A 57671-nucleotide genomic window follows, 5' to 3' on the forward strand; every position below is an offset into this window, starting at 1 on the left:
ATCCAGCTCGACCCCGGCGGCGGCGCGCCGAGCGTCTCCTCGGATGGCACGATCGCTCAAAACGGCAAGCAGGTCGGCAAGATCGGGCTCTATAGCTCCGATATCAGCAAGGGCTTCCTGCGCTATGACAATAGCGGCGTGTTACCGACGGACTCCCCGCAGTCCGTCGTCGACCACTCCCATATCGGTATCGCCCAGGGCTATCTCGAAAATTCCAACGTCAACGGCATGCGGGAAATGACCCAGCTTATCGAAGTCAGCCGCGCCTTCGACAATATCTCGACGCTTACCAGCAGCAGCGAAAGCACGCTCACGGACGCCATCAAGACCCTCGGCGGCAGCCAGTAAGAGGGTCGGATGATGTTCGAGGATGGGATGCCCGAGGGCGCGATGTCGCCGAGATTCTCGCGGATGGCCGCTTTGGCGGATCAATATTTGATGGCGGAAAACACGGTTGCCGATGGCGGCCATGTACGCACCATCGCGGCCGGGCACTACACCGTCGCCGGCCTTTCCAGGCATGTGCGCCTCGGCGAGTTCGTCGCCCACCGTTCCCCGACCGGCATCCATCTCGGCGAAGTTGTCCGCGTCGAGCCGGAATTGACCTACGTCTGTCCGATCGAGCCGGGCGAGCCGATCGGCATCCACGACGTCATCATCCGCAAGGGCGCCTTCCGTATCGCGCCGACGGATAGCTGGTGCGGGCGTACGATCAACTCGCTGTGCGAGCCGATCGATGGCCTGGGACCGCTGACGGCAGGCATGGACTCGCGCTCGATCTCCAACACCGCGCCACCCTCGATGACGCGCAAGCGCGTCGAGACGGGTTTCAAGACCGGCGTGCGCGCCATCGACATCTTCTCGCCGCTCTGCCTCGGTCAGCGTCTCGGCATCTTCGCCGGTTCCGGCGTCGGCAAGTCGACGCTGCTGTCGATGCTCGCCCGGGCCAATGCTTTCGACAAGGTGGTGATTGCGTTGGTCGGCGAACGTGGCCGTGAAGTGCGTGAATTCATCGAGGACACGCTGGGTTCGCACATGCAGAAGTCGATCGCCATCGTCGCGACCAGCGATGAGAGCCCGATGCTGCGCAAGATGGCGCCATTGTCTGCCATCACCATCGCCGAGCATTTCCGCGACCAGGGCGACAATGTGCTGTTGATCGTCGACAGCGTCACCCGCTTTGCCCATGCCATTCGCGAAGTGGCGACGGCCTCCGGCGAGCCGCCGATCGCGCGTGGTTATCCGGCCTCGGTTTTCACCGAACTGCCGCGCCTTCTGGAGCGTGCAGGACCAGGTCCGGAAGGGACCGGCACGATCACCGCGATCATCTCCATCCTCGTCGACGGCGACAATCACAACGACCCGATCGCCGATTCCACCCGCGGCATTCTCGATGGCCATATCGTCCTGCAGCGCAGCCTGGCGGAAGAGGGGCGTTATCCGCCGATCGATCCGTTGGCCTCAGTGTCGCGCTTGGCGCGCAAGGCCTGGACACCGGATCAGGAAAAGCTGGTTTCGCGCCTGAAGGCACTTGTGCACCGCTATGAAGAAACCCGCGACCTGCGCCTGATCGGCGGATACCGCCAGGGCAGCGACCCGGATCTCGACATGGCCGTCCGCCAGGTGCCGATCATCTACGACATTCTGAAACAGACCCCCGGCGAACGGCCTTCGGCCGACGCCTTCACCGACCTTGCGACCGCGTTGAAAAACGGCTCGGCCGCAAACATCCAGCCGAGAGCGAAATGAGGTTTCCACGAAATGTCGTTCGCTCCAACCATTTGATTTCGCATCATCCCGTCCGAAACCGCTTCACGCATTTCGGGCCATGCCGAGGGAGAGGCCAGACGTGAGAGAATCCGATGCAGACGAACCGGTCGCTCCGCTGAAGCCGGCAAAAAGGCGAACCTTTACCGATAAGGCCCTGGCTGGCACCGGTCTGTTGCTCGCCGGTATTTCGGCTTTCTTCCCCTGGTATGTGTTCCTGAACCCCGACAAGTTCGGCATTCACGTTGCCGAGGGCGAGCGCACCCGCGATCTGCCGAACTGGCCGGGACGCGAGATCGTCAACGTTTCGCCGCTTGCCATGGTCAACAAAAATCCCGATGGGCCGAAAGATTTCGCTCCCGATCCGCTGACGACGGCAACGGTCAGCAATGTTGGACGCGAGGATGACAAGGGCCAGCCGGCCGAAGATCAGCCGTTTCCCGGCAAGTCGCCGTTCCATTTGCTGCACGTCGCAAACGGCCGGGCGCTCATTGAGGATGACACCGGCATGTATGTCGTGCGTGTCGGCTCGATCCTGCCCGATAACAGCCGCTTGGCGACGATCGAGCAGCGCGACGGAAAGTGGGTCATCGTCACTTCCACCGGTGACGTCTACGGCCACAATTGAGAGCCCGCAATCGCCTGCGTATCAGGCTTAGTAAAGACTTTAGCAAGAACGCATCCCCCGCAAGTCCCACGCAAGATTATCCCTCTAGGGTCCTGCTGTAAGAACGGAGAGAAGCCCATGCAACCCATTCAGCTCTTTGACCTGGCCTCGCGGCAAGCCGAGTGGCTCCAGGTTCGCCAGGAGGTCGTTGCCGGCAATATCGCCAATGCCAATACCCCGAAGTACCACGCCAAGGACGTCACGCCGTTTCAAGCCGTTCTCGACAACGAGAATGTCGGCATGGCGAAGACCAACCCGGCGCATTTTTCGGGCAATGAATTCAGTGAGAGCGGCGACGTCAACGTCGAGGAAGCGTCGCTCAATCAGGAAATCGGCGTCCAGGAGTCGGGTAACACCGTCGGCCTGGAAGACGAGCTCGCCAAAACCGGCGACATCCAACGCCAGTACGGTTTGAACACCGCGCTGGTCAGCTCCTTTCATCGCATGATGTTGATGACCGTAAAACAATAGATGAAGTGAAGATGTTATGGACCCTTTATCAGCCGCGTTGAAGATTGCGGGCTCCGGCCTGGAGGCCCAATCGACCCGCCTGCGTGTTGTTTCCGAAAATATCGCCAATGCCCGTTCGACGGGCGACACCCCCGGTTCCGATCCCTATCGCCGCAAGACCGTGACGTTCGGCGCCGAGCTCGATCGCGCCAACAACCTGACCACGGTGGGTGTGAAGAAGTTGGGCGAGGACACCAGCAAGTTCGTCGAGGAATACGACCCAGACAATCCGGCGGCGGACCCGAAGGGCTATGTGAAGATGCCCAACGTCAACGTCCTCGTTGAAATGGCCGATATGCGCGAAGCCAATCGTTCCTATGAGGCCAATCTGCAAACGATCAAGCAGTCGCGCGATCTCATCAATTCCACCATCGATCTCTTGAAGAATGCACAATGATTGACGCTATCAAGAATGTCTCCTCCCTTTCCGCAGTCCGCGGTCTCGGCAACATTACCACCGACGAAAGCTCCTCTTCGTCCAACAGCCTGGCGCCGACGCTTGGAACAACGCTTGGAAATGCGACCGGCGCAAGCTTCGCCTCGGTAATGTCCAACGTGGCGAAAGACACGGTCAATACGCTGAAGGAAGCCGAAAACGCCTCCTTCGCCGGCATCAAGGGCACGATGAGCACCCGCGAAGTGGTCGACAAGGTCATGCAGGCGGATCAGACGCTGCAGACGGCGATCGCGCTGCGCGACAAGATGGTCTCCGCCTTTCTCGATATTACGAAAATGCAGATTTAGGGCGGGTGGCCCCGCTCCCATTATTTGATTTGGCGCGATCTTGTTCAAAGCCGCTTTGCGGCTTTCGGGATCACGCTCTAGCTCGAAGGACGAAGACATGAGAGCGCTCGCTATTGCCGCGACGGGCATGGACGCCCAGCAGACCAACCTCGAAGTAATCGCGAACAACATCGCGAACATCAATACGACGGGTTACAAGCGTTCCCGCGCCGAGTTCTCGGACCTTTTGTACCAGACCGAACGCGCCAAGGGCATTTCCAACCGGCCGAACCAGGCCGTGGTGCCGGAAGGCGCCAATATCGGTCTCGGCGTGCAGACGACGGCCGTGCGCAACATTCAGATCCAGGGCGAACTGTCGCAGACGCAGAACGATCTCGACGTCGCGCTGGTCGGCCGCGGATGGTTCCAGATTCAGATGCCCGACGGCACGACGGCCTATACGCGCGCCGGTTCGTTCAACAAGAGCGATACGGGCCAGATGGTGACCGCGGACGGCAACGTGCTGGAGCCGGGGATCACGATCCCGAACAATGCCAGCAACATCGTCATCAACGAATCCGGTCAGGTCTCGGCGACGATCGGCACCGCGACGACGCCGACCGTTCTCGGCCAGTTGCAGATCGCCAACTTCGTCAACGAAGCCGGTTTGCAGCCGATGGGCAGCAACCTCTTCACCCAGACGCCGGCCTCCGGCGATCCCGTCGTCTCCGATCCCAATACCAACGGCTTCGCCTACATGAAGCAAGGCTATCTGGAATCGTCGAACGTCGATGCGGTCAAGGAAATCACCGATCTGATCAGCGCGCAGCGTGCCTACGAGATGAATTCCAAGGTCATCACCACCGCCGACGACATGGCGCAGATCGTCAGCAAAGATCTGAAGTAACGAGAGGACGGGCCGAACATGAGGGTTCGCCGGATGAAAAGCTTAGCAATGGCCTGGCTCGCCGCGGCGAGCCTCTCCGTCATGTTCGTGTCGGCCGCTCCCGCCGGCGCAACGGGCACCGATGGCACCAGCCTGGGGACCGCCGTCGTGCCGACCGAGACGATTTATCCGGGCGATATCATCAGCAGCGGTCAGCTCGAAGAGGTCGACGTCACCAATCCGAATCTGACCGGCGATTACGCCAAGCGGATCCGGGATGTAACCGGCTTGGTGTCGAAACGCACGCTTCTGCCCGGCCGAACCATCTCCATTTCGGCGCTGCGCCAGCCCTTTGCCGTGACACGTGGCTCCAATATCCGTCTGGTGATGAGCATGGGCAGCATGACGATCACCGCGGCTGGAACGCCGCTGGATGACGGCGCGGTCGGCGATAGCGTACGAGCCCGCAATCTGGACTCCGGCATCATCGTCAACGGTACTGTTCTCGAAAACGGCACGATCCGAGTGGTCGCAAAATGAGAAGCCTTCGCCATTTCCTCGGGGTTTTGCTGGCATTGCCGAGCCTGATCGTCGCCGATCCGGCGCTGGCGATGCAATCGCGCATCAAGGACATAGCCTCGCTGCAGGCCGGCCGCGACAACCAGTTGATCGGCTACGGCCTGATCGTCGGTCTCCAGGGAACCGGCGACAGCCTGCGTTCCTCGCCCTTCACTGAACAGTCCATGCGCGCGATGCTGCAGAATCTCGGCATTTCGACGCAGGGCGGCCAGTCCGCCGCCAAGAATACCGCCGCCGTCATGGTGACGACCAATCTGCCGCCCTTCGCAAGCCCAGGCAGCCGCATCGACGTCACGGTCAGCTCGCTTGGCGATGCGACGTCGCTGCGCGGCGGTACGCTGATCATGACCTCGCTCAGCGGTGCCGACGGGCAGATCTACGCCGTGGCGCAGGGCTCGGTTATCGTCTCTGGCTTCCAGGCCCAGGGGGCGGCCGCGAGCGTCACCGAAGGCACCACCACCGCCGGCCGCGTGCCGGGCGGCGCCATCATCGAACGCGAACTGCCGTCGCGTTTCAAGGATTCGGTCAATCTTGTCCTGCAGTTGCGCAATCCGGATTTCTCCACCTCAATCCGCATCGCCGATACGGTCAATGCCTGGGCGACCTCGCATTTCGGCGGTCCGATCGCCGAGGCCAAGGATTCCCAGGAAGTTGCGATCGAAAAGCCGAAGATGGCGGATCTGACGCGGCTGATGGCGGATATCGAAAATCTCGACGTCCAGACCGACACGCCTGCCAAGGTCGTCATCAATGAACGCACCGGAACGATCGTCATCGGTGCCGATGTCCGTGTCTCGCCGGTCGCCGTCAGCTACGGCACCTTGACGGTTCAGGTCAGTGAAAACCCGCAGATCGTGCAGCCGGAGCCCTTCTCGAACGGTGAGACGGCCGTTCAGGATCAGACGGATATCACCGCGAGCAAGAGTGGCGGCCGCGTCGCCGTGCTCGAAGGACCCGATCTGAAGACGCTGGTCTCCGGGCTGAACAATATCGGCGTCAAGCCGGACGGCATCATCGCCATCCTGCAAGGCATCAAATCGGCCGGCGCCCTGCAAGCGGAGCTCGTGCTGCAATGACATCGATCGCCATCGCCAGGAAATTGCTGACCTCCGGCTGTGTGGCGACGGCGTTGCTGCTGTCGGTCTCGGCCGCGGCGGCGCAGGAAGCGCCGAAGCCGGTCGTCGACCCGGCTTCGAGCCAGGACGAGATCAAACAGTTCTGCACGAACATCGCGGACCCGGCCCGCGACCAGCGCTATCTGCTACAGAAGCAGGAGCTTGAGAAACTGCAGGCCGATGTCGACCAGCGCATCGCCACGATGGACAAGCGCAAGGCGGAATACGAAGACTGGCTGAAGCGGCGCGACGACTTCTTGAAGACCGCCGATTCCGGCCTGGTCGACATCTACAAAAACATGAAGCCCGATGCGGCGGCGGCAAGCCTTAATGAGGTCAAGGTCACCGTAGCGGCTGCGATCATCATGAAACTCTCACCGCGCCAGTCGAGCCTCATTCTGGCGGAGATGGACGCGCAGAAGGCCGCTGTTGTCACCAACATCATCTCCAGCGCGTCCGATCCGAATACATCGAAGTCGAAGGACCCCTCATGAACATGCGTCTTACGGCCACGTGCGCAGTCGTCGTTTTCCTCGCCGGTTGTCAGTCGCAGGCTCTGAAGGAAATCGGCAGGGCGCCTGCTATGAGCCCGATCGGCAGCGGCCTGCAATATGCGCAGACGCCGCAAATGTTGCAGTATCCGAAGCGGCCGCATCAGGTGGCGCAGGGGTATTCGCTCTGGAACGATTCGCAGGCTGCCCTTTTCAAGGATTCGCGAGCGCTCAATGTCGGTGACATCCTGACGGTCAATATCTCGATCAACGACAAGGCGAACTGGGATAACGAGACCAATCGCAGTCGCACGAACAAGAGCGATATGAACTGGGATATCACCGCCAAGATCTTTGGCTGGCAGCCGAGCACCAATGCTGACGCAACCTCCGGCTCCGACACCAGCACTGACGCCAAGGGCAAGATGCAGCGTTCCGAGCAGATCACTCTGCTTGTTGCCGCGGTCGTCACCGGCGTTCTCGAAAACGGCAACCTGATGATCAGCGGTTCGCAGGAAGTGCGGATGAACCAGGAGATTCGTATCCTGAACGTCGCCGGTATCGTCCGGCCTCAGGACGTCACGTCGGAAAACACGATCTCCTACGACAAGATCGCCGAAGCGCGTATCTCCTACGGCGGCCGCGGCCGTCTGACGGAAATTCAGCAGCCGCCGCGCGGCCAGCAGGCGGTCGACCTGCTGTCGCCGCTCTGACGGCCGGGCAGCCACACGGTATTTTGGTAACAGGCGGACAGAGACATGGCAGCAGCGGCAGACGCATCGGAAAAAGGCAAGGGATCGCCGCTGATCATGATGATTGTCGGGCTGGTGATCCTGACGGTTCTCGGCGGTGGCGGCGGCTGGTTCCTCGGCACTATGGTCTCCCCGAAGATCAAGACGGCGACGGCCGTGGCAAAGGCCGCGGAGCAGACGCCCACCGGCGAAAAGCAGGCAGCGGCCGCCGCGGAAGCAAACGGCATCATTCAACTCGATCCGATCACGACCAATCTTGCCTATCCCTCGCAAAACTGGATCCGGCTCGAAATCGCGCTGATGTTCAAGGGCAAGCCGGACGCGCAGCTTGCGGAGGCCATCCATCAGGATATCCTCGCCTATGTTCGCACGGTTTCGCTGCAGCAGGTCGAAGGCCCGCGCGGCTTCCAATATCTTCGGGATGACGTTCAGGAACGTGTTGACCTTCGCTCGGAAGGGCGGGTATCGAAAGTTATGTTCAGAACTTTCGTGATCGAATGATTCGATTATTATTTGTTTTACTTATATTGGTTTTCGCTGCGTTTTCGCCTGAGATGGCGATGGCGCAGCAATTGCCGCAACAGCTCCCGACGGATCTCTTCAATGTCCCGGTGAACGGCTCGGTCGCGGCTTGGATCATTCGCACCTTCGGGCTGTTGACGATCCTGTCGATCGCGCCAGGCATCCTCATCATGGTGACGAGCTTTCCGCGCTTCATCATCGCGTTTTCGATCCTGCGTTCGGGCATGGGCTTGTCCACCACGCCGTCGAACACGATCCTGCTGAGCCTCGCGCTGTTCATGACCTTCTACGTCATGTCGCCGACCTTCGATCAGGCCTGGAAGGATGGCGCGCAGCCGCTGATGGCCAATCAGATTTCGGAGGCCGATGCCGTTCAGCGCATCGCCGAGCCTTTCCGCACCTTCATGTCCAACAACACGCGCGACAAGGACATTAAGCTCTTCGTCGATCTGGCGCAGGAGCGCGGGCAAACGGTCGTGGTCGACAACAAGATCGATTATCGCGTGCTGATCCCGGCTTTCATGATCTCGGAAATCCGCCGTGGTTTTGAAATCGGCTTCCTGGTCGTTCTGCCGTTTCTGGTCATCGACCTGATCGTCTCGACCATCGTCATGGCGATGGGCATGATGATGCTGCCGCCGACATCGATCTCGCTGCCCTTCAAGATCCTTTTCTTCGTGCTGATCGACGGCTGGAACCTGCTGGTCGGCAGCCTTGTGCGCTCTTTCCACTAAAGCAATTCCGGGAAAAGTGCGAAGCGGCTTTCCGTCCGGAATGCGTAAAAGCAAAGGGATAGAGCGCCGTGCGTTCATATGAGCGCACAAAGGTCGCTGTAGTCTTTTGAATCTAGAGCATCTTATCCGCTTGCAGGTGATGTCACCTGAGCGGAATGCTCCAATCGCCTGCAGCCGGTGGGACCGTCATCGGGAGCGGAGCTTCCGATGAAGAGAGGTCCTTATTCTGCGGCGATCGCTGCAGCATCCTGACTTTCGACCAGGAACGGTTCGGCTCGCGCCGGCAGTGCCGGCACGTCCATATGATCCGGATCAAGGCCCTGCTTGGCGCGTGCGACCATCATTTCGTAGGCGGTTTCCACGTAACGGGTAAGGCGTTCGGCATCGAAGAGCGGCTTGATGTAGCGATTGGCCGCCAATGTCTCCTTGAGCGCGGCAATGCGCTCCGGCTGCCTGGCGAGCTCGACGGCCATGTCTTCATAGGCTTTGACATCGGCCGCCACCAGCTCCGGCACGCCGATGGCGTTGAGCAGGCTTTCGCTGACGCGCGAGGCGAAGTTCGTGCCCTTCATCGTCAACACCGGCAAACCGCCCCAGAGCTGTTCCGAGGTCGTCGTGTGGCCATTCACCGGGAAGGTATCGAGACCGAGATCGGCCAATTGCTGGCGGTCGATGTGATCCTCATAGCGGATACGCGTGGTAAAGATGATGCGCTTGCGGCTGATGCCGCGCGCCTCCAGACGCGTCCACAGGTTGGCCTCGGCGCGCGGGTTGCAAAGCAGCCAGAGCACGCTGTTCTTGGTGCGCTTCAGTATGTTGCACCAGATATCGATCATGTGCGAGGTGATCTTGCGGTTGCCGTTAAACGAGGCGAAGACGAAAGCATCCTCCGGCAGGCCATGCAGCGCACGGGTCGTCGGCCGCGGCTTCGGGCGATACATCGGATCGTTCGGCTGATAGCATTCCGGCAGGCGGCAGAACTTCTCGTGGAAATGCGGCTTGGAATAATCCGGCAGAACGTAGGGATCGCCGATAATGTAGTCGAGGTCGATGTTGACGGCGGAGCCCGGAAAGCCGAGCCATGCCGTCTGAATCGGCGCAGCCTTGTGGTTGAGGATGCGGACGCGGCTATCCTTGGTATGTCCTTTCAGATCAACCAGGATGTCGATCTGATGGGCACGGATCGCCTCTGCCGCCGCCTGATCGGAGAGGCTGCGGATATCGACCATGGTACCCAATTTCGAATAATCGAATTCTTCCTCTTGCTGAGATGACGGCTTGGAATGGTCGAAGAGGACAATCTCGAATCGATCCTTGTCGTGCAGTTCCAACGTCCGCTGCATGAGCTTCATCGTCGCATGGCCCGGCCAGAAGTCCGATGATAGATAGCCGATGCGAATCTTGTCGCCCCATGTATGCGGCGCCTTTCGGCGCGCCTCTGCGTGCCCGGCCGGCAGCGGTACCGTGTCGTGCACTGCGAACTTGTTGATCGCTTCGTCACCGCACCAGTGCAGATGGAAGAAGGGATTGTCCGGCCTGATATAGTCGAGGTTTCCGGCAGCCGTCGCCGCCAGGATCGGCGCCATATGTTTGTCCACTGTCGCAAGATCGGACAGTTCGCGGGCGAAGATCAAATGGAGCGTGCGAAAGATGATGTTGTCTGGATGCTTCTTGAACAGGGTTGCGACGATGTGCCTGTTGCCGTCATCGTAAAGATCATCGGTCAACAGTTTTGAGGCCATCAGCCGATGCTTGAGCTCCGGCCCTTCGACGAGCACGGTCCTGAAGCCGGCCAGCAGGTCCCTTTGCTGACGGCTCAGAAAGATGCTGGAAAGGGCAAAGGCAAGATCCGGATCCTTGAGCGCCCGATTGAGAATCAGGCTACCGATCGAAAGCGTTGCATCTTCGTTGCCGCAGGCAAAGTGCAGCAGCAGGGCTTCCCGCAGATAGTCTTCGCGATAAGGCTTCTGCCGGCCCGCCAGTTCATACGATCTCGCCGCGTCCGCTCTGAAGCCGAGTTTGAGCAGCGTCTTTGCCAGCAGGGCATAGGTCTTCGGCGATGTATCGACATTGAGCAGCCCGTTCAGTGTTTCGAGCGCGCGTGTATATTGTCCCTTTTGATAAAAGCTGGACGCTGTCCCATAGGCGTTTTTCGTATTCACGAGCGAGAACTCCGAGCGAACTTTGGACGGTCTCCGGCAAAGGCCGGAGTCCGTCATCATGGATTCGGGGGATAATCGCGCGCGTAGCTTGCCTGAAACCGAAGCAATGGTTGAACGCCTTTACGCATCGTTAGCTACGTTGTTGTCGGATGCTTTTGCGGGTTCCGCGTTTAAGGAATTCGCAAGCAATGCATGCGAGTTTACCTGCGACATGACGGGTTTGGTCCTCTAGGAAATGGGACCGAGGAGCATGAAGCCGCTCCGTCATCGCCGGTATTTGAAGTCCGGTATGTCCTCCTTTTCGTATTCAGTTTCCAGGGGACACACTTATGACCAGCATCGTAACCAACAATTCCGCTATGGCCGCTCTGCAGACTCTGCGCGGCATCAGCAACAACCTGCAGAGCACGCAGGACGCTGTTTCTTCCGGCCTGCGCATCTCCAAGGCTTCCGATAACGCCGCCTATTGGTCGATCGCCACCACGATGAAGTCCGACGACAGCGCTATCGGCGCCGTCTCCGACGCGCTCGGCCTCGGTGCCGCCAAGGTCGACACGGCATCCACCGCAGTCACCAGCACCCTCGACATCGTCGGCCAGATCAAGGACAAGCTCGTCACCGCCATGGAAGGTTCGGTTGACAAGGGCCAGGTCCAGGAAGAAATCGGCCAGCTTCAGGAACAGCTCCAGAGCGTCGCTCAGTCCGCTTCGTTCAACGGCGAAAACTGGGTCATGGCTGCAAACGGCGACTCCGCTTCGGTTGTTTCGTCCTTCATCCGCGGCACCAACGGCACCGTTTCGGTCAGCACGACGTCCTACGCCTTCAACACCGGCGCAACGGGCAACGTTCTGTTCGGCGCGAATAACGGCTCGATCGACACGTCTTCGGGTATCCTTGGTACCCAGGACTCCACGGTTGGCGCTTCGGTCTTCAGCCTGGACATCACCAACATGACCTCCGGCCAGATCTCCAGCGCCCTCAACATGGTTCAGACCGCTCTGAACTCCATGACCAGCATGGGTTCGAAGCTCGGCTCGATCTCCAGCCGTATCGACCTGCAGACGACCTTCGCTTCGTCGCTGTCCGACTCGATCGAATCGGGCGTTGGCAAGCTGGTCGACGCCGACATGGAACAGGAATCGAGCAAGCTCTCTGCTCTGCAGACGCAGCAGCAACTGGCTATCCAGTCGCTCTCGATCGCCAACTCCTCCACGCAGTCGATCCTGTCGCTGTTCCGTTAAGAAGAAGGATTGGCGCTCGACGCCAGCCGAAATTTCTAAACACCAAGTTAACCGCGCCTGTCTAAGGCGCGGTTTTTTTTATATTTTTAGACCGGGGTCGGTTCAGGTTTTCTTAACCATATTGCTGTTTTCTAACACCATTGAAACGGCGAGTTAACCTTAACCGAATGGGTTAACAGGCATGATGCTGAGTGCCGTTACCGGTTTTTAGGTCCGGAATGTCCCTTATTTAACCGCTGCCAAAGGGGCAAATATTATGACGAGCATCCTTACCAACAACGCTGCAATGGGCGCACTGCAGACACTGCGCGGCATCAACAGCGACTTGCAGTCCACGCAGAATGCCGTTTCCTCGGGCCTGCGCATCTCCAAGGCTTCCGATAACGCCGCCTATTGGTCGATCGCCACCACGATGAAGTCTGACGACAGCGCTATCGGCGCCGTCTCCGACGCCCTCGGCCTCGGTGCCGCCAAGGTCGACACGGCTACCACCGCAGTCACCAGCGCCCTCGACATCGTCAGCCAGATCAAGTCCAAGCTTGTAACCGCCATGGAAGGCTCGGTTGACAAGGGCCAGGTCCAGGAAGAAATCGGCCAGCTCCAGCAGCAGCTCGAGAGCGTCGCTCAGTCCGCTTCGTTCAACGGCGAAAACTGGGTCATGGCTGCAAACAACGATTCCGCCTCGGTCGTTTCGTCCTTCATCCGCGGCACGAACGGCACCGTTTCGGTCAGCACGACGTCCTACGCCTTCAACACCGGCGCAACGGGCAACGTTCTGTTCGGCACGCAGGCTAACGGCTCGATCGACACGTCTGCGGGTATCCTTGGTACCCAGGACTCCACGGTTGGCGCTTCGGTATTCAGCCTCGACATCACCGGCATGACCGGCGGCCAGATCTCCACCGCCCTCAACATGGTTCAGACCGCTCTGAACTCCATGACCAGCATGGGTTCGCGTCTCGGCTCGATCTCGACCCGCATCGACCTGCAGACGACCTTCGCTTCGTCGCTGTCCGACTCGATCGAATCGGGCGTTGGCAAGCTGGTCGACGCCGACATGGAAGAAGAATCGAGCAAGCTCTCTGCTCTGCAGACGCAGCAGCAGTTGGCCGTCCAGTCGCTCTCGATTGCCAACTCCTCGTCGCAGAACATCCTGTCGCTGTTCCGTTAATAGGAAGAACCGGCGCCTGGCGCGCCGGCTCAAATTCCGAAACAACAAATTCACCGCGCCTTTCCAAGAGGCGCGGTTTTGTTTTTCAGGGTGGTATCCACTTAAAGCGCGTCGCGATCTTTCAGATTCCACCGGTCTTCCGGTGGCGCACAGCATCGATGAAGCCATCAAACAACTTGCGCATGGCAACCTGCTTGTAGGGATAGATGGTGGCGCTATCCATGTTGTGGACGACCATCGCCACGTCGAGCTCGAAAACCAGCAGACGTCCGTCGGGAAGTTCGGCGCAATCGATACCGAAATAATCAAGCCCTATGTGACGATAGAGAGCTTCGAAACTCTCCTTGTGGCGGACCGCGAAATCCGTATCGAAATTCTCCATCCAAGCCTGTTCGACAGCCCGCTTCGCCGGGCTTTCCGCCATGCCGGCGCTGAGATAGTGCACGATCCAATGCTCGGAAAGCGCCATATGGCTGGCGAAGGCCTTGCCTTCGATAAATACGATGCGCTGCTTGTTGTAGAGGCCGTCCGGCCCGCGGAAATCGATGAAAGGCGCGACGTAGAGCTCGGGAGCCGACTGCGTGGCCAGCCATGCGGACAGTCCCGAAATATCGGCGATACGTTCCATTCCATTGCCGGCATGGGTACTGATCGGACGAACGACGAGCGGAAATGAGAGGCCCGGCGCGCATTCGTCCAGGGCTTTTGTGCCCGCACCGACTGCGACAAGGTCCTCGCGTGGAATGCGGTACGTGCTCGGCGACAGAATGGAGGGCTCATTGGCCAGCATGCCGCTGACGCCATCGCGCGTCAGCCGGCTGATCAGTTCCGGATCGTCGTTCATGATCGGGCCGTCAAAATCGGCCAGCAGCGTCCGCATCCGTTCAAGCACGGGGGCGTTTTCGGTCGATTCGCCGATCGCCATGAACGCAACGTCGTGGTCCGGCAAATCCGTGAGCGCGGTCGTTTCCGCGTCCACGTAATGCAGCCAAAGAACACAGTTGCTATCCGCCAGCAGAAAATCCAGCGGCGTGTTCGCCATGAAGTTGCCCGGCGTCACGAAGGCCAACAGCCGGGGCCCTTGTCCATCCCCGTGGACGACGCAAAAGTTGCGGCTGAGCTCCACCGCGCCCCGCAGGACCTGATGAGCCTCTTCGGAGCGGCCAAGCGTCTGCAGGATCGTCCCCAGGTCGAACATCGCCGCCGCGTCTTTGCCATTGGCTCCGATCCGCTGCATCAGCTCGTTCCAAAGCGGCGTCACGTCGGCGCCGGCATAGATGAGCGGCACGATCCTCTGCATGCCCAGGATTCGCCTGGCGCCTCCGATTTCGTCAGAGGCGCGAGCGGCCACGAGGCCGGATGTCATCAGCATTGGAGCAAATCCTGTCGAGAACCGAGTTTCAGAACGCCGTCAATCAGCGCGTCGATATCCATCTGCCGCGTGCGATGGTTCACGATCGCGGCGCGGATTGCCGGTTGTCCGTTAATGTGGGTGAGGGACGGGGCGACGCGCCCCTCGGCGTGGAGATGTTCGATGATCCGGGCATTGACTTGCGGCGGCGCGTCACCGTCGGGGCCGACATAGGCAAAGCAAACGATATTGAGCGCAACCGGCGCCAAGAGCCGCAAGGCGGGTTCCTGTTCGATCCGGCGTGCGAGACCGCGTGCCAGGACACAGTTGGCAGCCATCGAATCCCCCAAAGCCTTGACGCCATAGGTCTTGAGGGTGAACCAGGTTTTGAGCGCGCGGAAGCCGCGTGACAGGTCCGGGCCGTAGTCGCAAGGCCACCAGTCACCGCCGGCCAGACCCGAGGCGGCACGGCTGAGATAGGCGGCTTCCGAAGCAAACGTCTGGCGCTGCCATGTGCTGTCGCGCACGAGGAGGAAGCCTGCATCGTATGGCACCTGGCCCCATTTGTGGAAATCGAAGGCCAGCGAATCGCAGGTTTCGATGCCGGCGAACAAATGCGCCAGATCATCGCAAAGGATACCCAGCGCCCCCAACGCACCGTCGACGTGAAAATGCAGGTCGTGGGCGTCGGCGATACCGCGCAAAGTGATGAGGTCGTCGATCGCTCCGGTATTTACCGTCCCTGCGCTTCCGATGATGAGGAACGGCGTGTGTCCCGCCTCCTTGTCGCGCATGATGGCACGTTCGAGGGCCGCAATATCGATCTGCCCGGCCGCGTTGACCGGGATTCGCCGGAGCTGATCGCTGCCGACACCCGACATCTCGAATGCGCGCGGCACGCAACCATGCACTTCGCTCGATGCGTAGCCCACGAGCCGCGGCTCGTTCGATAGACCCTCAGCGCGGGCATTTGCACCGAGCTTTCTACTGCGCGCGAGCAGGAGGGCGACAAAATTGGCCTGCGAGGCGCCGGTCAGGAACAGGCCGCCAGCGGTATCCGGAAATGAGAATATTTGCCGTGTCCACCGGATGATCTGACGCTCGACCTCGATCGGCATGTGGTCGCGCCCGCCGAGATTGGCGTTCAGACCGCCGGCCAGCATCTCCGCCAACATGCCGGCGACTGTTCCGCCGCCCTGCACCCAGCCCATAAATCCTGAATGGATATTGCCGCTGCCATAGGGAAGAACATTGTCGCGGAACATGGCATGGACATCCGCCAGATCCGTCGGTTCGACCGGTAGAGGCGCGTCAAACAGGGCGCGCGCAGGCGACGGTGCTGGTTGCCAGACGGGCTTTTCGGAGAGCCTTTCCAAATGGTCGAGCATATCGTCCAGCATCTGGTGACCCTGCTTGCGCAGGCTTTGCCAGTCGTCGGGGTCGAGGCTTGTCCGTTGCCGCGGTCCATCCCACGGTGATCCGCCGTCTTGTAAACTTAACATGTCGACCCCGCATGGGCTGATATACCGACGTTGTAACCACGCCGTTTCCGGCCGGACAGTCGCCCGATCATGACAATCTTATGCCGCCCAAGGTGGCGCGAAGCTGACCTGACGCGCCGATGGCCTCCTGCAGGAAATATGATTTTGTTAACTTTCCGGTTTTGTTGTTAACCTTTTATTAAGCCTGGTAGTGTCATCTGCGGCTAACGCAACGGTTGGTTAACGTCTCTTAAGAGCCAGTTAACAGGCATGACGCTGATTGCCGTTCCCGGCCGAAGACCGGAATGTCCCTTCCAATTTCAGCCACAAGGGGCACCTCTCCATGACCAGCATTTTGACCAACGATGCAGCAATGTCTGCTCTCCAGACTTTGCGCTCGATCAACAATAATTTGGAAGACACCCAAAACCGGGTCTCTTCCGGCTATCGTGTCGCCAAGGCCTCCGACAACGCCGCCTATTGGTCGATCGCGACCACCATGCGTTCCGACAACAGCGCGCTTTCGGCCGTCTCCGACGCTCTGGGCCTCGGTGCCGCCAAGGTCGACACCGCCTATACGGCAATGGACAATTCCATCAATGTCGTCGAGCAGATCAAGGACAAGCTTGTCGCGGCCACGGAAAACAGCGTCGACAAGGCGGATGTTCAGGAAGAAGTTTCGCAGCTTCAGCAGCAGCTTGAGAGCATTGCGCAGTCCGCTTCGTTCTCTGGGCAGAACTGGATGATCGGAGCCAACGGCGCCTCCGCATCGGTCGTGTCCTCCTTTGTCCGCAACAATGACGGCACGGTCGAGGTCAACAGCACCAGCTATAGCTTCGATACGGGATCGCAGGGCAACGTGATGTTCGGCGCCAATGCCGATGGTACGATCGACACGAGCTCCGGTATCCTTGGCACCACGCAGAATATCAACGGCACCGCCTATTCCGTCTTCAGTCTCGACATTACCGGCATGACGAGCGGCGGCATCGGCCAGGCGATGAACCTAGTGCAGTCGGCTCTCAACGCGATGACGAGCACCGCTTCGCAGCTCGGCTCGCTGTCGACCCGCATCGACCTTCAGACAAGCTTCGTTTCAACGCTGAGCGACACGATCGACTCCGGCGTCGGCAAGCTGGTCGATGCGAATATGGAAGAGGAATCGAGCAAGCTCTCGGCGCTTCAGACGCAGCAACAATTGGCGATCCAGTCGCTGCAGATCGCCAACAACAGCGCGCAGAACGTTCTGGCGCTCTTCAAGTGAGCCTTGACCGGAGCTTACGTTAGGAAAGCGCGGCGGCATTTCTTTCTTGCCGCCGCGCATAAGCTTTTGTTAACGTTCCGGGGTAACTGATTTGCAGTATCTGCGCAGAGCCCCGGTGTTCGATCAATTTCGTCGGAACCGATTTGAGGGCTTGATCTAGCGACGAGCCGCGTTGGGATCATTCCCGCTGGCGGGCATGAGGCCGTTCGTTGCTGCCGGACCCGTCCGGCCTGCCGTTTCCAATAGAATTACGGATCTCCCGATGAGCAGTGTAACGACGAACCCCGCCTCTTTGGCCGCGCTGACGGTATTGCGCGGCGTCAACAAAGATCTTGGTGTCGTGCAACAACAGGTTTCATCCGGCCTGCGCGTCGAGAACGCGGGTGACGATCCGACCTATTGGTCGATGTCGAAGACGATGCAGTCGGACCAGAGCAGTCTTTCCACCATTACCGACGCGCTCGGCCTCGGGGCCTCGAAGGTCGATACCGCCTCCACCGCCATGGATTCGGTCGTCGATCTCGTGACCCAGATCCAGGCCAAACTGGTTTCGGCCAAGGAGCCAGGCACCGACAAGAGCGCGGTCAATGCGGATATTGAGCAGCTCAAGAACCAACTGCAGTCGGTCACGCAATCCGCGTCCTTTTCCGGTGAGAACTGGCTCTACAACACCGATGCGCAGCCCGATACCGAGCAATCCGTCATCAGCAATTTTACGCGTGGCACGAGCGGTCAAGTCAATCTGGTGACGATCGATTACGATAGTTCGCAGACCCTGATGATCGACACGGCCGATGCCAGCCGCGGACTGCTGACGAAGAATATCGATGCCAGCACGTTCGACAGCAGTGGAACGTCGACGGAGCGTAACTATTATCTCCTGGCTGCGGATTCCGGTACGCCGCCTGACGACGGCACCGAAATTTCCATTTCCGACAGCACGACGGACGATGAAATCACTGACATGATCAATGTGACGAACTCGATCCTGAAGTCGGTTACTTCAGCCGATTCGACGCTGGGCGTGATGAAATCGCGTATCGACGATCAGACTGATTACATTTCCAACCTCAGCGATGCCGTCAAGACCAGCGTCGGTAACCTTGTCGATACCAACATGGAAGAGGCATCGGCGCGCCAAAGCGCGCTGCAGACGGCGCAGCAGATGGGCATTCAGGCGCTGTCCATCGCCAACACCATGGCGAGCAAGGTGTTGATCCTGTTGCAGGCAAAGTGAATTTCATGTCGTGCGGCAAGGAGGGTTGCTCCTGCCGCATTCATCCTCGCACAAGTTTGACCCCCTACGGTCCATCGCAATGGCATGGCTGCGCTATTTCCGGTGACGTTCGGCGTCACGCCCGGAAAGCGTGGTCGCAGGACGGAAACCGGAAGCGTGATGATCGACGTTTTGAGCATGGGAATTCAAGGGACCTGTCGGGAAATCAGCTCGCGGTCTTCTGCGGATGAAAACGGGAGGATGTCAGCATGAGCCCGACGCTATCCCGCTACCTCAAGGATTTCAGCGCCGAGCCGCCTCCGCCTCCGTCCGCCGGCATACCGGATATGCCGTTCGAAGAGACTTTGGACTTTCCAGAAACTCCGGTGGTGGTGCCGATCGATATCGAGGCGGAACGCCGCGAAGCCTATGCAGAGGGGCACGAAGCCGCAACGCAGGAATTGACGCAAAAGCATCAGGCCGAGCTGGAGACTATCGCCGAAACACACCGAGGCGAGATGGATGCCTTGCGTGCCCGATATGAGGAGCGCGCGGCGGAGAAGATCGTCAACGGATTGAAAAAAGTCGCCACGATGCTCGGACAGGCGATCAGCGCGGAAGCTGCCGTCGCACTTGCGCCGATCATGACGGAAGCGCTGACGGCCAGGGCCGTCGCCGATCTCGCCGAACGGGTGACGGCAGCCATTCTCGATGGCGCGGCAGGTCCCATTACGGTCAGTGGCCCCCGTCATCTCTTCGAGGCCCTGCATGCCAGTATCGGCCAAAACGGCGTCTTGTTGCGCCACGTCGAGGCTCGCGATGTCGATCTCACCGTAACGATCGGGGAGAGCGTGCTCGTAACCCGCATGTCTGCCTGGGCCGCTAGCCTGAAAGAGATTCTGAAATGAGCGACGGCGATCAAAATCAGGGCAAACACGAGATCATCATCGTCAAGCGGCATGGCGGCGGTGACCATGAAGGCGGCCATGGCGGCGCATGGAAGATCGCCTATGCCGACTTCATGACGGCGATGATGGCCTTCTTTCTGGTGATGTGGCTGGTGAACGCCGCAAACGAAGAGACGAAGGCCTCCGTCGCCTCCTATTTCAATCCGATCAAGCTCGCCGACGAAAAGCCAACCGAGAAGGGGCTGAAGAAACCCGTCGACAAGGCGGACGGGCAAAAGAACCAGGCGAAGTCGAAGAACAAGGAAGACAATCCGAACGACGGCAAGTCCGCCAAGACCGGCGAGGACCAGACCTCGACATCGGGCGATCAAACGAATTATTCCGAAGCGGATTTCTTTGAAAATCCCTATTCGGTCCTTGCCGAGATCGCTCAGCAGGTCGGTCAGCAGGCCAATGTCAGCGCCAAGGGTGAGGGGGGTGCTGCCCAGTCGGGTCCCGCCACCGGTGCGGATGGCGGCCAGGCCTATCGCGATCCCTTCGATCCGGATTTCTGGACCAAGCAGGTTCAAGTCTCCAGCGCCTCGAAGAAGGCGAACGAAGAACAGGACGCAAAATCCGACAAATCGCCGAAGGGCGAAGTCATTGCCCTTTCCAAGGCGACCGCCGCCGATACCGGTCAGCCGGCCACCCAGCCGCAGAATCCGGAGGACCAGCCGACCCTGAGCGATCCGCAGGCGTCGACGGATCAGCAGATCAAGGACCAGCAGAACAAGCAGGCTGCAAAGCAGACGCCGAACCAGCAGACCGCAAGCGCCGCTGCCGCCGAGCAAAGCGATGTTTCGACATCCGAAGACAATACGGCGGCGGCGCAGAACAAGGACGTCGCGCCGACGAAAGATCAGCAGCAGGACGCCAAGGACCTGCAGGACGCGATCCAGAAGCAGATCGGCGGCGTTGCCGGTCAGCTCGCTGAAGGTCTTCAGGTCATGCCGGCAGAGGGTGGTCTCCTCGTGACGATTTCCGATCAGACCAATGACCCGATGTTCAACATCGGCTCGGCCGTTCCGCGCCAGGAGATGGTGCTGGCGATGGCAAAGATCGGCAAGATCCTTGGGGATCGGAAAGGGTCTATCCTGATCCGCGGCCATACCGACGGGCGTCCCTATATGGTCGATGGCCACAACGACAATTGGCGCCTGTCGCTCGACCGCGCCCAGAGCGCCTACTACATGCTCATCAATGGCGGGCTGGACGAGAAGCGGATTGCGCAGGTTTCGGGCTTTGCCGACCGCCGGCTGAAGCTGCCTGACGATCCCTTCAACGACGCCAACCGCCGCATCGAGATCCTGATCCAGGGCGCTTCAAGCCAGGCCGCCAAGAACCAGACCGACGGCAGCAATCAGGATCCGGTCAAGCCGGTTCCGGTCAAGCCGAGCCAAGGCAAGCAAAATCAGGGTAAACAGGGCCAGGGCAAGCCGAGCCAAGGCAAACAGGGATAGTCCATGGCGCGCATTCAGCATCGTCATCGCGTCGCGCTTGCTCTGACCCTCGGCATGGTCATGCCGGGGATCGCTGGTGCGGAGGGTCCGGACAGCCTGCCGCCCTACAAGATGCTGCGTTCGCTCGAATTCATTCAGGACTCCGTGGTGGCAGGCGATAGTTCGGCCGGCGAGATGCAGCGTTTCATGCTCTCGACCATCGACGAGCGCCTGCGTACCGCCGATAAGTCCGCTTTCGACGACAGCCGCAATGTCGATGCCGCGCTGATCTACGCGATGAGCGGCGGCAATCCCGCGACGCTGGAATATCTGATGTCGCGCGACCTCAACGGCAATTTCGACAATCGCGTCGCCGACGTCTTGAGGAAATATCTGAACGGCAAAGGGCTGCTGGTGGTCAACACGCTCGCCGATATTGCCAGGGAATATCGCGACAAGAAGATCGGCCCCTATCTTTCGCTCGTTGCCGCCAACGTCATGTCCGCCAAAAACCCGAAGGCGGCGCTGAAGTTTTATGACTGGGCGCGCCTGACGTCGCCAGGCACTATCGTCGAGGAATCGGCGCTGCGCCGCTCCCTTGCGCTGTGCGCCGACACCGGGATGGTGCGGGAGGGTCTGGATTATGCGCAGCGGTATACGAGGCGCTTCCTGCACTCGCCCTATGCCAGCCAGTTCGCCAACCTCTTCGTGCAGCTCGTCGTCGATCATGACACCGACGTCAAGCAGCAGGATATTATCGATATCCTCGCGTTCATGGACCCGCCGAGGCAGCGGGAAATCTATCTGCGAATGGCGCGCCGCGCCGCGATCGCCGGCAAGGCCGATCTCGCCGCGCTCGCGTCCGGTCGCGCCCAGGCGATCTCCAACGACGGCGGCGATGCGTTCGGCGCGCTGGCGGGCTTCTATGGCGGTGTTGCCGGCGTGTCGACACCCGATTTAGGGGCGGCAGTGCGCAACATAGACCAGATGCCAGCCGGCGAATTGAACGCGCAGGATCGCGCTCTGCGCGATGCCGCCAAGGCGGTGGCGGACGAAATTCTGCGTGAGCCGGAGCCGACAAGCCTGACGCAAGTCTCACCGCCTAATCTGCCTAATCAAGAAAGTACTGAACACGATGCTGCTGTGACGAACCAACCTGGGGCCCAGTCCCCTGGCACGGCGGGTGTTGAGGAGGGAGCCCCGGCAAAGGCGGCTCACGCCCCGGATGAAGGAAGGCAGGAGGCCGACTCTTCATTTAAAGCATTCGTCACGACGAGCCGCTCGAAGCTTGACGCCATCGACGGCCTGTTGAAGCAGGAAAGTCATTGATCATGATGGATATCGGTATTGCCAGTGCCCCGCCCGGGGCCGATCTGGTTGCTGTTGCCAAAGGCGGGCGTTCGGCCAAGCAGGATGATGGTGACGGCAAAGGGTTTCTGGATGCATTGACCAGTTCGCGCGGCAACGGGCGAAGATCTGACACGGCCGCGAACGACGATACGGACACCGCTGATACGGCGACCGATATCGATACCGACGCAAATGCGAATGCGGATCCGGCGAAAACGTCGGCTGGCGATCCGACGGCAACCGCTCCGGTCGTGGATGATGGCAGCAACGCCGGAGCCGGCATGATCGATCCGTCCGTCGCCAATATTGCCGCCCTCGCTGAGCTTGCCAAAGGCTCCAAGCAGCCCGGCGGTGCCAAGTTCCCGCAAGGAGCGGACGCGGCAAATCTTTCAAAATCGCTGATGGATCTTCAGAAGTCGGCCCAGGTAGATGGCGCATCTGCCGATCAGGCTCAGGCGACTGATCCGGCCGGCAAGACGGATGCGGCCCAGGTTCTAGATCAGGCTCAGGCGCAGACCTCGGATCAGCTCGACGACATCGCGCAGCAACTGGCGGACGCGATCGCGGGCAATCAGCCGGTACAAGGCGCTGGCAATGGCGACGGCAAGACGCAAGCGCCGGGGAAGACGGGTAAGACGACGTCAGCGGATGACGACAGTAAGTCTTCGGCGACGCAAACCACCCAGACCAGCGGCGCAGCGTCGGATGCGCTATCGCTTTTGAACGTGCCGCAGGCGGCCAACGCGGTTGCGGCTGCGCCGCAGAGCGCAACGAATGTGTTTGCCGGCGCCGACACAAAGACGCAGACGGAGCCGGATCAGCCTTTGCCGAAAATTGCCGATGTGACGCTGAAAGATGCGTCGGCGGATGCCACGGATACCGGATCGGCAGTTTCTGGGACAAGCAGCGACGCCACGATCACGGCGCAGACGTTCAGGCTGGTGCGTGCCGATGGACGCGGCGGCTCGCTCGACATGTCGATCAGCAAAACCGGCAGCGACGATGCGGCGCAGGTCGACGTAAAGGCATCATCGGGCAGCAGCAATGCGGAGACCGTTACGGTGCTCGATTCCCGCCGCTACCTCGGTCTTGCGGCCAATTCTAACGCGACGCTCGTCACCGGCGCTCTCGCTGGAGATGGAGAATGGTCGAGTGCGATGCAGCCCAGCTCGGCGCTCTCCAACGCGGCGAGTTGGACGAGCACCGGCAAGGTCGTCAATACGCTCAAGATCCAACTGCATCCCAACGATCTCGGCCAGGTCACCGCCACCATGCGGCTTTCCGGCGATCAATTGAGTGTCGATCTCAAGGTGCAGACCAGCGAGGCCTATCGGCAGCTCCATGCCGATCAGAGCCACATGGTCGATGCGTTGCGCGCCCAAGGATATCAGGTCGACAATATCACCGTGACCCTGGCCTCGAACGCGGATCAACAATCGGATAGCGGCAGGCAATCCGGCTCCCAGGGACAGTCCCAGCAATCCCTATTGAATCAGGGGCAGGGTGGGGACGCACGACCAAAGGGGCAGAGCTATTCGGGGCAGCAGGCAAATGGCAATGATGGTAATCGCAGCACGGGCGAACGCGGCTTGGAAGACGGCACTGCTGGCAGTGCTCAGCGTTTACGCTCTGGCGACGTTTACCTCTGACGCCCTTGCCACCGCGAACGGCGCGCCGCCCGATAACGGCGCAGCCGGCCTGTGCGAGCGCGAAATCCAGTCGGCAGCGGCGAAATTCGGCATACCGGAAGGCATCCTCTATTCGGTCGGTTTGACGGAGACCGGACGCAAAGGCTCGCTGTATCCCTACGCCCTCAATGTCGAAGGCAAGCCGATCTTCCCGCCTTCGGAAGGCGCCGCCTTGCAGACCTTCGTTGCGGCCAAACAGAGCGGAGCGAAGCTGATCGACATCGGCTGCATGCAGATCAACCAGTATTTTCACGGCGAAAACTTCGCCTCCGTTGCCGATATGTTCGACCCCCATCGCAATGTCGAATACGCTGCCAAGTTCCTCCGCGACCTCCATGACAGGCATGAGACCTGGACGATGGCGGTAGCTAGATACCATGCCGGCCCGAACAACGACCCCGCCCAAAAGGTCTATGTTTGCCGTGTCATCGCCAATCTGGTCGCCACCGGATATGGAAAATGGACGCCGAACGCGGCGACCTTCTGTCAGAACTGAATTAACCAAAAGTTGTATTTGGCTCTTCGTAGGCGGTCGCTAACCTATTTGGCACGGTTGACAACACGAAGATGCCATGAACTACGTATATTCGTAATATACTAACTAACCAATTTTTTATCGGTGTAAAACCAAGGGTACCCACTACATCTAGTGCAAATCGGCCCCCAATTCTTAATCAATTATTAATTTCCGTCACTCATTTCCGACAGTTGTTCGTGATTCGCCCGATTCGTACCCATAGTCCATCGAAACACCACACTGATTCGGAGGCGGACGAATGATCGTAGTGGTTGATGAGCGAGAGCTCGTTAAGGATGGTTATACTTCTCTCTTTGGGCGCGAGGGCATCCCGTCAACGGGGTTCGATCCCCGGGAATTCGGCGAATGGGTCACGACCGCTGCGGACGGCGATATTGCCGCCGTCGAGGCGTTTCTGATCGGACAGGGACAGCATGTGCACGAATTGCCGCGGGCAATTCGCGACCGGTCGGTAGCTCCCGTCATCGCCGTCAGCGATCAGCCCTCGTTGGAATCGACGCTGGCGCTCTTCGACTGCGGCGTCGATGACGTTGTCCGTAAGCCGGTGCATCCGCGCGAAATCCTGGCCCGTGCGGCTGCGATCCGCCGGAGGCTGAAGGCGATCACCAGCTACACCGACATCGGCCCGATTCGCGTCTTCGCCGACGGTCGTGACCCGGAGATTAACGGCGATGTCTTCGCCCTGCCGCGGCGCGAACGTCGCATTCTGGAATATTTGATTTCCAACCGTGGCCGCCGCGTGACCAAGACGCAGATCTTCAACGCGATCTACGGCATCTTCGACGAGGAAGTCGAAGAGAACGTCGTCGAAAGCCATATTTCCAAGCTGCGCAAGAAGTTGCGCAAGAAGCTCGGTTTCGATCCCGTCGATTCCAAGCGCTTCCTTGGCTACTGCATCGATTGGAATTGATGCTTCGACCGGGACTTGGCGTAGCAACGCTGGCCCGCGTGTAATTCCCTCCCAAAATTTCTTTCAAATTCCCAGGATTATACGCGGGCCCCGAACATCGATCGCGGTGTTCGAATGCGAAGGTGCGCCAACTCTTACCTTTACTGCGACCGTCGAGCGCTCCTAATGACGCGTCGCAGCAATCTCCGAAAAGCTGCTTCATGATGACCGGCTTTTCCTCTTTTCAGACAGCTTCACGCAAGGCCCGCCCCATACTCTCAGCCTTACGAGGAAAACGAGGATTCCAGATGAGCATTTTCGGCAGCATGAAAACCGCGGTTTCAGGGATGAACGCCCAGGCAAACCGTTTGGGTACTGTTTCTGACAACATCGCCAACTCCAGCACCACCGGCTACAAAGAAGCATCGACGAGCTTTTCCTCCCTCGTCCTGCCTTCCTCGGCCGGCAGCTACAGTTCCGGCGGCGTCCAGACGTCGGTGCACCGCGCGATCTCGCAGCAGGGCAACATATCCTACACGACCTCGAGCACAGACCTCGCAATCCAAGGCAACGGCTTCTTCGTCGTCCAGAGCTCGTCCGGACAGACGTTTCTGAGCCGCTCCGGCGACTTTTCGGCGGACTCCTCGGGCAACCTCGTCAATTCCGCCGGCTTTACGCTGATGGGCTATCCCTACAGCTCCTCCGGAACGGCTTCTGTGGTCGTCAACGGCTTCAGCGGCCTGGAGCCGATCAATGTCAGCGAGAATGGCGTGACCGCCGTCGCCACGACGACTGGCGAGATGGAAGGCAACCTCGATTCCAATGCCGACATCGCGACCAGCAGCACCACCGGCTATCTGCCGTCCGAAAATACGTATCCGGTAACCGACGACACGAACAAGGTTTCGATCACCGGTTATGACAGCCAAGGCAACGCTACCACCTTCGACGTCTACTATACCAAGACCGCCGACAACACGTGGGATGTCACGGTCTACAATCAAGCAGACCTGGTTTCTGATCCGACGTCGGGCGGTGCTCTTTATAGCAGCGATCCGGTTGGCAGCACGGAGCTTGATTTTGACGATACCGGCGCTTTGACGTCAGGCGGAACGTTCGATCTCAGCTTCACCAGCGGATCGACGACGCAAACCATCGCGATGGATATGACGGGCTTCACCCAGGTCGCCACTGACTTCAACGCGACGGGTAGCATGAACGGCCAGGCTCCGAACCCGGTGACGAGCGTCACGATCAGCAAGGACGGCACGGTCAACGCAGTCTATAAGGACAGCTCCACCAAGGCCCTCTATCGTATCCCGCTCGCCACGGTGGCAAGCCCCGACAATCTGACGCTCGAGAGCGGCAACGTCTATTCGGCCAACGGTGAGTCCGGCGTTACGGTGACCGGTTTCCCGCAGACCGGCGGCTTTGGCTACATTCAGTCCGGCGCGCTGGAAGAATCCAACGTCGACCTTGCGACCGAACTGACGAACATGATCGAGGCGCAGAAAAGCTACACCGCGAACTCCAAGGTGTTCCAAGCCGGTTCCGACCTTCTGGACGTTCTGGTCAACCTGCAACGTTAATAAGTACGATAGGGTAGCGAGCCAGCCATGTCCCTCACAACAGCACTCAATAACGCGCAAGCGATATTCAACAATACCGGCACGCAGAGCAGTGTCGTATCGAACAATATCGCCAATGCCGGCAACGCGGATTACACCCGCCGCCAGGCGATGTTGACGACGGACATGAGTGGCGCGCAGGTCGTAAAGATCGCCCGCGCCGATGAGCCATCCTTGCAAAAGGCTTTCCTGGGCAGCACGTCTGACGATGCTGCTCAGCAGCGCCTGCTGAAGGGTTATGAGGATATCCAGTCCGGAACGATCGGCGGCAACGACAACGAGATCGCGCCGTCTACCTATCTTGCCGCCCTGCAAACGGCAATGCAGACCTATGCCGGTTCGCCGGCCAGCACCACCGCCGCGCAATCGGCCGTCAACGCTGCCCAGGATCTCGCAAACTCCCTGAACAACGCCACCACGGCCGTCAACGGAATTCGTACCGATGCCGACAAGGAAATCAGCTCGGATGTCGACTCGCTGAACAGCCTGCTGACGCAGTTCGAGCAGGCGAACGATGCGGTCAAGACCGCGACTGCGACCGCCGGTCCGACGTCCTCTGCGCTGTCGGATGCGACGGATCAGCGCGATGCGGTCCTGAAACAGATTTCCCAGATCGTCGGCGTCACCACGGTCACACGATCGAACGGCGACATGGCGCTCTATACCAGCGGCGGCACGACGCTGTTCGAGACGATACCGCGTCAGGTCACCTTCACGCCAACGAATTCCTATACCGATGGCACCGTCGGCAACAGTGTTTACATCGACGGCGTAGCGGTCGATCCCGGCGAGGGCGCGGACACGACGGCGCAGGGCAGCCTTCAGGCGGCGCTCCAAGTTCGTGACGACGTTGCTCCGACCTATCAGAAGCAGCTCGACGAAATCGCACGCGGCCTCGTGTCGATGTTTTCGGAGAAGAACCAGTCTGACTCCACTCAGGATGCGTTGCCAGGCCTTTTCACCTGGAGCGGCGGTACCGTGGAGACCGATACCACCGCTGTCGCCGGCATGGCCGGTACGATCGCGGTCAATCCGGCGCTGATTACCTCAGAAGGCGGCGATCCGACCCTTCTGCGCGATGGCGGCATCAACGGCTCCGACTATGTCGTCAATTCCAGCGGCGACAGCGGCTATTCCGATCTGCTCGACTCCTACGTCACCGGCATGGACACGAAGATGGACTTCGATCCCGAGGCAGGCTCCGACACGACGGCCAGCATCATGGATTACGCGTCCGATTCCATCGGCTGGCTGGAAGACCAGCGCAGCTCGGCAAATACGGCGGCGGAAAATACCTCCGCGGCGCTGTCGCGTTCATCCGAAGTCTATTCGAACGAGACCGGGGTCAATCTCGACGAAGAGCTGACGCTGATGATGGACATCGAGCAATCCTACAAGGCGGGAACGAAGATATTGAACGCCGTGAACGAGATGCTTCAATCGGTACTGGATATTGCGAGCTAAGCCATGAAACTTTCCTTCATTTCAAGCGCAGCCATTCAGAACGCTATGCGTCAGACGATCCGTCAGTCGCAAAATGAGATGACGGATGCTTCGACCGAAGCGACGACCGGCGTCTATGCGGATATCGGCGTCGCGCTGGGGAGCAATACTGCACTTAGCGTCAATCTCACGCGGGAAGTCACACGCATCGATTCCCTGCTCAGCAGCAATTCGATCGCCGATCAGCGCATGTCGTCGTCACAGACGGCTCTGAGCGACATGTCGTCTCAGTCTCAGAAGCTGATGGATCAGTTGGTGGCGCTGCGTGGCAACACCGATGGAAGCAGCGTATCGCTGACGCAGCAGACGGCGAGTGCGACGCTTTCGAGCTTCATTTCCGATGCCAATACCATGGTCAACGGCGAGTATCTCTTCGCCGGCACCAATACCGACGTGCAGCCGATGACCGACTACACCGCCGATGCGACGACCTCTATCCAGACGGCGCTGGCGCAATATGCCAGCGACAACGGCACGACCGTCGAAGATCTGACCGGCGACCAGATGACGGATTTCATCACCACTGAGGTCGAGCCGATGTTCACGTCGGACTCTGCTTCTGCGCCGGACAATTGGGCAAGCTGGTCGGCCGCTTCGGATCAGAACATGTCGAGCCGCATCAGCAACTCAGAAGTGATCGATTCCTCGACCAACGCCAATGAACCCGGCATGCGCTACCTGGCGCTCGCAACCACCGTCGTCAACTCGTTGATGGATTCGAGTTTGGGCTTGAACCAGGACGCGTTGAATGCGGTCAACGACCAGGCAACCAGCTATACGCGTCAGGCGATCGATGGAATCAACGACCAGTCGAGCCAGCTCGGTCTGTCGCAATCGCGTCTCTCAGATGCGAACACATCGCTGAACGCACAGAAGGATATCATTAACACTAATATCGGCGACCTTACCGGAGTCGACCCTTATGAGGCTTCGACCAAGGTCAACAGCCTCGAAACTCAGCTTGAGACGGCATATACTATCGTCTCCAAGATACAGCAGCTGAGCCTTGTAAATTACCTTTGATGATCAAAGGCATGTAATGACCAAGAAGGATGCATGAATGTATCAGTTCTCATATGCGGAAGTCATGCAGGATGCAGTGGCCGACGCCAAGGAGCGAGAACGTCAAGTTCTGGACCGGTCGGTAGCTCTTCTCTCTGCGGCCCGTGACAAGGGGAAGTACGGCCGCGAAGCGATCGAGGCACTGTTCTACACAAGACGTGTCTGGATCAGCTTTATCGAGGATCTAAAAAGTCCGGAGAACCAGCTTAACGTCGAACTGCGCGCCAATCTTATCTCCATCGCAATCTGGATTTTGAAGGAATGCGACCGGATCCGTAGGCGCCAGTCGGAAAATTATCAAGGCATCATCGATGTCACCACCATCATCAGGGATGGACTTAAATGAAAAGTACGCTTCGCATATCGCTTAAAGCCGGGGAAAGAATTTTTATCAACGGGGCCGTGCTGCGTGTTGACCGCAAGGTCGCCCTGGAATTCCTGAATGATGTGACCTTCTTGCTCGAGAACCACGTTCTCCAGCCGGAAGATGCGACGACACCGCTGCGCCAGCTCTATTTCATCGCGCAGATGATCCTCATCAATCCGGAAGGCAAGGAACAATCGACGGCGATGTTCCGCAAGTCGATCGTGATGCTGCTCTCCTGCTTCCGCAATGAGGAAGTGCTGGCCGAGCTGAAGCGGATCGATGGGCTCGTGGCCACCGGCCGTGCCTTCGACGCGCTCAAGGCGATCCGCGGGCTTTACCCGGTCGAAGACAACATTCTTCACAACCAGGAAATGCCGGCCGCGACGATCGAGCATATTCGCCGGGAGATCGCGCCGTGGCGGTAGATGCAGTCACCAGCACCACGTCTTCGACCAGCAGCAGTTCGAGTAACGCGGCGACAGCCTCGGCAAGCGCTACGGTGAACTACAATGACTTCTTGCAGCTCCTCATCGCGCAGATGAAGACGCAGGATCCGACCGACCCCATGGATGCCAGCGAGCAGATTTCGCAGCTCGCCAGCTTCTCCCAGGTCGAACAGCAGATCCAGACGAACTCGCACTTGGAAACAGTGCTGCAGAATCAATGGATTTCGAATGCGTCGGATTATATCGGCAAGGAGATCATGAGTGCCGACGGCACGGTCACCGGCACGATCAAGGAAGTAACCGTCTATTCGGACGGTATCATTGCCGAAACCGAAGACGGCGACAAAGTGCTTCTGCAGGCGGGCGTCACAGTCGCGCCGGCAGGCACGACGATTGATACGACGACGTCAACGAGCGATACTACGACCGATTCGTCTGACAGTACCGACTCGACCAGCAGCTCATGAGGAGCCGGCTGAACTAAGGGATGAAGATATGAATGAAGCCGATGCATTGGATATCTTCCAGGCGGCGATCTGGACGGTGCTCGTTTCCGCGGGCCCGGCAGTTCTTGCGGCCATGATCGTCGGCCTCGTCATCGCCTTGATCCAGGCGCTGACCCAGGTGCAGGAGGCCACGTTGACCTTCGTGCCGAAGATCGTCGCCGTCATGGTGACGGTCGGCATCACGGCCCCCTTCGTCGGCTCGCAGATCTCGATCTTCACCAACCTCGTCTTTTCCCGAATTCAGTCGGGATTCTAAAACATGACGCGCAAAACTGCGCAGCGGTTTTGCGATCACGACATGTGCAAGTTAAGAGCTAAAGCGCAAAGAGCTGATCCCAGAGATTGCGATGCGCTTTAGGACGGTGGCGTCGGCCAGAGGCCATTCTCGCGCAAGCTTCGCCTTTTAATGATCTGACCGAATAGGGCAAACGGGTCAGCCGTTTGCCCCCTCTCATGAAGAGACGGAACCGGTCGATGGCGCAACCACCCGCAATAGCACTTCCCAAAGCCAATCCCAGCATGCGTGATATCGGGTTCGCCCTCGGTATCATGGTCATCCTGTGCGTGCTCTTCCTGCCGATCCCGCCATTCCTCATCGATATGGGCCTGGCCTTCTCGATCGCGCTCTCGGTGCTGATTCTGATGGTGGCGCTGTGGATCAAGAAGCCGCTGGAATTCTCATCCTTCCCGACCATCCTGCTGATCGCGACCATGACGCGTTTGTCGTTGAACATTGCGACGACGCGCGTCATTCTTTCGCACGGCTATGAGGGACATGATGCGGCCGGCGGCGTGATCGCCGGTTTCTCCAGCCTGGTGATGTCCGGCGACTTCGTCATCGGTCTGATCGTCTTCATGATCCTGATCACCATCAACTTCATCGTCATCACCAAGGGCGCGACGCGTATCGCCGAAGTCGGCGCGCGTTTCACCCTCGATGCCATCCCCGGCAAGCAGATGGCGATCGACGCCGACCTGTCGGCCGGCCTGATCGACGAAAAAGAAGCGCAGCGCCGCCGCCGCGAGCTGGAAGAGGAAAGCTCCTTCTTCGGTGCCATGGACGGTGCCTCGAAATTCGTGCGCGGCGATGCCGTCGCCGGCCTGCTCATCACCTGCATCAACATCTTCGGCGGCATCATTATCGGCTATTTCCGCCATGGCATGCAGATCGGCCAGGCGGCTGACGTCTTCGTCAAGCTTTCGGTCGGCGACGGTCTGGTGTCGCAGATGCCGGCGCTCATCGTCTCGCTCGCCGCCGGTCTTCTCGTTTCGCGCGGCGGCACCGCCGGCTCCACCGACCAGGCCGTTATCAATCAGTTGAGCGGCTATCCGCGCGCGCTCGCCGTTGCCGCGATCCTGATGGGCATCCTGGCCGTCATGCCGGGCATGCCCTTCGTTCCCTTCCTCATTCTCGGCGGCCTGATGGCAGGCGGCGCCTGGTTCATCCCGCGGCAGGCCGAAGCCGAAAACAAGCTTCGCCGCGATGCGGAGGAAAAGAAGGTGATGCAGTCGAAGGAAATGGAGAAGGATTCGGTCAAGTCGGTTCTGACGACCTCGGAAATCGAATTGGCGCTCGGCAAGATCGTCTCCACCCGCCTGCTCGGCGCGCATCAGGAATTGGCTTTCCGTGTCGGCAAGATGCGCAAGAAATTCGCGACGCAATACGGTTTCGTCGTGCCGGAAATCAAGGTGACGGACGACATCGCCATTGCCGACAAGTCCTATCAGATCCGCATTCACGGCACGACGGTCGCCTCCAACATGTTGCGTGTCGGCGAAGTGCTCGTCGTCACGGGTTCGGGCCGCAAGCCGACCGTTCCGGGCGACGAGATTCGCGAACCAGCCTTCGGTATGCCCGCTGTCTCGGTCCTCGAAGCCTTCACCGAGGATTTGAAGCGCGAAGGCTTCCAGCCGATCGACAATGTCTCCGTCGTGCTGACGCATATGAGCGAAGTCATTCGCAACAACCTGCCGGCACTTCTCTCCTACAAGGACGTAAAGATCCTGATCGAGCGCCTCGATCCGGAATACAAGAAGCTCGCCGACGAGATCTGCTCGTCACATATGTCCTATTCCGGCCTGCAGGCGGTCCTCAAGCTGCTGCTTGCCGAACGTGTCTCGATCCGCAACCTGCACCTCATTCTCGAAGCCGTTGCGGAACTTGCGCCGCATGTGCGCAAGACGGAGCAGATCGTCGAGCATGTGCGCGTGCGCATGGCGCAGCAGCTCTGCGGCGACCTTGCCGACAATGGCGTGCTGCGTGTTCTCCGCCTCGGCAGCAAGTGGGATCTTATCTTCCATCAGGCGCTGAAGCGCGACCAGAAGGGCGAGATCGTCGAGTTCGACATCGATCCGCGCAATCTGGAAGAATTCAGCGAGCAGGCAGGCAAAGTTATCCGTGAATACATGGACCGCGGCTTGCCCTTCGTGCTTGTCACATCGCCGGAAACGCGCTCCTATGTGCGCATGATCATCGAACGCCTGTTCGCGACTCTGCCGGTCTTGTCGCATGTGGAATTGGCCAAGGGGATCGAGATCAAGATTCTAGGTTCCATTTCATGATAACAGACCCCCAGGGCACCATTCTGGCGTTGTTTCTCGCCTTCTGCCGCATTGGCGGCTGCATCATGGTGCTACCGGGGTTTTCGTCGGGCCGCGTGCCGCAACAGGTTCGGATCCTGCTTGCGGCCGCCTTGTCGATGGCAATCCTGCCGCTGCTTTGGAACACGATCTATCCGGAAGTGTCCAAAGGCGGCGCCACCTATATCGGCCTGATCTTCACCGAAACGGTGATCGGCCTTATGTACGGCATGATGGCGCGGCTCTATACGCTCGGGCTGCAATTCGCCGGCACGGCCATATCGATGCTCATCGGCTTCAATGCGCCCGGCGGCATGGACATCATCGAAGAATCGAACGAGACGTCGCTCACCAGCCTGATCAGCTTCTGCGGACTGATGATGCTGTTCATTATGGATTTTCACCACCACGTCCTGCAGGCGCTGGTCGATTCCTATTCGGTCGTTCCCTTCGGCGGCCATATCGATGCGCGCGCTTCGCTGGTATCGGTGGCCGATACGCTGGAGGCCACCTTTTTCATCATGCTCCGGCTGGCGAGCCCCTTCCTGCTCTATGGTCTGATGTTCCAGATGTCGATCGGCTTCATCAATAAGCTGGCGCCGCAGATCCCGATCTATTTTATCTCCACGCCCTATCTGCTGATGGGCGGGTTGTTCATGCTCTATCTCAGTATCGCGGCGATCGTCAGTCAGTTCTCCGGCGCCTTCCTGAGCGTCTTCAACGGGCATTAGCGGCGTAAGGCGGAAGCGATGGCGGAAAAAAGCCGGTCCGAAAAATTGAAGCGCCTCGTCGCCGTACAGCGCCATCTCGAGCGGATAGCGGAAAACGAGCTTGCGGATACCACCCGCCAGCGCAACGAGGTCAGCCAGTCGATGGAAAAACTGATCGACGCGATCAGCTCGGCCGATCCGATACATATGGCATTTTCGGTGCACTATGCCGGGCGCTATGCCCGCCTGACGCTCAAGGATCAGCAACTTGACGGCATCCAAAAGCTGATCGAGACGAAAGTTCTGCAAGAGCGCACCAAGGCGGAGCGGTTGGAAGAGCATATGAAGGATGCCCGCGAACTGGAAATGCGCGAGGCGGACGATAATGCCGTCTACGATATCATCGATCAGCGCTTCGCGGGCGCAACGCCAGCCTCCAGCAAGGTTCAAAAACCATAATCCTCGTGATCTCAGAACAAGACGGCATATCCCCGAATCGCCGCCTTGCTCCGGATTCAAAAGATTAGAACGATTTTCATGCGTTCAAATGAATGCACGACGCTCTAACCGCTCGATTCGGCATGACCTTGCTCGATGGCTGCTTCACGCGTCGCGGGATCATGCTCTAGTGAAAGGAAACGTGACGTGGCTATCTCGCCTCCGAGTGATTTGGTCCTGGATGTCGTCAAGGCCGCCAATCCGGCCGACGTTCAGGCAGCCCAGGAAAAGCTCGCGGCCAACAGGGCTGCCTTTGCCGCCACCAGCCTGGCGGAAAACGGCAATGGTTTCGCCTCGACCGTGAGTGCGCTGGACAGCGCCGCAACGAAGGCCGGCCTCAGCAACGCCAACACGCATACGGCGCCGACAAAGGTGCCGCAGACTTATCATAAGTTCGAAGCGATGGTGCTGCAGAACTTCGTGAAGAACATGCTGCCGAACAGCGAAACGCTGTACGGCAAGGGCTCCGCCGGTGAAATCTGGAAGGGCATGATGGCCGAACAGCTCGGCAATACGCTCGCCAAGAATGGCGGCGTCGGCATTGCCGAGCAAATGTACAAGGAACAGGTTTCCAAGATGCGCAACACCGGCGCCGTCAATGCGGCGACCGATGAGAACGACAAGAAGATGGCGCTGAGTGCAATCACCGATTTCCAGCGAAAGACGCTTGCCGCAGCCGAGACCAATGGTGACAGCGATACGACCGTCACCAATCAAGATACGCTGACGTCCAAGAAAGTATGATCGGGGGCAGGACATGGAAGTAATTTCGAACGACTACCGGATAAAGTCGGTCCTTGGCCGCCTGGAAATGATCATCGATAACGAGAACAACCGCATCGGCAAAGATCCGGAATTCGATCTCAAAGTATCGAATGCGCATAAGAGCCGTTGCCTCTACGAATTGTCGATGCTGTTTCGCGATACCAATCCGGCCGAGCTTGCCATCTCGCATATCGAGCAGTTGCACGGGCTGAAGAAGAAGCTGATCTTGAACGCACGGCGCGTCGAAGCGCATCTCGAGGCCGTGCGTGCCGTCGCCGATATCTTGAAGAATGCGGTGCAGAACGCGGATGCGGACGGCACCTATTCGCAGGAGCAGTTCCGCGTCCGTGAGGCCGGATGATCAAGCTCGTCCTCACCGGCCTCTGGGTCTGCGCCGTAACGCTGGCTTCGGTCTATTTTTCGGTGCAGATGGCGACGGCGCCCGCGATCAATCCTGACGACGCCAAAAAGGCGCAGCAGGAGTTCGTCAAGGGCGAATCGATCAACGTGCCCGTCATCGCCAACGGTCAGGTGAACGGCTATTTCATCACCCGCATTTCCTTCATGATGGAGAAGGGCAAGGCGAACCAGCTCCAGACGCCGCTGACGGAATTGACGACGGACGAGCTTTATTCGCTGCTGGTGGGCAATAAGACGATCGACATCAGCCATACCGGCAGCTTCGATGTCGCCAGTTTCCGCAGCGATATCAAGAAGAACATGAACGAACGCCTCGGCGGCGACTATGTCGCCGACGTTCTGGTCGAACAGCTCGACTATCTCTCCAAGGATGAGATCAACAATGGCGATGGCGGCGGCAAGAGAACCGTCAAGCCGGTAAAGATCGTCCAGGGCGATGCAGCGCCCGACGCGGAGCCGAAGCCGGCACATTAGACCTGCTGAGACCGGTGATGGCCGCTCCCCTTATGGAGCGGCCTGCTGCGTTTGTCGCCCGAAACAGCGTTAACAAATCCCTGTTTTTCTTTCGCAATTCCAATCGATTTTCCTAACGGAAGCTTGGGATCGCCTTGCTATAAGCATCCTCAGCGATGCGTCCGATGTCACCGAACGGACAGACGGTGGAGGATTTGCGTCGAGAAGTTTGCCGGCGACGCGCGTATGAAGGCGTCTGCGGCAGGAGGTCTAGGGTGAATCTAGTCGCAAATTTTGCCGTGCTCACGTCGCGTCGAATGATTTTCGACTTGCCGGTCTGCGACCTCGATTGGGAAGACGCGCTGAACTTCATCAACGAGCTGGCGTCCCTCCCGGTCGGCCAGACGGTCATCTCCTTCGTCAACGCCCATAATATGCTGATGATGCTGCGCGACGGCAGGTATCGCGATGTGCTGGCGAAAAACCTTGTCCTGCCCGATGGTGTCGGCCTGGATATCGCCTCGCGGGTTGCCCATGGCGTTTCCTTTCCGGCCAATTTGAACGGTACCGATTTCGTGCCGGCTCTGCTGACCTTTATGGATCGGCCGAAGCGTATCGGTCTGATTGGTGGCCGCCGCGATGTTGTTGAAAAGGCCGCGGAAAACTTCCGTAAACATGCGCCGTGGCACGAATTCATCGTTATTGCGGACGGTTATTTCGACAAGGAGAAAAGCGATCTGGTGACGGCGGAGGTCAGCCGTCAGAAGATCGACGTACTGATTGTCGGCATGGGGACGCCGCTTCAGGAAAAATGGGTCGCCGACCATATCGAACCGCAGCACGCAAGGCTGGTGCTGACGGTCGGCGCATTGTTCGATTTCGTCTCCGGCACGGTGCCGCGTGCGCCGGCGCTGGTGCGCGCCACGCGCTTTGAATGGATGTACCGCCTGCTTCAGGAGCCGAGCAGGCTGTGGCGGCGCTATATTCTCGGTGTGCCGCTCTTCCTCTACCAGGTCGTTCGGCACCAATTCGGCCGCAAGGAGCGCATTCTGCGCGCCGCCGAACCGCAGCCCGCGCCTTTGCTGCGGCTTCCTTCGCCCGATAAGCTCGCCGGCTGATCCCGATCGCGCCCCCAGATTGCGCCCCCAGATTGCGGTTGTCGTTAACCTTTTCTTTGCCATGAAAATTTAGAGTGGGTTAACCATCGGCATCGGTCACTGACCATGCGCGCGAGACAACCCGCCATGTTCGAAAGCAAGGCCAGGACGAGATACCTTCCTGACGACGCGGAAGCCTTCGGAGCTTACCGCGGCGTAGGTCGGCATGCCCATTTCGATCGCGGGGCAGACGGCTATCTGATAGCCGCCAACGCCCAGCCTGCCGGCCACCGAACCCCGGGCGATGCGGAGTTGCTGGCCCTCATTCAAAAGATGCTGGACGGCGATCCCTATCCGGTCTCCGGGCGAAAAAAGCCTGATGTGGACGAGGCTGCAGAGGCTCAACCGTTGCCCGACCGCATCCGCGGCATCCTGCGAGACCATCCAGTCGCCCGCGAAACGATCATGTATGGGCAGCCGGAACCGATCGCAGATCAATCATTGGCTTCGCCCAGTGTCGAAGTCGTCGAAATCGAGCTTTCGCCTCCGGTTGAACCGCACGCCGTTTCAGCGGTGACGCCTACGCCGCCGCGGCGCTGGGTGTTCGGGTTCGGCTCCATTGCCTTCGTTATTGTCGCCGCACTGGCGGGCGCCTTTCTCCCGACAATGCTGGCAGCTCCGCCGCGCTATGTCTCCCACACCGTATTGCAGATAAAAGGGCAGGGGGCTGCGCGACAGGCGCTTCTGGATGTCACCGCCAAACGCGCCGCCGCGCCCTCCTTGCTTTCCGATCTGGTCGCCCGGCTGAAGCTCGACCGCGATCCGGAATTCACCGGTGATCGGGCCGGCGCTTTCGGCGTTGCCATGGAATTGCTCTCCGGCAGCGGCAATGCGTCCGACGCGCCGTCGCGTGCGCAGGCAGCCCTTCGCAGGGATATTGTCGCCACTACCGATGCGCCGAGCGGCACCCTGCATCTTGCCGTTACCACAAGCGATCCGGCAAAGTCGGCCGAGATCGCCAATCGTCTGGCCGATGCGACGATCTATGACGCCGCCGTTGCGCAAGGCGCTGGCCTTCCTGGCAAAAGCAGCTCGCTTGCCGACCGGAGTCGCAAGGATCTCGATCAAGCGAAGGCCGCGCTGGCCGATTTCAAGACGCAGTATGGCAACGACAAGATCGAAGCTGCACTCGATCTTCAGCGGCAGCGCCGTCAGTTGGATGAGGAGATGAAGGCCTCCGAGGCTGCCGTGCAGAGTGCAAAGGCCCGCGTCTTTGCCGCCAAATCCGCCACGCCTGCCAGCGTCACGAGTGGCGCGCTGTCGGGCAATCTATCATCTGCCGGACTTGATGATCTGCGTAGCCGCTATAGCGCCGCCAAGGTCGTCCTGTCCCAGCTCTCCACGCAGCTCGGCCCGCGCCATCCCCGTCTGCTGGCGCAACAGGCGACGGTCGATGGGCTGGCCGCCGATATCCGCAATCAACTGCAGCGACTGATCGCCAGCAGCGATACGGTCCTGAAGGCTGCCCTTGAGAACCGGACGGCGCTTTCCGCGCGGATGACCGCTCTCAGCCAGAAAAGCATCGATGTCGATATGGCCCGCCTTGGTCAGCTTCAGGATGATGTCGCGGCCGCCCAGAGCCGCTATGACGCCGATCTGCAGAACGCCGATACGGCTCCGCCCGAAGTCGAGGTTCCGATCGCCGTCATCGCCCCTGCCGTCGCCGCCAAGGCTCCCCTCGACGACAATCTTGCGGGTAGCCAGGCGGCGGGTTTCGTCATGGGCCTTGGTGCAGCACTTTGCCTGGTCTTCCTGCGGAAATGGATGGGCGGCGGATCGCTTTCGGAGGATCAGACAGCCGGGCGCTTCGTTTCGCCCGAGCCGGTTTTCAGCCGTGTCGCCGAGCCGGCCCCGCTGCCGCCGCGACCAATGCCCGAATTGCCGCAACTGCGCTTCGACGCTACGATTCCCGTTGCCAATGATCGTCCAGTGGTTACCGAGGAGCTGACGCAAATCCAGCGCGAGTTAGCATTGTTGCGTATGAAAGTGCAGACCTATGCTTCACGCCGGCAGACAGGGCGCGGCTGAACCCGTCGCCGATTTCTCCTTGCAATTACCGCTTTCAGACACCATAGGGCGTTGGCAGGCAAATCCGCCGGGCCGATGGCTTGTAGATTGCCGCCGAAATTATGTCGGGAGATATTCGTGACGACTGTGATCGATGGCAAGCAGGTGGCTGCTTCGGTAATTGATGCGGTGAAGACGGCGACCGCAGCATTGGAAAAAGAGACGGGTGTGAAGACCGGCCTTGCCGTCGTCATCGTCGGCGATGATCCGGCCAGCCACACCTATGTCGGCGCCAAGGGCCGCATGGCCAAGGAATGCGGCTTTACCTCCATCCAGCACACGCTGCCGGCCGAGACGACGCAGGACGAGCTGGCAAAGCTTGTCCAGTCCCTCAACGGGGATGCCGCCATTCACGGCATCCTGGTGCAACTGCCGCTGCCGAAGCATCTGAATGCCGAAGCGATCATCCAGTCGATCCGGCCGGACAAGGATGTCGATGGCCTGCATGTGGTCAATGCCGGCAAGCTGGCGACCGGCGATCTTGCCACCGGGCTGATCTCCTGCACGCCGGCCGGCGCCATGCTGCTGGTGCGCCGCATCCATGGCGAGGACCTGTCGGGTCTGAATGCCGTCGTCATCGGCCGCTCGAACCTGTTCGGCAAGCCGATGGCGCAACTGCTGCTCAATGCCAATGCGACGGTGACGACGGCCCATTCCCGCACCAAGGACCTGCCGGCGGTTGCCCGCAGTGCCGATATTCTGGTGGCGGCGGTCGGCCGGCCGGAAATGGTGAAGGCGGATTGGGTGAAGCCGGGTGCGACGGTGATCGATGTCGGCATCAACCGCATTGCTGCACCGGAACGCGGCGAGGGCAAGAGCCGGCTGGTCGGCGATGTCGCCTTTGCCGAGGCGGCGGAAGTGGCCGCCGCCATCACCCCGGTTCCGGGCGGCGTCGGGCCGATGACCATCGCCATGCTGATGGCCAATACGGTGATTGCCGCCCATCGTGCTGCCGGCAGGCCGGCGCCGCAGTTCTGAGATCACGCCAAGTAAATCATATCAATCGGCCGGCGCCACGCCGGTCGAGGCACGCACGATCAGCTCGGTCTTCCAAAGCTCCTGCTCGGGAAATGTCTCGAGCTGCTTGATCTCGCCGATCAGCCGCTCGGCGACGCGCACGCCCGCGGCGCGCAGCGACGATCGCGTGGTCGTCAGCGGCACGGTGAAATTCTCCGGTTTCAACAGTGTCAGCACATCGTCGTGGGCGATCAGCGAAATATCCTCGCCGAGCTTCAGTTTCGCCTGGTTGATGGCGCGCACCGCGCCGAGCGCCAGTACTGTGCTGGAACAGAGGATGGCGGTTGGCCGCACGTCGAGCTGCAGGATGCGCTCCATGGCGTAAAAGCCCTGTTCATCGGTCATTGCGGTATGGCTGACATACGCCTCATCCAGCATCAGGCCGCGTTCGGCAAGGGCTGCGACCACGCCCTTTTTCCGCCGGATGGCGAAATCGAGATAGATCGGGCCGTTCAGCAGCGCAAAACGCTTGTGGCCGAGCTGCAGCAGCAGCTTTGTGGCGTCGTAGAAGGCGGCCTCGTTGTCGATGTCGAGATAGGGGTAATCCGGCTCCGTTCCAAAGGACCGTCCATGCACCAGGAAGGGTATGGACAATGATTTCAGCATTTCGAGGCGTGGATCATGGCCGCGCATATAGGTGATGAACAGGGCGTCGACATTGCCGCTGGCGGCAAGCCGCTTCAGCGCACCGACTTCGTCGTTCGGATCGGCCGGCGTCAGGACGAAATGGAAATCATGCCGCAATGCCTCTTCGCCGAGGCCGGTCAGGAATTCGCCGAAATGCAGATCGGACGGGTGGCCGGGCGCCGTCGGCATGACCAGGCCAATCGAGCCGGCTTTGCCGGTCGCCAGCCGTTGCGCGGCCTTGTTCGGACGATAGCCCGTCTCCCGCACCGCTTTGAGCACTCGCTCGCGGGTTTCGCGATTGACCTCCGGATATCCGTTCAAAGCACGGCTGACCGTGGTCTGCGACAGGCCTAACATTTGCGATAGCTGCTTCAGATTCACGTGGCTCCGCTCCTCCATCTGCCCATTCCAGTCGCGCAAAGGCTTCCTCCTGCCATGCGACTGGCTTCCAAAGCGCTTTAGACTATGTAGCAGGCAGCGCATGCGAAACAAGACAATTTGCGAAATATTGATGTCATTCAATGCTGCAATGCGAGATTTGGGTGTATATTAGCCGAATTCACAAATTCGCTTGACTTTGCTCTGCCCGCAATGGAATGAGTGAGTAGCCAAAGCGCTTTGAGAAATGAGCGCGCAGCACGCGCCGCGTGTTCGGGCTCGTGGGATTTGTATTTGGGAGGACAACCACATGAAGAAATTGCTTTTGATGACCGTTGCCGTTGCCGCCTTGGCGGCTGGTAGCGCACTGGCTGCAGATTTGAAGTTCCAGCCCGGTCAGGATTCCAAGTTCAACTGGAAGAGCTATGACGACTTCAAGGCCGCTCATGCGGACTTGAAAGGCGAGACGATGACGATCTTCGGCCCATGGCGCGGCGAAGACGAGGCGCTGTTCACGAGCGTCCTGAATTATTTCACCGAAGCGACCGGCGTTAATGCCAAGTATTCGTCCTCGGAAAACTACGAGCAGCAGATTGTTATCGACACCCAGGCCGGTTCGCCTCCGAATGTTGCGATCCTGCCGCAGCCGGGCCTTCTCGCCAACCTTGCCAGCAAGGGCTATCTGACGCCGCTCGGCGATGATCTGGCAAACTGGGTGAAGACCAACTATGGCGCTGGCGATAGCTGGGTTGGCTACGGCACCTATAAGGGCAAGGACGGCAAGGACGCCTTCTACGCCTTCCCGTACAAGGCTGACCTGAAGTCGCTCGTCTGGTACGTGCCGGAAAATTTCGAAGAAGCCGGCTATAAGGTCCCCACCACCATGGAAGACCTGATCAAGCTTTCCGACCAGATCGTCAAGGACGGCGGCACCCCCTGGTGCATCGGCCTCGGTTCGGGCGGCGCCACCGGCTGGCCGGCGACCGACTGGGTCGAAGATCTGATGCTGCGCACCGTCTCGCCGAAGGACTATGACGGCTGGGTCGACAACAGCCTGAAATTCAACGACCCCAAGGTCGTCAACGCCATCGATGAATTCGGCAAGTTCGCCAAGAACGCCAAATATGTCAACGGCGGTGTCGCTGCGGTTGCCTCGACCGACTTCCGAGATAGCCCGAAGGGCCTCTTTACTGTTCCGCCCAAGTGCTACCTGCACAAGCAGGCATCCTTCATCCCATCCTTCTTCCCCGAGGGAACGAAGCTCGGCCAGGATGCCGACTTCTTCTACTTCCCGCCCTATGCATCGCATCCGGAGCTCGGCAAGCCGGTTCTCGGCGCCGGCACTCTGGCAACGATCACCAAGGACTCGAAGGCCGCTCGCGCCTTCATCGAGTTCCTGCAGACGCCGATCGCCCAAGAAGTCTGGATGGCACAGTCCGGCTTCCTGACCCCGTACAAGGGCGTCAACACGGCGGCCTATGCCAACGACACTCTGAGGAAGGAAGGCGAAATCCTGACGACCGCCACCACCTTCCGCTTCGACGGTTCCGACCTGATGCCGGGCAAGATCGGCGCAGGCGCATTCTGGACCGGCATGGTGGACTTCGTCGGTGGCAAGTCCGCTCAGGACTCCGCCGACGCAATCCAGAAGGCTTGGGACTCCATCAAGTAATCATAACATCGCAGAATGGCGTCGCCGGTATCTCCCGGCGCCGCCGCTCTACCCTGTCGTAGCCGACGCCTTGGGAGGTGCCGACGACGCCGGACAGGTCGCTTCGTGCAAGCAATTATTCGGGAGGGAAGGATGATTTCGCAGATACTGACGGCGATTGGAGCCATGATATTCGGCGTTGCCGTTTGCGCCGCCTATTTTCTGTTTTCCAACAAACTGCTGGACCTGATTTTCCCGGCGAAAGAAGGTGGCGATGTTCATCGCGCCGCCGTCAATCTGCGTCGCCGCAGCCTGATCCGCCCCTGGCTTTTCCTCGGACCGGCGCTTTTCCTCCTCGCCGTCTACCTGATGTATCCGGTGGTGGCGACGCTCATCCTGTCCTTCTACGGGCCTGACGGCAATCAATTCGTCGGCGGCGCCAACTATGTCTGGGCGTTCAACGACACCGAATTCCGCCAGTCGATCTTCAACAACATCCTTTGGCTTGCCGTCGTGCCGGCTGCCTGCACCTTCTTCGGTCTCGTCATTGCAGTCATGACCGATCGCATCTGGTGGGGTAACATCGCCAAGGCGGTCATCTTCATGCCGATGGCAATCTCCTTTGTCGGCGCGTCGGTCATCTGGAAGTTCATCTACGAATATCGCGGCGGCAACGACACGCAGATCGGTCTGCTGAATGCGGTCGTGCAGCTCTTCGGCGGTACGCCGGAAGTCTGGATCACCATCCCCTTCTGGAACAACTTCTTCCTGATGGTCATGCTCATCTGGATCCAGACCGGCTTTGCCATGGTCATCCTATCGGCCGCCCTCCGCGGTATTCCGGAGGAGACCATCGAAGCGGCCGTTATCGACGGCGCCAATGGCTGGCAAATCTTCTGGAAAATCATGGTGCCGCAGGTCTGGGGTACGATCGCCACGGTCTGGACGACCATCACCATCCTCGTCCTCAAGGTGTTCGATATCGTGCTCACCATGACCAACGGTCAGTGGAACACGATGGTCCTTGCAAATCTGATGTTCAACTGGCTGTTCCGCGGCGGCGGCGATTCCGGCCGAAGCGCGGTCATCGCGCTCGTCATCATGGTCGCCGTCACACCGATCATGATCTGGAACATCCGTCGTGCAAACGCAGAAATGAAGGGTCGCTAAGATGATCGGAAACCTTGGCCGCATCGGCCCCGCTCGCCTCTTCGTTCATTTCGCGGTTGTGCTCATCGTTCTCGTCTGGCTGCTGCCGACGCTCGGTATCTTCATCACGGCCCTGCGTGACAAGGATCAGATCGTCGTCTCCGGCTGGTGGACGGCCTTCGCCGGCTCGACGCGGACGACGGCAGTGCGCCTCGCTGGCAACGATAAGGCGACGCAGGATGGCCCCAATTACGTGATCACCGGGAATGTCTCCGGCGACGGTAACGGCGGTAACGGCAAGATCGAATCCTTCGGCCTGCGTGTGCAGGACCCGGCCGCTTTCAAGGCCGGTGCGCCTGCGGATATCGGCAATGGCGAGACGCTGACCGTCAATGCCGATGGCAGCTACCGCTATCAGAAAAATGCTGCTTTCGACGCGGATACGCGCGGCAAACGCATTTATCTGACCATTTCCGCCCCACCGCAGTTCACCCTGCAGAATTATCACACCGTTCTGACGGGCGAAGGCATCGGCCAGTCCTTCATCAACTCGCTGACGGTCACCATTCCGGCGACGATCATCCCGATCCTGATCGCGGCTTTCGCTGCCTATGCGCTTGCCTGGATGGATTTCCCCGGCCGCGCGCTCCTGATCGCGCTTGTCGTCGGCCTCATCGTCGTGCCGCTGCAGATGTCGCTCATCCCGCTGTTGCGCATCTATAACGAAATCGGCCAGGTGTTCGGTGTGCCGTCGAAGACCTATCCCGGCATCTGGATGGCGCATACCGCCTTCGGCCTGCCGCTCGCGATCTACCTGCTGCGCAACTACATTGCCGGCCTGCCGAAGGAAATCATCGAATCCGCCCGCGTCGACGGCGCCAGCGACTTCGATATCTTCGTCAAGATCATCCTGCCGCTGTCCTTCCCGGCGCTCGCCTCCTTTGCGATTTTCCAGTTCCTCTGGGTCTGGAACGACCTTCTGATCGCCATGGTGTTCCTCGGCACCGACAAGGATCATCTGGTTCTGACGGCGGCCTTGAACGCCCTACTCGGCTCGCGCGGCGGCAATTGGGAAATCCTGACGGCCTCCGCCTTCGTCACCATCCTTATCCCGCTCCTCGTCTTCTTCGGTCTGCAGCGCTATCTCGTGCGCGGTCTGCTCGCCGGGTCGGTGAAGGGGGGCTGATCCAAGACCATTCCATACATACAGGACCACTCAGCATGAGCATTGCCCCTCAATCGATTTCGGCTGTTGACAAGGACTGGTGGCGTGGCGCCGTGATCTATCAGATCTACCCGCGCTCCTATCAGGACTCGAACGGCGACGGCATCGGCGATCTCAAGGGGATCGCCGTCCGCCTGCCGCATATTGCAGCCCTCGGTGTCGACGCGATCTGGATTTCGCCGTTCTTCACCTCGCCCATGCGTGATTTCGGCTACGACGTCTCCAACTATGAAGATGTCGATCCGATCTTCGGTACGCTTGCCGACTTCGATGTGATGGTGACCGAAGCGCATCGTCTCGGCATCAAGGTGATGATCGATCTGGTGCTGTCACACAGTTCCGACCGCCATCCCTGGTTTGTCGAAAGCCGCTCGAGCAAGGATAATCCCAAGGCGGACTGGTATGTCTGGGCGGATGCCAAGCCGGACGGCACGCCGCCCAACAACTGGCTCTCGATCTTCGGCGGTTCTGCCTGGGCCTGGGATCCGACCCGCATGCAATATTACATGCACAACTTCCTGATCTCGCAACCCGACCTGAACCTGCACAATCCCGAGGTTCAGGACCGGCTGCTGGACGTCGTGCGCTTCTGGCTCGACCGTGGCGTCGATGGCTTCCGCCTCGATACCATCAACTTCTATTTCCACGACCGGGAACTGCGCGACAATCCCGCGCTGGAGCCGTCCCGCCGCAATGCTTCGACCGCGCCGGCGGTCAATCCCTATAATTTCCAGGAGCATCTCTACGACAAGAACCGTCCGGAGAATCTGAAGTTCCTGCAGCGTTTCCGCGCCGTGCTGGATGAATATCCGGCGATTGCCGCCGTCGGCGAAGTCGGCGATAGTCAGCGCGGGCTCGAGATCGTCGGCGAATATACGTCCGGCGACGACAAGATGCATATGTGCTACGCCTTCGAATTCCTGGCGCCGGACCCGCTGTCGCCGGAACGCGTCGAAGACGTCATGAAGGATTTTGCCGCCGCCGCGCCGGACGGCTGGGCCTGCTGGGCGTTTTCAAACCATGACGTGGTGCGCCATGTCAGCCGCTGGGGCAGCCTGGTTGCCGATCGTGATGCGCTTGCCAAGCAATATGCGGCCTTGATCCTGACCTTGCGCGGCTCGGTCTGCCTCTACCAGGGCGAGGAGCTCGGCCTGACGGAAGCCGATCTCGCCTATCAGGATCTGCAGGACCCCTACGGCATCCAATTCTGGCCGGAATTCAAGGGCCGCGACGGCTGCCGCACGCCGATGGTCTGGGACAGCCAGGTCGCACAAGGCGGTTTCTCGACGGTGAAACCCTGGCTTCCGGTGCCGGTAGAGCATATCCTGCGCGCTGTCAGCGTGCAGCATGGAGATGAGAGTTCGGTGCTGGAGCAATATCGCCGCTTCCTCGCCTTCCGCAAGCAGCACCCGGCTTTCGCCAAGGGCGAGATTGCGTTTGCTGAACCGCAGGGGGACGTGCTGCTTTATACGCGTCACTACGGCGACGAGACTATTCTCTGTGTGTTCAACATGAGCGCGACAGAAGCGACTGCAACCCTGCCTGAGGGGAGTTGGCAGGCTCTTGCCGGTCACGGTTTTGCAAGCAACAACTACGGCAACAAGATCGATATTCCGGCCTGGGGCGCTTACTTCGCGCGTCTCGCCTGAGTGTTTGGGAGGAGGAGAGCATAGATGACAGGGCTTGTTCTGAAGGACATCCGAAAATCATACGGAAATGTGCATGTTCTGCATGGCATCGATCTGGATATCCAGGAGGGCGAATTCATCGTCTTCGTCGGCCCGTCCGGATGCGGCAAATCCACCTTGCTGCGTATGATTGCCGGGCTCGAGAGCATCACCTCCGGCGACATGCTCATCGCGGGACAGAAAGTCAACGAGGTGCCGCCGTCAAGGCGCGGCATCGCGATGGTCTTCCAGTCCTATGCTCTCTATCCGCATATGACGGTCTTCGACAACATGGCCTTCGGCATGCGCATCGCCGGGGAAAGCAAGCAGGAGATCGACCGCCGCGTTCGCGCCGCCGCCGCGAGCCTTCAGCTCACGCAATATCTTGAGCGCCTCCCAAAGGCTCTCTCGGGCGGTCAGCGCCAGCGCGTCGCAATCGGCCGTGCCATCTGCCGCAACCCGAAGGTCTTTCTGTTCGATGAACCGCTATCGAACCTCGACGCGGCGTTGCGCGTGGCGACACGTATCGAGATCGCCAAGCTCAGCGATTCCATGCCCCAGACGACGATGATCTATGTCACCCACGACCAGGTGGAAGCCATGACCTTGGCGGACCGCATCGTGGTGTTGTCGGCCGGTCGTGTGGAGCAGGTCGGTGCGCCGCTCGAGCTTTATGAGCATCCGGCCAACCTCTTCGTGGCGAAGTTCATCGGCTCGCCGGCCATGAACATCATCCCGTCGAAGGTCACTGGCACCGGCGCGATGACGACAGTGACTCTGACAGGCGGCAAGACGGTGACGCTCGACATTGCGACGGCGGCATCCGAGCAAGGCAAAACCGCAAGCTTCGGCGTTCGCCCGGAAGATTTGCGGATCGCGACGGACGAGAATTACCTCTTCGAAGGCGAGGTCTCCATCGTGGAAGCCCTCGGCGAGGTCACGCAACTTTATATCGAGGGCCTGGTGGATGGTGAGCCGATCATCGTCAAGATACCCGGCATCGCAGACGTTAAGCGCGGGCAGAAGATGCGCTTTGCGGCCGATAGGCAGAAGCTGCATCTTTTCGATGCTGACGGCCACACCTATCGCAAGCAATAAGGCATCCTCCCAAGAGCGCGGGAGCGCTAGTCCAGGTGTAGAAATACAATAAAATGCAACTTGGTCTAGCGCTTCCAAACCTTCTGTTAAATACCCGCTGGTAGCCTGAGCTTCGTAATATACTTCAGGGATTTACGATAATGGCAGCTTCCGGCACCGCTCACCCAGGCCAGCATTTCCTCAACAAGGAAGAGTCCTTCATGTACGACCGCGAGGTGCGGTACAGAATGGAGGACACGATGAACGCGGCGCGGATCGAATATACCGAAAAAGGCGTCATGAACTTGGCGTCACGCCGCTGCGATATCATCCGAATCTCGCAGAGCAGCGCGATTCTGGCGATCCTCACCCAGTATAATCTGCCAAAGCAGTTCTATCTCGACATCCCCGATGCCCGCATCACCAAGGTCGGTTGCATCCTGATGAAGATCTTCCCCAACAACACCATCGAGGTCCGTTTCCTGCGCCTGCTGTCGGAGAAGGAGATGAACAAGATCTTCGTCTACAGCACCCATCCGTCGCACCGCGACCGCGTGCTCGATATCCGTGCTTGATTAAATCTCGTCGCCAAGAATAGGTTTGGGCGACGATCCACGCGCTGGAGCAATTCCAGGAAAAGTGCGAAGCGGTTTTTCGTCCGGAATTGCGTAAAAACAAAGGGATAGAGCGGGATGCCGAAGACTGTGCGCGGTTTTCGGGCGACATCCCACTCTATCTTTTTGATTTAGAGACGGATCAAATTTCCGCCTGCCACTTCTTGAGCGCATCCTCCATGTAGTCAATCAGCGGTAGCTTGCCGTCTTCCTGCAGCCACTTGTCGACCGAGAGGCGAAGAGGGCTTACGGCAATCATTGAAACCAGCCGTAGTCCGTCGCGGTCCCTCGTCGGAAACAGTTCGCACAGTGTCTCGTAGGCAACCTGTTCGAGCTGCAGGTAGTTGCTGCGCGTGCGTGCGCGCAGGGACTCGCTTTGACGCAGAAGCCGGGCCGTCTCAAGAAGCTGAGGAGCCTCAGCCTGAAGGCGTGCTACAAGTCTCAGGGTTGCCTGATGAATGACATCGAGCGGTCGTCCGGCTGATGCGTTCTCTGTGATGCTTGCCCGGAGAGCGTCCATATATCCGCGCTGATGCGCCAGAAGAATGTCGTCCTTGCTTTTGAAGTAATAGAAGAAAGTCCGGCGGGAAATACCAGCCGCGGCCGCAATCTCGTCGATCGTCGTTTCCTGATAACCCTTCGCTAGAAAGGATTTCAGTCCGACTTCCGCTATGCGTTGAAATGTCAGGCGTCGCTTTTGCTCGCGCAGGCCTTCCGGTTTTAAGGGGCGATCATGCATCGCTCCATACTGTCATAAGTCGCAGCGCCACTCAAACCATCAGCTTGTCCCGCACCCTGCTCAATTCCCGGTGAAATAATTCCAGCGCGCCATTTTTGGATTGCCGCAAAGTAGCCAACATTAATTTTTACATCCAGTGTAATATTTAATGTTGATACGAGATGCCCTAACCAAACGCAGGAGAGCGATACGTCCATGCCAGCCAATGCAATCTCAAATCACGATAATTGCGAGACTTACGGTTCAGATGCCGCCGAAACCCCTGGGCGTCGGCGGTCCGATATTTGGTCGATGGCTCTTTTGCTAAGTTTCTTGGGGGGGTGCGCGGCAGCGCCCCTGGATCGCGCGGGATCCTTGCGATCTTATGACGGCCTGACCCGATCGGACGGGCTGGTTGCCCACTCGCTTCTTCGGGTGAGCAGGGACGATGTTCTGACGGCGAAGACCGTGAAGATTATTCCGACTGCTTTTTCATTGCGGGCTGAAAGCGCCGCCTTCACGCCCGAGCAGCGCAACCTCGTCACCAATGCCGTCGACAGGGCGCTTTGTTCCGGATTGAGTGAACGATTCGTCGTTGTCGGTCTAACCCATCAGGCGGATCTGACTGTTCGCGCCGTCGTCACGCAGGTCAAGGCAACGAACGCTACAGCCGTCGGCGTTTCGAAAGTCGCATCTGTCGGCAAGAGCGTGCTGCTGCCGAATGTACCCGTGCCCATCCCCCGCATCCCGATCGGCATGGGCAGTCTCTCTCTCGAGGCGGAGGCCCTTAATCCTCAGGGCGTGCAGAGAGCTGTGATGATCTGGGGACGTGGGGCAAACGCGTTTCTTGATTCAGGAACGGTTGCCAGGGAAGGAGATGCCTACAGTCTCGCCGCCAAATTCGGCGGCGACTTCAGCAAGTTGTTGGTCAAGGGCAAAACGCCCTTCGGATCGATGCCCTCTTTCCCTTCCAGAGCGAATTTGGCGGCTCTCGTCGGCCGAGCGCCCAAGTATGAGGCCTGCAAAGCATTTGGGAAGTCGCCGGGCGTGACGGGCTTCATAGGAGCACGCATCGGCCTCCCGCCGGGGTGGACGGACAAGGCTCCGGCGAATGCGGAAAAGACGGCGTCGAACACTCCCTGATCAATGTTCGACGTCGTCTTGCCGAATTCCGGCGACGCAACCATCAATGATGGAACAGGACGCTGGCGCCCTGGTCGGCCGGGCCGGCGCCGTGGCGGAACGAGGCGAAGAGCTCGCGGCCCATGCCGAACTCATTCTCGGAGAGGTCGATGACGACGGGATCGCGTTCGGCCATGTCGGCAGCGTCGACCAGCACCTCCAGCGTACCAGCAATCGCGTCGATGCGGATGATATCGCCTTCCTTAATGCGGGCAATCGGTCCGCCCTCGACGGCTTCCGGGGTGACGTGGATGGCGGCCGGTACCTTGCCGGACGCGCCGGACATGCGCCCATCGGTCAACAGCGCCACGCGGAAGCCGCGATCCTGCAGCACGCCGAGTGCCGGCGTCAGCTTGTGCAGCTCCGGCATGCCGTTCGCCTTGGGGCCCTGGAATCGGACGACGGCGACGAAATCGCGGTTGAGCTTGCCGTCCTTGAATGCCTGCTGGATCTCGAGCTGGTCGTGGAAAATCACGGCGGGCGCCTCAATGACATGGCGCTCCGGCTTGACGGCAGAAATCTTGATCACCGCCTTGCCGATATTGCCGCGCAGCATTTTCAGGCCGCCAGTGGTCTGGAACGGTGCATCGATGCCCGCCAACACCTTGGGGTCGCAGCTCTTTTCCGGCGCCTGTTCGCGGACGACGCCGCCATCGGCGCCGATTTTCACCTCGATCGAATAGGCCGAAAGCCCCTGGCCGGCGACGGTACGCACATCGTCGTGCAGCAGCCCCTTCTTGAGGAGCTCCTTGATCAGGAAGCCCATGCCACCGGCGGCATGGAAATGGTTCACGTCTGCAAGTCCGTTCGGATAGACGCGGGCGAGCAGCGGGATGATGTCCGAAAGCTCGGAAATATCCTGCCAGGTCAGCACGATGCCGGCCGCGCGCGCCATGGCGACGAGATGCATCGTGTGATTGGTCGAGCCGCCGGTCGCATGCAGGCCAACGACGCCGTTGACGATCGAGCGTTCATCGATCATCTCGCCGGCGGGCGTGAATTCGTTGCCCATGGCGGTAATGGCGAGCGCCCGCTTGGTCGCCTCGCGGGTCAGCGCTTCGCGCAGCGGCGTGCCGGGATTGACGAAGGAAGCGCCGGGCATATGGAAGCCCATGATCTCCATCAGCATCTGGTTGGAATTGGCCGTACCGTAGAAGGTGCAGGTGCCGGGGCCGTGATAGGACTTCGATTCGGCTTCCAGCAGCTCCGCGCGGCCGACCTTGCCCTCGGCATAGAGCTGGCGCACGCGCGATTTTTCGTCGTTCGCCAGGCCAGAGGTCATCGGCCCGGCCGGGATGAAGACAGCCGGCAGATGGCCGAAGGAGAGCGCGGCAATGACGAGGCCGGGTACGATTTTGTCGCAGACGCCGAGGAAAACGGCCGCATCGAACATGTTGTGCGACAGGCCGACACCGGCGGACATGGCGATCAGATCGCGCGAGAAGAGCGAGAGTTCCATGCCCGGCTGGCCCTGCGTGACGCCGTCGCACATGGCAGGCACGCCGCCGGCAACCTGAGCAATGCCGCCTGCCTCTGCCGCCGCCTCGCGGATGATGGCGGGATAGGTTTCGAAGGGCTGATGCGCCGAGAGCATGTCGTTATAGGAAGTGATGATCCCGAGATTGGGCACGCGGTCCCCCGCCAATGCCTCTTTCTCGGAGGGCGAACAGATGGCGAAGCCATGCGCAAGATTGGCGCAGCCGAGCACGGAGCGCTGTGCACCCACCGTTGCGGCATTGCGCAGGCGGTCCAGATAGCGCTCGCGTGTCGGCTTCGAGCGCTCGATGATACGTGTGGTGATTGCCGAAATGCGGGCGTCAGCGGCCATGGTCGATCTGCCTCCGTCTGTTTTTGCGCATAACCCCGAAAGATCAACGTGATCCGTCTTGGGAAAGGGCTAGGCGCAGACTTCAAATGTCATTGCTATGCCGGCACGCCTTTTCGGGGCGTGAGGCGCAGCGGTGATTGCTGTGTCGTTCAGGGTCCGATGGCGGCCGTGCGGCCTGTCAGGGAGCCCAGTAAATCTCGACCAGAGAGGCGGCCCGGCGCAGAATGGCGCGGATCGGCATCTCGGTCTCTTCGCCTGGCGCTTCCGCTTTGGCGAGAACGTCCTTCTTGCCTGCCCCTTCGATATGGAGCACCAGCAATCCGGCATCCTGAAGGCTGGAGAAGGTGAAGGTCAGCCGGGGTTCGCCGGCTCCTTCGGCTTCCATCGTGATGATGCCGCGCGGGCTGTTCGAATCGAGCGCCGCAGCGAGATTGCTCCCGCCCGGAAAGAACGAGGCCGTGTGGCCGTCATTGCCCATGCCGAGGATGGCGACGTCAAAGGGAAAGCCGATGCACTTGGTCTTTTCTGTGGCGATAACGGCGGCCTCCTCGACGGAAGCCGCGGCTTGGTAGAGCGGAAAGAACTGTGCCGACGCCGCCTTGTCCTTCAACAGGTTTTCCTGGACGAGCAGGTGGTTCGAGCGCGGATTGTCTGCCGGCACGAACCGTTCGTCGACGAGGGTAATCGTCACCTTGCTCCAGTCGAGCGAACGCGATGACAGCGTCTGGAAGAAGATCTTCGGCGTCGAACCGCCGGAGACCGCAATGCTTGCAGAGCCGCGGGTGGCGATGGCGGCCGTGAGAACCTCGACCACCTTGTCCGCGAGCTTGCCGGCGAGTTCGGCGCCATTGGCGAAAGCATGCATGTTCGCTGTCATCGTCGTCGTCCCAGTTTAGATATCGTCATGCCATGTGCGGCCGTCACGCTCGATGAGCGCGATGGCCTGGCTCGGACCCCACGTGCCGGCGGTATAACCCTGCACCGGCTGGCTGGTGGCTTCCCAGCCCTTGAGCATCGGATCGACCCATTCCCACGCGGCTTCCACTTCGTCGCGGCGCATGAACAGCGTCTGGTTGGAACGGACCACGTCCATCAGCAGGCGTTCGTAGGCGTCCGGATTGCGGACGTTGAAGGCCGAAGCGAAGCTCATGTCGAGCGAGACGTTGCGCAGGCGCATGCCGCCCGGACCCGGGTCCTTGATCATCAGCGACTGCTTGACGCCTTCGTCCGGCTGCAGGCGGATGATCAACTGGTTGGCGACGATGCGGCCGGCGGCCTGATCGAAGATGTTGTGCGGGATCGGCTTGAAGGTGATGACGATTTCCGACACCCGGCCGGCAAGACGCTTGCCGGTGCGGATGTAGAAGGGAACGCCGGCCCAGCGCCAGTTGCCGATCTCGGCCTTAATGGCGACGAAGGTCTCGGTGTTGGAGACGCCACCTTCCAGTTCGTCGAGGTAGCCTTTGACCGGGCCGCCTGCCGAAGCACCGGCGCGATACTGGCCGCGAACGGTCGCCTGCTCGACGTTGGAAGCATCGATCGGCTTCAGCGCGCGCAGAACCTTCAGCTTCTCGTCGCGAACGGCTTCCGAGTCCATCGAGGACGGAATTTCCATCGCGGTCAAGCAGAGGAGCTGCAGGATGTGGTTCTGCACCATGTCGCGCAGCGCGCCGGCGGTATCGTAATAACCGGCGCGCCCTTCCAGGCCGACCGATTCCGCAACCGTGATCTGCACATGGTCGATGTGGTTGGCGTTCCACAGCGGCTCATAAAGCGCGTTGGCAAAGCGCAGCGCCATCAGGTTCTGCACCGTTTCCTTGCCGAGATAGTGGTCGATGCGGAAGATCTGCTCTTCCTTGAAGACCTTGCCAATCGTGTCGTTGAGCTGCAGCGCGGAAGCGAGGTCGCGGCCGATCGGCTTTTCGACGACGATGCGGGTCTGCTTGGTGATCAGCTTGTGATCGGAAATCTTCTGCGAGATGTCGCCGAAAATGCCCGGAGCGACGGCGAGATAGAAGGCGCGCACGCGGTCCTTGCCTTCGTCCAGGATTTTCTTGAGCTGATCCCAGCCGGTATCGGTCTTGGCGTCGACCGGCACGTAGAACAGGCGCGCGCAGAACTTCTTCACTTCCGCTTCGTCGAATTCGCCCTTTTTCAGATGCTCTTTCAGCGCGGCTTCGGCGAATTTACGGTATTCTTCATGCGAAAGCGCGCTGCGAGATGCGCCGATGATGCGGGTGGGCTCGGAAAACTGGCCTTCGACCTGGCGATGATAGAGGGCGGGCAGAAGCTTGCGTTCTGCAAGGTCGCCGCTGCCGCCGAAAACGACATAGTCAAATGGTTCAACGGGAATGATTTGGCTGCTCATGAGCTATCTCTCAATCAGTCTTGGTTAAGGCCCCTTTTAATCTAATCGATTTAAAAAGGCCAGTGTGCATCGCAAAAATCAGACTCGGCTTTTTAGAGCGGATTGCCGGAAGAGGAAATCCGTTCTGTTTCTAGAACCTGTCGCGCAACGCAAACCACGAGAGCGCCAGGAATAGGAGAGGCGCCTGCATGCGGGCACCGCCGGGAAAGGGCGGGATGTTCAACGCCTTGAAAAGCGCAAGGTCGTCGGCGTTCCCGAGAACCGTTTTCGCATAGAGTTTACCGCAATAGTTTGACAGCATGACCCCGTGGCCGGAATAGCCGCCGATGGAGGTGACGCCGGGCATGACCTCGCGCACGAAAGGCTGGCGCGGCATGGTGATGCCGACAGATCCGCCCCAGGCATGGGTGATGTTGATATTGCCGAGGGCAGGGTAGATTTCGGCGATCTGGCGACGGATGTGCTGCGTTATGTCGCGCGGGTTATCGGCGGTATAGGCCTCGCGCCCGCCGAACAGTAGGCGCCCGTCCTTCGATTTGCGGAAATAACGCACCACGAATCGCGAATCCGCCACCGCTTCGCCGCCGGGCAGGACATCCGGAAACTTGTCGAGCGGTTCGGTGGCGCCGATGAAGGAGCGAATCGGCATGACATGGCTCGCGGTCACCGGCTCCAGATTGCCGATATGGCCGTTGCAGGCAATTAGCACGCGGTCGGCGGTGATCGTGCCGCTGTCGGTCTCGATCAGCGTCCTGTCGCCGGATTGCCGGATCGCCTTCGCCGGCGTCATTTCGAAGATCGAAGCACCGGCGGTCTGCGCTACCCGCGCCAAGCCGATGAGCAGCTTCAGCGGATGGATATGGCCCGTGCCCATATCCCTGACGCCGTAGAGATAAAGCTTTGAGCCAAGCCGCTCCTGGGTTTCGGCCTGGTCCATGAAGCTGACATGCGGATAGCCGTAGCGCGTCGCGGCGATTTCGGCATTCTCCATATAGGCGCGCTTGTAGCTCCGCTTATGCGTGACATTCATCTGGCCGGGCATGAAGTCGATGTCGATGCCCTGCTCGGCGGCAAAGTCAAGAAGATGGTGTTTAGCGTCCTCGGCAAGATCGAACAGTGCCTTTGAGCGTTCGTAGCCGATCTTCTCTTCCAGCTCCTCGGGCCAGGAGCGCTGGCCGGTGCCGAGCTGGCCGCCATTGCGACCGGAGGCGCCGTCGCCGAAGCGATTGGCATCGATCAGCACCACATCGACGCCGCCCTTGGCAAGGTTGTAGGCGGCCTGTAGGCCGGTGTAGCCGCCGCCGATGATGGCCACGTCGGCACGGCGGGAGCCGTCGAGCTTCGGATAGGCGGGGCGAGGGCCGATGGTTGCCTGATACCAGGAAAGGCCCGGCGCTATCGGGCTCTGCCATGCTTCCTGCAATGTCATGGGCGGGCCTCCCTCACACGTTGAGCAGAAGGAATTCCCGCTCCCAGGGGCTGATCACCTGCATGAAGGTTTCGAATTCGCCGCGCTTGACGCCGACATAGATGTCGATGAAGTCCTTTCCGAGGACCTCTTGGAAAGCCGGTTCGCCTTCCAGGAGCGCAATGGCTTCGAGAAGCCCGCGCGGCAGATCGATCGAACCTTCGTTGGCCGAATCCTCGGTCGGTGCGGTCGGCTCCACCTTCTTCATGATACCGAGCAAGCCGCAAGCGAGTGAGGCCGCGAGCGCCAGATACGGATTGGCGTCAGAGCTCGGCAACCGGTTCTCGACGCGGCGCGCCTGCGGATCGGAGACCGGTACGCGGAACGCGGTGGTGCGGTTGTCATAGCCCCAGGCGTTGTTGACCGGGCAGGACATGTTCGGCGCCAGGCGGCGATAGGAGTTCACATAGGGCGCCAGCATCGCCAGCGCATTCGGCACATAACGTTGCATGCCGCCGATGAAGTGGAAGAACTCCGGCGAGGGACTACCGTCCGGATTGGTGAAAACATTCTTGCCGGTCACGATATCGACCACCGACTGGTGGATATGCATCGCCGAGCCCGGCTGGCTCTGGATCGGCTTGGCCATGAAGGTGGCATAGATGCCGTGTTTCATCGCCGCTTCGCGAATGGTGCGCTTGAACATGAACACCTGGTCGGCAAGCTCGATCGGATCGCCATGGCGCAGGTTGATTTCGAGCTGCGCCGGACCCTCTTCATGGATCAGCGTGTCGATCTCCAGGCCCTGCTTCTCCGAGAAATGATAGATGTCGTCGATCAATTCGTCGAATTCGTTGATGCCGGCAATCGAATAACCCTGGCCGCCGAGGATCGAGCGGCCTGAACGGCCCTTTGGCGGATGCAGCGGATAGTCCGGATCGTCATTCTTGGCGACGAGATAGAATTCGATCTCCGGCGCGACCACCGGCTTCCATCCACGCTCGCGGTAGAGGCCCATGATCCGCTTCAACAGATTGCGCGGCGTGTAGGACACCGCATCGCCATCGGAATTGACTATGTCACAAATCACCTGTGCCGTCGGATCGCTCTCCCAGGG

Annotated in this window: 57 protein-coding genes (2 of these 57 running past the window's edge); 46 read left to right on the plus strand and 11 right to left on the minus strand. The window is 59.8% G+C overall.

Annotated features, from left to right (window positions below; translation table 11 throughout):
• The 13 genes from flgF to fliP form a co-directional block, all read left to right on the plus strand.
• On the plus strand, positions 1-348 hold the end of the coding sequence (flgF, locus tag N2601_RS01095) for a flagellar basal-body rod protein FlgF (RefSeq protein ID WP_104821993.1). The gene continues 387 nt to the left of window position 1, outside the view; the window shows 348 of its 735 coding nt (coding positions 388-735); its start codon lies off the left edge, out of view; its stop codon occupies positions 346-348.
• Positions 349-360: 12 nt separating this feature from the next.
• Entirely contained in the window at positions 361-1749 is a 1389-nt protein-coding gene (gene fliI / locus N2601_RS01100) for a flagellar protein export ATPase FliI (RefSeq protein ID WP_104824982.1), read from the plus strand.
• 79 nt (positions 1750-1828) lie between these two features.
• On the plus strand, positions 1829-2395 hold the full coding sequence (locus N2601_RS01105) for a flagellar protein (protein ID WP_445944974.1): 567 nt from the start codon (positions 1829-1831) through the stop codon (positions 2393-2395).
• A gap of 117 nt (positions 2396-2512) precedes the next feature.
• Positions 2513-2905 carry a flagellar basal body rod protein FlgB gene (flgB, locus tag N2601_RS01110; protein ID WP_104821995.1) on the plus strand — a complete coding sequence of 131 codons (393 nt, stop codon included), beginning with the start codon at positions 2513-2515 and terminating at the stop codon, positions 2903-2905.
• A gap of 16 nt (positions 2906-2921) precedes the next feature.
• Entirely contained in the window at positions 2922-3341 is a 420-nt protein-coding gene (gene flgC, locus N2601_RS01115; protein WP_104821996.1) for a flagellar basal body rod protein FlgC, read from the plus strand.
• Entirely contained in the window at positions 3338-3688 is a 351-nt protein-coding gene (locus tag N2601_RS01120) for a flagellar hook-basal body complex protein FliE (protein WP_104821997.1), read from the plus strand. The genes flgC and N2601_RS01120 overlap by 4 nt, the downstream gene beginning before the upstream one ends.
• Positions 3689-3785: 97 nt before the next feature.
• Positions 3786-4574: a flagellar basal-body rod protein FlgG gene (flgG, locus tag N2601_RS01125; RefSeq protein WP_104821998.1), complete on the plus strand. Its 789-nt coding sequence runs from the start codon at positions 3786-3788 to the stop codon at positions 4572-4574.
• Positions 4575-4607: 33 nt separating this feature from the next.
• The gene (gene flgA, locus N2601_RS01130; protein WP_245463923.1) at positions 4608-5093 is read left to right on the plus strand and encodes a flagellar basal body P-ring formation chaperone FlgA; all 486 of its coding nucleotides are present in this window, start codon (positions 4608-4610) and stop codon (positions 5091-5093) included.
• Positions 5090-6208 carry a flagellar basal body P-ring protein FlgI gene (locus tag N2601_RS01135; protein ID WP_104822000.1) on the plus strand — a complete coding sequence of 373 codons (1119 nt, stop codon included), beginning with the start codon at positions 5090-5092 and terminating at the stop codon, positions 6206-6208. Before flgA ends, N2601_RS01135 begins: the two co-directional genes overlap by 4 nt.
• A complete protein-coding gene (locus N2601_RS01140) occupies positions 6205-6741 on the plus strand; it encodes a MotE family protein (RefSeq protein ID WP_104822001.1) in 537 nt (178 codons plus the stop codon). The genes N2601_RS01135 and N2601_RS01140 overlap by 4 nt, the downstream gene beginning before the upstream one ends.
• A complete protein-coding gene (flgH, locus tag N2601_RS01145) occupies positions 6738-7451 on the plus strand; it encodes a flagellar basal body L-ring protein FlgH (protein ID WP_104822002.1) in 714 nt (237 codons plus the stop codon). The genes N2601_RS01140 and flgH overlap by 4 nt, the downstream gene beginning before the upstream one ends.
• Positions 7452-7496: 45 nt before the next feature.
• Positions 7497-7991 carry a flagellar basal body-associated FliL family protein gene (locus N2601_RS01150; protein WP_104822003.1) on the plus strand — a complete coding sequence of 165 codons (495 nt, stop codon included), beginning with the start codon at positions 7497-7499 and terminating at the stop codon, positions 7989-7991.
• Positions 7988-8746, plus strand: a complete 759-nt coding sequence (gene fliP / locus N2601_RS01155; protein WP_104822004.1) for a flagellar type III secretion system pore protein FliP — start codon at positions 7988-7990, stop codon at positions 8744-8746. Before N2601_RS01150 ends, fliP begins: the two co-directional genes overlap by 4 nt.
• Positions 8747-8967: 221 nt before the next feature.
• Here the strand turns inward: fliP and N2601_RS01160 are convergent, their stop codons facing one another.
• Positions 8968-10908: an O-linked N-acetylglucosamine transferase, SPINDLY family protein gene (locus N2601_RS01160; RefSeq protein WP_260303348.1), complete on the minus strand. Its 1941-nt coding sequence runs from the start codon at positions 10906-10908 to the stop codon at positions 8968-8970.
• Between the two features lie 329 nt (positions 10909-11237).
• Here N2601_RS01160 and N2601_RS01165 point away from each other — a divergent pair, with 329 nt between their 5' ends.
• Both N2601_RS01165 and N2601_RS01170 read left to right on the plus strand, forming a co-directional pair.
• Positions 11238-12149: a flagellin N-terminal helical domain-containing protein gene (locus N2601_RS01165; RefSeq protein WP_104822005.1), complete on the plus strand. Its 912-nt coding sequence runs from the start codon at positions 11238-11240 to the stop codon at positions 12147-12149.
• Between the two features lie 256 nt (positions 12150-12405).
• The gene (locus tag N2601_RS01170; protein ID WP_104822006.1) at positions 12406-13320 is read left to right on the plus strand and encodes a flagellin N-terminal helical domain-containing protein; all 915 of its coding nucleotides are present in this window, start codon (positions 12406-12408) and stop codon (positions 13318-13320) included.
• A gap of 121 nt (positions 13321-13441) precedes the next feature.
• On the opposite strand, the gene N2601_RS01175 is transcribed toward N2601_RS01170, so the two are convergent.
• Entirely contained in the window at positions 13442-14692 is a 1251-nt protein-coding gene (locus tag N2601_RS01175) for an ATP-grasp domain-containing protein (RefSeq protein ID WP_104822007.1), read from the minus strand.
• Complete coding sequence (locus N2601_RS01180) at positions 14686-16173, minus strand: pyridoxal phosphate-dependent decarboxylase family protein (protein ID WP_104822008.1); 1488 nt, start codon at positions 16171-16173, stop codon at positions 14686-14688. Before N2601_RS01180 ends, N2601_RS01175 begins: the two co-directional genes overlap by 7 nt.
• Positions 16174-16495: 322 nt before the next feature.
• Here N2601_RS01180 and N2601_RS01185 point away from each other — a divergent pair, with 322 nt between their 5' ends.
• The 24 genes from N2601_RS01185 to folD all read left to right on the plus strand — a co-directional run bounded on the left by N2601_RS01185 (position 16496) and on the right by folD (position 40623).
• Entirely contained in the window at positions 16496-17416 is a 921-nt protein-coding gene (locus tag N2601_RS01185; RefSeq protein ID WP_104822009.1) for a flagellin N-terminal helical domain-containing protein, read from the plus strand.
• Between the two features lie 262 nt (positions 17417-17678).
• Positions 17679-18653: a flagellin N-terminal helical domain-containing protein gene (locus N2601_RS01190; RefSeq protein ID WP_104822010.1), complete on the plus strand. Its 975-nt coding sequence runs from the start codon at positions 17679-17681 to the stop codon at positions 18651-18653.
• Between the two features lie 248 nt (positions 18654-18901).
• Positions 18902-19540, plus strand: coding sequence for a hypothetical protein (locus N2601_RS01195; protein ID WP_104822011.1), 639 nt, complete (start codon positions 18902-18904; stop codon positions 19538-19540).
• Positions 19537-21039 carry a MotB family protein gene (locus tag N2601_RS01200; RefSeq protein WP_104822012.1) on the plus strand — a complete coding sequence of 501 codons (1503 nt, stop codon included), beginning with the start codon at positions 19537-19539 and terminating at the stop codon, positions 21037-21039. Before N2601_RS01195 ends, N2601_RS01200 begins: the two co-directional genes overlap by 4 nt.
• Before the next feature lie 3 nt (positions 21040-21042).
• Positions 21043-22347 (plus strand): chemotaxis protein MotC, encoded by a 1305-nt coding sequence (gene motC / locus N2601_RS01205; protein WP_104822013.1) that lies wholly within the window; start codon positions 21043-21045, stop codon positions 22345-22347.
• A gap of 2 nt (positions 22348-22349) precedes the next feature.
• Positions 22350-24017 carry a flagellar hook-length control protein FliK gene (fliK, locus tag N2601_RS01210; protein WP_104822014.1) on the plus strand — a complete coding sequence of 556 codons (1668 nt, stop codon included), beginning with the start codon at positions 22350-22352 and terminating at the stop codon, positions 24015-24017.
• Positions 23926-24552, plus strand: coding sequence for a transglycosylase SLT domain-containing protein (locus tag N2601_RS01215; protein WP_245463924.1), 627 nt, complete (start codon positions 23926-23928; stop codon positions 24550-24552). The genes fliK and N2601_RS01215 overlap by 92 nt, the downstream gene beginning before the upstream one ends.
• 280 nt (positions 24553-24832) lie before the next feature.
• Entirely contained in the window at positions 24833-25504 is a 672-nt protein-coding gene (gene rem, locus N2601_RS01220) for a transcriptional activator Rem (protein ID WP_104822015.1), read from the plus strand.
• A gap of 287 nt (positions 25505-25791) precedes the next feature.
• Positions 25792-27072, plus strand: coding sequence for a flagellar hook protein FlgE (locus N2601_RS01225; protein ID WP_104822016.1), 1281 nt, complete (start codon positions 25792-25794; stop codon positions 27070-27072).
• Between the two features lie 27 nt (positions 27073-27099).
• A complete protein-coding gene (flgK, locus tag N2601_RS01230; protein ID WP_104822017.1) occupies positions 27100-28575 on the plus strand; it encodes a flagellar hook-associated protein FlgK in 1476 nt (491 codons plus the stop codon).
• Between the two features lie 3 nt (positions 28576-28578).
• Positions 28579-29637 carry a flagellar hook-associated family protein gene (locus N2601_RS01235; protein WP_104822018.1) on the plus strand — a complete coding sequence of 353 codons (1059 nt, stop codon included), beginning with the start codon at positions 28579-28581 and terminating at the stop codon, positions 29635-29637.
• A 37-nt stretch (positions 29638-29674) separates the two neighbouring features.
• Positions 29675-30022, plus strand: a complete 348-nt coding sequence (flaF, locus tag N2601_RS01240) for a flagellar biosynthesis regulator FlaF (RefSeq protein ID WP_104822019.1) — start codon at positions 29675-29677, stop codon at positions 30020-30022.
• The gene (gene flbT, locus N2601_RS01245; protein ID WP_104822020.1) at positions 30019-30468 is read left to right on the plus strand and encodes a flagellar biosynthesis repressor FlbT; all 450 of its coding nucleotides are present in this window, start codon (positions 30019-30021) and stop codon (positions 30466-30468) included. The genes flaF and flbT overlap by 4 nt, the downstream gene beginning before the upstream one ends.
• Positions 30459-30956 (plus strand): flagellar hook assembly protein FlgD, encoded by a 498-nt coding sequence (flgD, locus tag N2601_RS01250; RefSeq protein ID WP_104822021.1) that lies wholly within the window; start codon positions 30459-30461, stop codon positions 30954-30956. Before flbT ends, flgD begins: the two co-directional genes overlap by 10 nt.
• A 28-nt stretch (positions 30957-30984) precedes the next feature.
• Positions 30985-31251, plus strand: a complete 267-nt coding sequence (gene fliQ, locus N2601_RS01255) for a flagellar biosynthesis protein FliQ (RefSeq protein WP_104822022.1) — start codon at positions 30985-30987, stop codon at positions 31249-31251.
• Positions 31252-31469: 218 nt separating this feature from the next.
• A complete protein-coding gene (flhA, locus tag N2601_RS01260) occupies positions 31470-33557 on the plus strand; it encodes a flagellar biosynthesis protein FlhA (protein WP_104822023.1) in 2088 nt (695 codons plus the stop codon).
• Complete coding sequence (gene fliR, locus N2601_RS01265) at positions 33554-34306, plus strand: flagellar biosynthetic protein FliR (RefSeq protein ID WP_104822024.1); 753 nt, start codon at positions 33554-33556, stop codon at positions 34304-34306. Before flhA ends, fliR begins: the two co-directional genes overlap by 4 nt.
• Positions 34307-34324: 18 nt before the next feature.
• A complete protein-coding gene (locus N2601_RS01270; RefSeq protein WP_104822025.1) occupies positions 34325-34744 on the plus strand; it encodes a hypothetical protein in 420 nt (139 codons plus the stop codon).
• Between the two features lie 186 nt (positions 34745-34930).
• Entirely contained in the window at positions 34931-35527 is a 597-nt protein-coding gene (locus N2601_RS01275; RefSeq protein ID WP_104822026.1) for a rod-binding protein, read from the plus strand.
• A 13-nt stretch (positions 35528-35540) separates the two neighbouring features.
• Complete coding sequence (locus N2601_RS01280) at positions 35541-35909, plus strand: hypothetical protein (protein WP_104822027.1); 369 nt, start codon at positions 35541-35543, stop codon at positions 35907-35909.
• The gene (locus N2601_RS01285; protein WP_104822028.1) at positions 35906-36442 is read left to right on the plus strand and encodes a hypothetical protein; all 537 of its coding nucleotides are present in this window, start codon (positions 35906-35908) and stop codon (positions 36440-36442) included. The genes N2601_RS01280 and N2601_RS01285 overlap by 4 nt, the downstream gene beginning before the upstream one ends.
• 254 nt (positions 36443-36696) lie before the next feature.
• Complete coding sequence (locus N2601_RS01290) at positions 36697-37539, plus strand: WecB/TagA/CpsF family glycosyltransferase (protein WP_104822029.1); 843 nt, start codon at positions 36697-36699, stop codon at positions 37537-37539.
• A 126-nt stretch (positions 37540-37665) separates the two neighbouring features.
• Positions 37666-39606: a succinoglycan biosynthesis protein exop gene (locus N2601_RS01295; RefSeq protein WP_104822030.1), complete on the plus strand. Its 1941-nt coding sequence runs from the start codon at positions 37666-37668 to the stop codon at positions 39604-39606.
• Positions 39607-39723: 117 nt separating this feature from the next.
• Positions 39724-40623, plus strand: coding sequence for a bifunctional methylenetetrahydrofolate dehydrogenase/methenyltetrahydrofolate cyclohydrolase FolD (gene folD, locus N2601_RS01300; RefSeq protein ID WP_104822031.1), 900 nt, complete (start codon positions 39724-39726; stop codon positions 40621-40623).
• A gap of 21 nt (positions 40624-40644) precedes the next feature.
• Here the strand turns inward: folD and N2601_RS01305 are convergent, their stop codons facing one another.
• Positions 40645-41670, minus strand: coding sequence for a LacI family DNA-binding transcriptional regulator (locus N2601_RS01305; protein WP_104824985.1), 1026 nt, complete (start codon positions 41668-41670; stop codon positions 40645-40647).
• Between the two features lie 307 nt (positions 41671-41977).
• On the opposite strand from N2601_RS01305, the gene N2601_RS01310 reads away from it, so the two are divergent.
• From N2601_RS01310 to N2601_RS01335, 6 genes are all read left to right on the plus strand, one after another.
• Positions 41978-43339 carry an ABC transporter substrate-binding protein gene (locus tag N2601_RS01310; protein ID WP_104822032.1) on the plus strand — a complete coding sequence of 454 codons (1362 nt, stop codon included), beginning with the start codon at positions 41978-41980 and terminating at the stop codon, positions 43337-43339.
• A gap of 132 nt (positions 43340-43471) precedes the next feature.
• Complete coding sequence (locus N2601_RS01315; protein ID WP_104822033.1) at positions 43472-44488, plus strand: carbohydrate ABC transporter permease; 1017 nt, start codon at positions 43472-43474, stop codon at positions 44486-44488.
• A gap of 1 nt (position 44489) precedes the next feature.
• On the plus strand, positions 44490-45653 hold the full coding sequence (locus N2601_RS01320; protein ID WP_104822034.1) for a carbohydrate ABC transporter permease: 1164 nt from the start codon (positions 44490-44492) through the stop codon (positions 45651-45653).
• A 35-nt stretch (positions 45654-45688) separates the two neighbouring features.
• Positions 45689-47341 carry a beta-galactosidase BglA gene (gene bglA / locus N2601_RS01325; protein WP_104822035.1) on the plus strand — a complete coding sequence of 551 codons (1653 nt, stop codon included), beginning with the start codon at positions 45689-45691 and terminating at the stop codon, positions 47339-47341.
• Positions 47342-47365: 24 nt separating this feature from the next.
• Entirely contained in the window at positions 47366-48457 is a 1092-nt protein-coding gene (locus N2601_RS01330) for an ABC transporter ATP-binding protein (RefSeq protein WP_104822036.1), read from the plus strand.
• 140 nt (positions 48458-48597) lie between these two features.
• Positions 48598-49011 (plus strand): hypothetical protein, encoded by a 414-nt coding sequence (locus tag N2601_RS01335; protein WP_199773516.1) that lies wholly within the window; start codon positions 48598-48600, stop codon positions 49009-49011.
• Positions 49012-49192: 181 nt separating this feature from the next.
• On the opposite strand, the gene N2601_RS01340 is transcribed toward N2601_RS01335, so the two are convergent.
• Complete coding sequence (locus N2601_RS01340; RefSeq protein ID WP_104822037.1) at positions 49193-49789, minus strand: TetR/AcrR family transcriptional regulator; 597 nt, start codon at positions 49787-49789, stop codon at positions 49193-49195.
• Positions 49771-49995: a hypothetical protein gene (locus tag N2601_RS01345; protein ID WP_158704417.1), complete on the minus strand. Its 225-nt coding sequence runs from the start codon at positions 49993-49995 to the stop codon at positions 49771-49773. Before N2601_RS01345 ends, N2601_RS01340 begins: the two co-directional genes overlap by 19 nt.
• 85 nt (positions 49996-50080) lie before the next feature.
• Here N2601_RS01345 and N2601_RS01350 point away from each other — a divergent pair, with 85 nt between their 5' ends.
• Positions 50081-50911, plus strand: coding sequence for a DUF3313 domain-containing protein (locus tag N2601_RS01350; protein ID WP_445944975.1), 831 nt, complete (start codon positions 50081-50083; stop codon positions 50909-50911).
• A 43-nt stretch (positions 50912-50954) separates the two neighbouring features.
• On the opposite strand, the gene edd is transcribed toward N2601_RS01350, so the two are convergent.
• The 5 genes from edd to N2601_RS01375 form a co-directional block, all read right to left on the minus strand.
• Complete coding sequence (gene edd, locus N2601_RS01355; RefSeq protein ID WP_260303353.1) at positions 50955-52778, minus strand: phosphogluconate dehydratase; 1824 nt, start codon at positions 52776-52778, stop codon at positions 50955-50957.
• Positions 52779-52956: 178 nt separating this feature from the next.
• On the minus strand, positions 52957-53655 hold the full coding sequence (pgl, locus tag N2601_RS01360) for a 6-phosphogluconolactonase (protein ID WP_104822040.1): 699 nt from the start codon (positions 53653-53655) through the stop codon (positions 52957-52959).
• Between the two features lie 15 nt (positions 53656-53670).
• Positions 53671-55146 carry a glucose-6-phosphate dehydrogenase gene (zwf, locus tag N2601_RS01365; protein WP_104822041.1) on the minus strand — a complete coding sequence of 492 codons (1476 nt, stop codon included), beginning with the start codon at positions 55144-55146 and terminating at the stop codon, positions 53671-53673.
• Positions 55147-55276: 130 nt separating this feature from the next.
• On the minus strand, positions 55277-56575 hold the full coding sequence (locus N2601_RS01370; RefSeq protein ID WP_104822042.1) for an NAD(P)/FAD-dependent oxidoreductase: 1299 nt from the start codon (positions 56573-56575) through the stop codon (positions 55277-55279).
• A 13-nt stretch (positions 56576-56588) separates the two neighbouring features.
• Positions 56589-57671, minus strand: partial view of a glutamine synthetase family protein gene (locus N2601_RS01375; protein ID WP_104822043.1) — the 3' portion only. Its footprint extends 354 nt past the window's final position; the window shows 1083 of its 1437 coding nt (coding positions 355-1437); the start codon falls outside the window, past its right edge; it ends in the stop codon at positions 56589-56591.

It is taken from the genome of Rhizobium sp. CB3060, assembly GCF_025200735.1.
GTDB lineage: Bacteria > Pseudomonadota > Alphaproteobacteria > Rhizobiales > Rhizobiaceae > Rhizobium.

Excerpts from the sequence above, each read along its gene's own strand:
- motC (WP_104822013.1), top strand. The coding sequence starts at position 21,043 with ATGGCGCGCATTCAGCATCGTCATCGCGTCGCGCTTGCTCTGACCCTC.
- N2601_RS01185 (WP_104822009.1), top strand. The coding sequence starts at position 16,496 with ATGACCAGCATTTTGACCAACGATGCAGCAATGTCTGCTCTCCAGACT.
- N2601_RS01315 (WP_104822033.1), top strand. The coding sequence starts at position 43,472 with ATGATTTCGCAGATACTGACGGCGATTGGAGCCATGATATTCGGCGTT.
- N2601_RS01370 (WP_104822042.1), bottom strand. The coding sequence starts at position 56,575 with ATGACATTGCAGGAAGCATGGCAGAGCCCGATAGCGCCGGGCCTTTCC.
- pgl (WP_104822040.1), bottom strand. The coding sequence starts at position 53,655 with ATGACAGCGAACATGCATGCTTTCGCCAATGGCGCCGAACTCGCCGGC.
- fliI (WP_104824982.1), top strand. The coding sequence starts at position 361 with ATGTTCGAGGATGGGATGCCCGAGGGCGCGATGTCGCCGAGATTCTCG.
- N2601_RS01175 (WP_104822007.1), bottom strand. The coding sequence starts at position 14,692 with ATGCTGATGACATCCGGCCTCGTGGCCGCTCGCGCCTCTGACGAAATC.
- N2601_RS01285 (WP_104822028.1), top strand. The coding sequence starts at position 35,906 with ATGATCAAGCTCGTCCTCACCGGCCTCTGGGTCTGCGCCGTAACGCTG.
- zwf (WP_104822041.1), bottom strand. The coding sequence starts at position 55,146 with ATGAGCAGCCAAATCATTCCCGTTGAACCATTTGACTATGTCGTTTTC.
- N2601_RS01340 (WP_104822037.1), bottom strand. The coding sequence starts at position 49,789 with ATGCATGATCGCCCCTTAAAACCGGAAGGCCTGCGCGAGCAAAAGCGA.
- flgB (WP_104821995.1), top strand. The coding sequence starts at position 2,513 with ATGCAACCCATTCAGCTCTTTGACCTGGCCTCGCGGCAAGCCGAGTGG.
- fliK (WP_104822014.1), top strand. The coding sequence starts at position 22,350 with ATGATGGATATCGGTATTGCCAGTGCCCCGCCCGGGGCCGATCTGGTT.
- fliQ (WP_104822022.1), top strand. The coding sequence starts at position 30,985 with ATGAATGAAGCCGATGCATTGGATATCTTCCAGGCGGCGATCTGGACG.
- N2601_RS01335 (WP_199773516.1), top strand. The coding sequence starts at position 48,598 with ATGGCAGCTTCCGGCACCGCTCACCCAGGCCAGCATTTCCTCAACAAG.
- N2601_RS01135 (WP_104822000.1), top strand. The coding sequence starts at position 5,090 with ATGAGAAGCCTTCGCCATTTCCTCGGGGTTTTGCTGGCATTGCCGAGC.
- N2601_RS01200 (WP_104822012.1), top strand. The coding sequence starts at position 19,537 with ATGAGCGACGGCGATCAAAATCAGGGCAAACACGAGATCATCATCGTC.
- N2601_RS01310 (WP_104822032.1), top strand. The coding sequence starts at position 41,978 with ATGAAGAAATTGCTTTTGATGACCGTTGCCGTTGCCGCCTTGGCGGCT.
- N2601_RS01170 (WP_104822006.1), top strand. The coding sequence starts at position 12,406 with ATGACGAGCATCCTTACCAACAACGCTGCAATGGGCGCACTGCAGACA.
- rem (WP_104822015.1), top strand. The coding sequence starts at position 24,833 with ATGATCGTAGTGGTTGATGAGCGAGAGCTCGTTAAGGATGGTTATACT.
- N2601_RS01150 (WP_104822003.1), top strand. The coding sequence starts at position 7,497 with ATGGCAGCAGCGGCAGACGCATCGGAAAAAGGCAAGGGATCGCCGCTG.
- N2601_RS01350 (WP_445944975.1), top strand. The coding sequence starts at position 50,081 with ATGGCTCTTTTGCTAAGTTTCTTGGGGGGGTGCGCGGCAGCGCCCCTG.
- fliR (WP_104822024.1), top strand. The coding sequence starts at position 33,554 with ATGATAACAGACCCCCAGGGCACCATTCTGGCGTTGTTTCTCGCCTTC.
- flgG (WP_104821998.1), top strand. The coding sequence starts at position 3,786 with ATGAGAGCGCTCGCTATTGCCGCGACGGGCATGGACGCCCAGCAGACC.
- N2601_RS01225 (WP_104822016.1), top strand. The coding sequence starts at position 25,792 with ATGAGCATTTTCGGCAGCATGAAAACCGCGGTTTCAGGGATGAACGCC.
- flgA (WP_245463923.1), top strand. The coding sequence starts at position 4,608 with ATGAAAAGCTTAGCAATGGCCTGGCTCGCCGCGGCGAGCCTCTCCGTC.
- flgK (WP_104822017.1), top strand. The coding sequence starts at position 27,100 with ATGTCCCTCACAACAGCACTCAATAACGCGCAAGCGATATTCAACAAT.
- N2601_RS01280 (WP_104822027.1), top strand. The coding sequence starts at position 35,541 with ATGGAAGTAATTTCGAACGACTACCGGATAAAGTCGGTCCTTGGCCGC.
- N2601_RS01105 (WP_445944974.1), top strand. The coding sequence starts at position 1,829 with ATGCCGAGGGAGAGGCCAGACGTGAGAGAATCCGATGCAGACGAACCG.
- N2601_RS01140 (WP_104822001.1), top strand. The coding sequence starts at position 6,205 with ATGACATCGATCGCCATCGCCAGGAAATTGCTGACCTCCGGCTGTGTG.
- N2601_RS01330 (WP_104822036.1), top strand. The coding sequence starts at position 47,366 with ATGACAGGGCTTGTTCTGAAGGACATCCGAAAATCATACGGAAATGTG.
- flaF (WP_104822019.1), top strand. The coding sequence starts at position 29,675 with ATGTATCAGTTCTCATATGCGGAAGTCATGCAGGATGCAGTGGCCGAC.
- N2601_RS01215 (WP_245463924.1), top strand. The coding sequence starts at position 23,926 with ATGATGGTAATCGCAGCACGGGCGAACGCGGCTTGGAAGACGGCACTG.
- flgH (WP_104822002.1), top strand. The coding sequence starts at position 6,738 with ATGAACATGCGTCTTACGGCCACGTGCGCAGTCGTCGTTTTCCTCGCC.
- edd (WP_260303353.1), bottom strand. The coding sequence starts at position 52,778 with ATGGCCGCTGACGCCCGCATTTCGGCAATCACCACACGTATCATCGAG.
- bglA (WP_104822035.1), top strand. The coding sequence starts at position 45,689 with ATGAGCATTGCCCCTCAATCGATTTCGGCTGTTGACAAGGACTGGTGG.
- N2601_RS01235 (WP_104822018.1), top strand. The coding sequence starts at position 28,579 with ATGAAACTTTCCTTCATTTCAAGCGCAGCCATTCAGAACGCTATGCGT.
- fliP (WP_104822004.1), top strand. The coding sequence starts at position 7,988 with ATGATTCGATTATTATTTGTTTTACTTATATTGGTTTTCGCTGCGTTT.
- N2601_RS01270 (WP_104822025.1), top strand. The coding sequence starts at position 34,325 with ATGGCGGAAAAAAGCCGGTCCGAAAAATTGAAGCGCCTCGTCGCCGTA.
- N2601_RS01195 (WP_104822011.1), top strand. The coding sequence starts at position 18,902 with ATGAGCCCGACGCTATCCCGCTACCTCAAGGATTTCAGCGCCGAGCCG.
- flhA (WP_104822023.1), top strand. The coding sequence starts at position 31,470 with ATGGCGCAACCACCCGCAATAGCACTTCCCAAAGCCAATCCCAGCATG.
- N2601_RS01295 (WP_104822030.1), top strand. The coding sequence starts at position 37,666 with ATGTTCGAAAGCAAGGCCAGGACGAGATACCTTCCTGACGACGCGGAA.
- N2601_RS01320 (WP_104822034.1), top strand. The coding sequence starts at position 44,490 with ATGATCGGAAACCTTGGCCGCATCGGCCCCGCTCGCCTCTTCGTTCAT.
- N2601_RS01180 (WP_104822008.1), bottom strand. The coding sequence starts at position 16,173 with ATGTTAAGTTTACAAGACGGCGGATCACCGTGGGATGGACCGCGGCAA.
- N2601_RS01165 (WP_104822005.1), top strand. The coding sequence starts at position 11,238 with ATGACCAGCATCGTAACCAACAATTCCGCTATGGCCGCTCTGCAGACT.
- flbT (WP_104822020.1), top strand. The coding sequence starts at position 30,019 with ATGAAAAGTACGCTTCGCATATCGCTTAAAGCCGGGGAAAGAATTTTT.
- flgC (WP_104821996.1), top strand. The coding sequence starts at position 2,922 with ATGGACCCTTTATCAGCCGCGTTGAAGATTGCGGGCTCCGGCCTGGAG.
- N2601_RS01120 (WP_104821997.1), top strand. The coding sequence starts at position 3,338 with ATGATTGACGCTATCAAGAATGTCTCCTCCCTTTCCGCAGTCCGCGGT.
- N2601_RS01190 (WP_104822010.1), top strand. The coding sequence starts at position 17,679 with ATGAGCAGTGTAACGACGAACCCCGCCTCTTTGGCCGCGCTGACGGTA.